Annotated in this window: 60 protein-coding genes; 48 read left to right on the forward strand and 12 right to left on the reverse strand. The window is 65.4% G+C overall.

The genetic code is table 11. From position 1 onward, the window contains the following. From BCL79_RS15980 to BCL79_RS16120, 29 genes are all read left to right on the forward strand, one after another. A partial coding sequence (locus tag BCL79_RS15980) for an EF-Tu/IF-2/RF-3 family GTPase (RefSeq protein WP_259462199.1) occupies positions 1–497 on the forward strand: 497 nt, incomplete at its 5' end. Between the two features lie 333 nt (positions 498–830). Beyond that, positions 831–1,142 carry a 30S ribosomal protein S10 gene (gene rpsJ, locus BCL79_RS15985; RefSeq protein ID WP_010341589.1) on the forward strand — a complete coding sequence of 104 codons (312 nt, stop codon included), beginning with the start codon at positions 831–833 and terminating at the stop codon, positions 1,140–1,142. A gap of 11 nt (positions 1,143–1,153) precedes the next feature. After that, entirely contained in the window at positions 1,154–1,804 is a 651-nt protein-coding gene (gene rplC / locus BCL79_RS15990; protein WP_019186145.1) for a 50S ribosomal protein L3, read from the forward strand. A gap of 12 nt (positions 1,805–1,816) precedes the next feature. Beyond that, entirely contained in the window at positions 1,817–2,422 is a 606-nt protein-coding gene (gene rplD / locus BCL79_RS15995; protein ID WP_019186146.1) for a 50S ribosomal protein L4, read from the forward strand. Next, the gene (rplW, locus tag BCL79_RS16000; RefSeq protein WP_019186147.1) at positions 2,419–2,718 is read left to right on the forward strand and encodes a 50S ribosomal protein L23; all 300 of its coding nucleotides are present in this window, start codon (positions 2,419–2,421) and stop codon (positions 2,716–2,718) included. Before rplD ends, rplW begins: the two co-directional genes overlap by 4 nt. A 10-nt stretch (positions 2,719–2,728) precedes the next feature. Further along, positions 2,729–3,556: a 50S ribosomal protein L2 gene (gene rplB, locus BCL79_RS16005; protein ID WP_017355408.1), complete on the forward strand. Its 828-nt coding sequence runs from the start codon at positions 2,729–2,731 to the stop codon at positions 3,554–3,556. Positions 3,557–3,562: 6 nt separating this feature from the next. Beyond that, positions 3,563–3,832, forward strand: coding sequence for a 30S ribosomal protein S19 (rpsS, locus tag BCL79_RS16010; RefSeq protein WP_019186148.1), 270 nt, complete (start codon positions 3,563–3,565; stop codon positions 3,830–3,832). 12 nt (positions 3,833–3,844) lie between these two features. Next, entirely contained in the window at positions 3,845–4,180 is a 336-nt protein-coding gene (gene rplV / locus BCL79_RS16015) for a 50S ribosomal protein L22 (protein WP_017355410.1), read from the forward strand. A gap of 17 nt (positions 4,181–4,197) precedes the next feature. Beyond that, entirely contained in the window at positions 4,198–4,932 is a 735-nt protein-coding gene (gene rpsC, locus BCL79_RS16020) for a 30S ribosomal protein S3 (RefSeq protein WP_121042874.1), read from the forward strand. A 5-nt stretch (positions 4,933–4,937) separates the two neighbouring features. Further along, positions 4,938–5,351, forward strand: coding sequence for a 50S ribosomal protein L16 (gene rplP / locus BCL79_RS16025; RefSeq protein WP_019186150.1), 414 nt, complete (start codon positions 4,938–4,940; stop codon positions 5,349–5,351). Next, entirely contained in the window at positions 5,351–5,536 is a 186-nt protein-coding gene (gene rpmC, locus BCL79_RS16030) for a 50S ribosomal protein L29 (RefSeq protein WP_019186151.1), read from the forward strand. The genes rplP and rpmC overlap by 1 nt, the downstream gene beginning before the upstream one ends. An 11-nt stretch (positions 5,537–5,547) precedes the next feature. Then, entirely contained in the window at positions 5,548–5,817 is a 270-nt protein-coding gene (rpsQ, locus tag BCL79_RS16035) for a 30S ribosomal protein S17 (protein WP_121042876.1), read from the forward strand. Between the two features lie 13 nt (positions 5,818–5,830). Further along, complete coding sequence (rplN, locus tag BCL79_RS16040; RefSeq protein WP_017355415.1) at positions 5,831–6,199, forward strand: 50S ribosomal protein L14; 369 nt, start codon at positions 5,831–5,833, stop codon at positions 6,197–6,199. 16 nt (positions 6,200–6,215) lie between these two features. Continuing rightward, a complete protein-coding gene (rplX, locus tag BCL79_RS16045; protein WP_017355416.1) occupies positions 6,216–6,533 on the forward strand; it encodes a 50S ribosomal protein L24 in 318 nt (105 codons plus the stop codon). Between the two features lie 11 nt (positions 6,534–6,544). Continuing rightward, positions 6,545–7,087 (forward strand): 50S ribosomal protein L5, encoded by a 543-nt coding sequence (rplE, locus tag BCL79_RS16050; RefSeq protein ID WP_019186154.1) that lies wholly within the window; start codon positions 6,545–6,547, stop codon positions 7,085–7,087. A gap of 18 nt (positions 7,088–7,105) precedes the next feature. Further along, complete coding sequence (rpsN, locus tag BCL79_RS16055; RefSeq protein WP_121042878.1) at positions 7,106–7,411, forward strand: 30S ribosomal protein S14; 306 nt, start codon at positions 7,106–7,108, stop codon at positions 7,409–7,411. A gap of 241 nt (positions 7,412–7,652) precedes the next feature. Continuing rightward, positions 7,653–8,051 (forward strand): 30S ribosomal protein S8, encoded by a 399-nt coding sequence (gene rpsH, locus BCL79_RS16060; RefSeq protein ID WP_019186156.1) that lies wholly within the window; start codon positions 7,653–7,655, stop codon positions 8,049–8,051. Positions 8,052–8,069: 18 nt separating this feature from the next. After that, the gene (gene rplF, locus BCL79_RS16065; RefSeq protein WP_121042880.1) at positions 8,070–8,597 is read left to right on the forward strand and encodes a 50S ribosomal protein L6; all 528 of its coding nucleotides are present in this window, start codon (positions 8,070–8,072) and stop codon (positions 8,595–8,597) included. Between the two features lie 32 nt (positions 8,598–8,629). Continuing rightward, on the forward strand, positions 8,630–8,983 hold the full coding sequence (gene rplR / locus BCL79_RS16070; RefSeq protein WP_121042882.1) for a 50S ribosomal protein L18: 354 nt from the start codon (positions 8,630–8,632) through the stop codon (positions 8,981–8,983). Positions 8,984–9,141: 158 nt separating this feature from the next. Continuing rightward, complete coding sequence (gene rpsE, locus BCL79_RS16075; protein WP_121042884.1) at positions 9,142–9,681, forward strand: 30S ribosomal protein S5; 540 nt, start codon at positions 9,142–9,144, stop codon at positions 9,679–9,681. Next, positions 9,674–9,865 (forward strand): 50S ribosomal protein L30, encoded by a 192-nt coding sequence (gene rpmD / locus BCL79_RS16080; protein WP_121042886.1) that lies wholly within the window; start codon positions 9,674–9,676, stop codon positions 9,863–9,865. The genes rpsE and rpmD overlap by 8 nt, the downstream gene beginning before the upstream one ends. 4 nt (positions 9,866–9,869) lie before the next feature. Further along, positions 9,870–10,313, forward strand: coding sequence for a 50S ribosomal protein L15 (gene rplO, locus BCL79_RS16085; protein ID WP_121042888.1), 444 nt, complete (start codon positions 9,870–9,872; stop codon positions 10,311–10,313). A 3-nt stretch (positions 10,314–10,316) separates the two neighbouring features. Continuing rightward, entirely contained in the window at positions 10,317–11,672 is a 1,356-nt protein-coding gene (secY, locus tag BCL79_RS16090; RefSeq protein ID WP_019186162.1) for a preprotein translocase subunit SecY, read from the forward strand. A gap of 345 nt (positions 11,673–12,017) precedes the next feature. Then, entirely contained in the window at positions 12,018–12,374 is a 357-nt protein-coding gene (gene rpsM, locus BCL79_RS16095; RefSeq protein ID WP_019186163.1) for a 30S ribosomal protein S13, read from the forward strand. 12 nt (positions 12,375–12,386) lie between these two features. Then, the gene (rpsK, locus tag BCL79_RS16100; protein ID WP_017355427.1) at positions 12,387–12,776 is read left to right on the forward strand and encodes a 30S ribosomal protein S11; all 390 of its coding nucleotides are present in this window, start codon (positions 12,387–12,389) and stop codon (positions 12,774–12,776) included. 14 nt (positions 12,777–12,790) lie between these two features. Then, a complete protein-coding gene (gene rpsD / locus BCL79_RS16105) occupies positions 12,791–13,420 on the forward strand; it encodes a 30S ribosomal protein S4 (RefSeq protein WP_019186164.1) in 630 nt (209 codons plus the stop codon). Between the two features lie 54 nt (positions 13,421–13,474). After that, positions 13,475–14,473 (forward strand): DNA-directed RNA polymerase subunit alpha, encoded by a 999-nt coding sequence (locus BCL79_RS16110; RefSeq protein ID WP_121042890.1) that lies wholly within the window; start codon positions 13,475–13,477, stop codon positions 14,471–14,473. 201 nt (positions 14,474–14,674) lie between these two features. Further along, a complete protein-coding gene (gene rplQ / locus BCL79_RS16115; protein ID WP_121042892.1) occupies positions 14,675–15,061 on the forward strand; it encodes a 50S ribosomal protein L17 in 387 nt (128 codons plus the stop codon). A gap of 315 nt (positions 15,062–15,376) precedes the next feature. After that, positions 15,377–15,886, forward strand: a complete 510-nt coding sequence (locus BCL79_RS16120; protein WP_070426690.1) for a disulfide bond formation protein B — start codon at positions 15,377–15,379, stop codon at positions 15,884–15,886. Between the two features lie 115 nt (positions 15,887–16,001). Here the strand turns inward: BCL79_RS16120 and BCL79_RS16125 are convergent, their stop codons facing one another. Beyond that, positions 16,002–18,128: a TonB-dependent receptor gene (locus tag BCL79_RS16125; protein ID WP_121042894.1), complete on the reverse strand. Its 2,127-nt coding sequence runs from the start codon at positions 18,126–18,128 to the stop codon at positions 16,002–16,004. 214 nt (positions 18,129–18,342) lie between these two features. Here BCL79_RS16125 and BCL79_RS16130 point away from each other — a divergent pair, with 214 nt between their 5' ends. Together BCL79_RS16130 and BCL79_RS16135 are read left to right on the forward strand one after the other, a co-directional pair. Then, the gene (locus tag BCL79_RS16130) at positions 18,343–19,734 is read left to right on the forward strand and encodes a class II 3-deoxy-7-phosphoheptulonate synthase (RefSeq protein WP_121042896.1); all 1,392 of its coding nucleotides are present in this window, start codon (positions 18,343–18,345) and stop codon (positions 19,732–19,734) included. Positions 19,735–19,799: 65 nt separating this feature from the next. Further along, a complete protein-coding gene (locus BCL79_RS16135; RefSeq protein WP_183073808.1) occupies positions 19,800–20,984 on the forward strand; it encodes a mechanosensitive ion channel family protein in 1,185 nt (394 codons plus the stop codon). Between the two features lie 27 nt (positions 20,985–21,011). Here BCL79_RS16135 and BCL79_RS16140 read toward each other — a convergent pair whose 3' ends face one another. The 3 genes from BCL79_RS16140 to typA are packed head-to-tail and all read right to left on the reverse strand — an operon-like array spanning position 21,012 to position 25,031. Then, positions 21,012–22,628 (reverse strand): amidase, encoded by a 1,617-nt coding sequence (locus tag BCL79_RS16140; RefSeq protein WP_121042898.1) that lies wholly within the window; start codon positions 22,626–22,628, stop codon positions 21,012–21,014. Between the two features lie 55 nt (positions 22,629–22,683). After that, on the reverse strand, positions 22,684–23,169 hold the full coding sequence (locus BCL79_RS16145; protein WP_121042900.1) for a DUF2127 domain-containing protein: 486 nt from the start codon (positions 23,167–23,169) through the stop codon (positions 22,684–22,686). Positions 23,170–23,183: 14 nt separating this feature from the next. Next, positions 23,184–25,031 (reverse strand): translational GTPase TypA, encoded by a 1,848-nt coding sequence (gene typA, locus BCL79_RS16150; protein ID WP_121042902.1) that lies wholly within the window; start codon positions 25,029–25,031, stop codon positions 23,184–23,186. 329 nt (positions 25,032–25,360) lie between these two features. On the opposite strand from typA, the gene BCL79_RS16155 reads away from it, so the two are divergent. The 5 genes from BCL79_RS16155 (at position 25,361) to BCL79_RS16175 (ending at position 31,055) form a co-directional block, all read left to right on the forward strand. Further along, on the forward strand, positions 25,361–25,855 hold the full coding sequence (locus tag BCL79_RS16155; protein WP_121042904.1) for a peptidylprolyl isomerase: 495 nt from the start codon (positions 25,361–25,363) through the stop codon (positions 25,853–25,855). A 63-nt stretch (positions 25,856–25,918) separates the two neighbouring features. Continuing rightward, positions 25,919–26,905, forward strand: coding sequence for a malate dehydrogenase (locus BCL79_RS16160; protein ID WP_121042906.1), 987 nt, complete (start codon positions 25,919–25,921; stop codon positions 26,903–26,905). Between the two features lie 412 nt (positions 26,906–27,317). Then, a complete protein-coding gene (prpE, locus tag BCL79_RS16165) occupies positions 27,318–29,195 on the forward strand; it encodes a propionate--CoA ligase (protein ID WP_121042908.1) in 1,878 nt (625 codons plus the stop codon). Between the two features lie 231 nt (positions 29,196–29,426). Then, the gene (locus BCL79_RS16170; protein ID WP_121042910.1) at positions 29,427–29,921 is read left to right on the forward strand and encodes a hypothetical protein; all 495 of its coding nucleotides are present in this window, start codon (positions 29,427–29,429) and stop codon (positions 29,919–29,921) included. 72 nt (positions 29,922–29,993) lie between these two features. Further along, entirely contained in the window at positions 29,994–31,055 is a 1,062-nt protein-coding gene (locus BCL79_RS16175; protein ID WP_121043531.1) for a suppressor of fused domain protein, read from the forward strand. Between the two features lie 77 nt (positions 31,056–31,132). Here the strand turns inward: BCL79_RS16175 and BCL79_RS16180 are convergent, their stop codons facing one another. The 5 genes from BCL79_RS16180 to BCL79_RS16200 form a co-directional block, all read right to left on the reverse strand. Further along, entirely contained in the window at positions 31,133–31,744 is a 612-nt protein-coding gene (locus BCL79_RS16180) for a glutathione S-transferase family protein (protein WP_121042912.1), read from the reverse strand. Between the two features lie 89 nt (positions 31,745–31,833). Beyond that, complete coding sequence (locus BCL79_RS16185; RefSeq protein WP_088435200.1) at positions 31,834–32,292, reverse strand: cell wall hydrolase; 459 nt, start codon at positions 32,290–32,292, stop codon at positions 31,834–31,836. Between the two features lie 290 nt (positions 32,293–32,582). Beyond that, on the reverse strand, positions 32,583–34,616 hold the full coding sequence (locus tag BCL79_RS16190) for an NADPH-dependent 2,4-dienoyl-CoA reductase (RefSeq protein ID WP_121042914.1): 2,034 nt from the start codon (positions 34,614–34,616) through the stop codon (positions 32,583–32,585). A gap of 105 nt (positions 34,617–34,721) precedes the next feature. Then, the gene (locus tag BCL79_RS16195; protein ID WP_121042915.1) at positions 34,722–35,333 is read right to left on the reverse strand and encodes a YczE/YyaS/YitT family protein; all 612 of its coding nucleotides are present in this window, start codon (positions 35,331–35,333) and stop codon (positions 34,722–34,724) included. A gap of 98 nt (positions 35,334–35,431) precedes the next feature. Beyond that, positions 35,432–36,457, reverse strand: coding sequence for a zinc-binding alcohol dehydrogenase family protein (locus tag BCL79_RS16200; RefSeq protein ID WP_121042917.1), 1,026 nt, complete (start codon positions 36,455–36,457; stop codon positions 35,432–35,434). Positions 36,458–36,830: 373 nt separating this feature from the next. On the opposite strand from BCL79_RS16200, the gene BCL79_RS16205 reads away from it, so the two are divergent. The 4 genes from BCL79_RS16205 (at position 36,831) to BCL79_RS16220 (ending at position 40,229) form a co-directional block, all read left to right on the forward strand. Further along, positions 36,831–37,922: an OmpA family protein gene (locus BCL79_RS16205; RefSeq protein WP_121042919.1), complete on the forward strand. Its 1,092-nt coding sequence runs from the start codon at positions 36,831–36,833 to the stop codon at positions 37,920–37,922. A 490-nt stretch (positions 37,923–38,412) separates the two neighbouring features. After that, positions 38,413–38,922, forward strand: a complete 510-nt coding sequence (locus tag BCL79_RS16210) for a hypothetical protein (RefSeq protein WP_121042921.1) — start codon at positions 38,413–38,415, stop codon at positions 38,920–38,922. A gap of 19 nt (positions 38,923–38,941) precedes the next feature. Next, positions 38,942–39,793, forward strand: coding sequence for a pseudouridine synthase (locus BCL79_RS16215; protein ID WP_121042923.1), 852 nt, complete (start codon positions 38,942–38,944; stop codon positions 39,791–39,793). A gap of 91 nt (positions 39,794–39,884) precedes the next feature. Then, positions 39,885–40,229, forward strand: a complete 345-nt coding sequence (locus tag BCL79_RS16220; protein ID WP_121042925.1) for a hypothetical protein — start codon at positions 39,885–39,887, stop codon at positions 40,227–40,229. 60 nt (positions 40,230–40,289) lie between these two features. Here BCL79_RS16220 and kbl read toward each other — a convergent pair whose 3' ends face one another. Further along, entirely contained in the window at positions 40,290–41,501 is a 1,212-nt protein-coding gene (gene kbl, locus BCL79_RS16225; RefSeq protein WP_121042927.1) for a glycine C-acetyltransferase, read from the reverse strand. Positions 41,502–41,697: 196 nt separating this feature from the next. Between kbl and BCL79_RS16230 the strand changes: the two genes are divergently transcribed. Further along, the gene (locus BCL79_RS16230; RefSeq protein ID WP_121042929.1) at positions 41,698–42,399 is read left to right on the forward strand and encodes a TorF family putative porin; all 702 of its coding nucleotides are present in this window, start codon (positions 41,698–41,700) and stop codon (positions 42,397–42,399) included. A 198-nt stretch (positions 42,400–42,597) separates the two neighbouring features. Here the strand turns inward: BCL79_RS16230 and tdh are convergent, their stop codons facing one another. Beyond that, the gene (gene tdh / locus BCL79_RS16235; RefSeq protein ID WP_121042931.1) at positions 42,598–43,620 is read right to left on the reverse strand and encodes an L-threonine 3-dehydrogenase; all 1,023 of its coding nucleotides are present in this window, start codon (positions 43,618–43,620) and stop codon (positions 42,598–42,600) included. Positions 43,621–43,876: 256 nt separating this feature from the next. Here tdh and BCL79_RS16240 point away from each other — a divergent pair, with 256 nt between their 5' ends. The 7 genes from BCL79_RS16240 (at position 43,877) to BCL79_RS16270 (ending at position 52,886) form a co-directional block, all read left to right on the forward strand. After that, a complete protein-coding gene (locus tag BCL79_RS16240) occupies positions 43,877–46,039 on the forward strand; it encodes a S46 family peptidase (RefSeq protein ID WP_121042933.1) in 2,163 nt (720 codons plus the stop codon). Between the two features lie 589 nt (positions 46,040–46,628). Next, a complete protein-coding gene (locus BCL79_RS16245; RefSeq protein ID WP_121042935.1) occupies positions 46,629–47,273 on the forward strand; it encodes a histidine phosphatase family protein in 645 nt (214 codons plus the stop codon). 51 nt (positions 47,274–47,324) lie between these two features. Beyond that, positions 47,325–48,602, forward strand: a complete 1,278-nt coding sequence (folC, locus tag BCL79_RS16250) for a bifunctional tetrahydrofolate synthase/dihydrofolate synthase (protein ID WP_121042937.1) — start codon at positions 47,325–47,327, stop codon at positions 48,600–48,602. A 98-nt stretch (positions 48,603–48,700) separates the two neighbouring features. Next, positions 48,701–49,729 (forward strand): SPOR domain-containing protein, encoded by a 1,029-nt coding sequence (locus BCL79_RS16255; RefSeq protein ID WP_121042940.1) that lies wholly within the window; start codon positions 48,701–48,703, stop codon positions 49,727–49,729. Between the two features lie 58 nt (positions 49,730–49,787). Continuing rightward, the gene (locus tag BCL79_RS16260; protein ID WP_121042942.1) at positions 49,788–50,519 is read left to right on the forward strand and encodes a CvpA family protein; all 732 of its coding nucleotides are present in this window, start codon (positions 49,788–49,790) and stop codon (positions 50,517–50,519) included. A 30-nt stretch (positions 50,520–50,549) separates the two neighbouring features. Next, positions 50,550–52,016, forward strand: coding sequence for an amidophosphoribosyltransferase (purF, locus tag BCL79_RS16265; protein WP_121042944.1), 1,467 nt, complete (start codon positions 50,550–50,552; stop codon positions 52,014–52,016). A 9-nt stretch (positions 52,017–52,025) separates the two neighbouring features. After that, positions 52,026–52,886: a ferritin-like domain-containing protein gene (locus BCL79_RS16270; protein WP_121042946.1), complete on the forward strand. Its 861-nt coding sequence runs from the start codon at positions 52,026–52,028 to the stop codon at positions 52,884–52,886. Here the strand turns inward: BCL79_RS16270 and BCL79_RS16275 are convergent. After that, a complete protein-coding gene (locus BCL79_RS16275; protein WP_121043534.1) occupies positions 52,859–54,337 on the reverse strand; it encodes a phospholipase effector Tle1 domain-containing protein in 1,479 nt (492 codons plus the stop codon). The two genes, BCL79_RS16270 and BCL79_RS16275, sit on opposite strands and share 28 nt — an antisense overlap. Positions 54,338–54,858 lie beyond the last annotated feature (521 nt).

The following is a 54,858-nucleotide window of genomic DNA, read 5'->3' on the forward strand; positions in this document are numbered from 1 at the left end:
GTCGTATCGAGCGCGGCGTGATCAAGGTCGGCGAAGAAATCGAAATCGTCGGTATCCGTCCGGTCCAGAAGACCACCGTCACCGGCGTGGAAATGTTCCGCAAGCTGCTCGACCAGGGTCAGGCAGGCGACAACGCCGGTCTGCTGCTGCGCGGCACCAAGCGTGACGACGTCGAGCGTGGCCAGGTCCTGGCCAAGCCGGGTTCGATCAAGCCGCACACCACCTTCGACGCAGAAGTGTACGTGCTGTCCAAGGACGAAGGTGGCCGTCACACCCCGTTCTTCAAGGGCTACCGTCCGCAGTTCTACTTCCGCACCACCGACATCACCGGCGCTTGCGAACTGCCGGAAGGTGTGGAAATGGTGATGCCGGGCGACAACGTGAAGATGGTTGTCACCCTGATCAACCCGGTCGCCATGGATGAAGGCCTGCGCTTCGCGATTCGCGAAGGCGGCCGTACCGTCGGCGCCGGCGTGGTCTCCAAGATCATCGCGTAATCTGCTAGAATCTGCGCCCCGATGTTGCCTGGGTAGGGCATCGGGGTGTAACCAAACGGGAAAAGAGGCGCAGGATGCTCCTCGTGTTCCCCAGACCAGGAAGGGTCGCGCCATTCAGGCTTTGTCAACAGTACCCCTGTTGACTGCCAACTTGTATGCGCGCTATACTTTTTGTCTGGGCAGATCGGGAGACCGGTCTGCCTCGATTTTTGAGGTCTACGGAAAGATCTTGTCGCCGCGCAGGAATGTGCGGCGTCTGCATTCAGGATATTCATGGGACAAGGCAACCCAGAGGCCTTGTCCGTCGCTCTTTTAACGAAGGAACCCACCGTCATGGCGGACCAAAAGATCCGGATTCGGCTGAAGGCGTTCGATCATCGTTTGATCGACCGTTCGGCCAGCGAGATCGTAGAAACGGCAAAGCGGACCGGCGCGCAAGTGCGTGGCCCGATCCCCCTGCCGACCAAGATCGAGCGTTACACCATTCTCGTCTCGCCGCACGTCGATAAAGACGCGCGTGACCAGTACGAGACCCGCACGCATAAGCGCGTGCTCGATATCGTTGACCCGAACGACAAGACCGTGGACGCGCTGATGAAGCTCGAACTGGCTGCCGGCGTCGACGTTCAGATCAAGCTGACCTGAGGACTACGACCATGACGAAGAAATATTCGTTGGGCTTCGTGGGCCGCAAGGCTGGCATGAGCCGCGTGTTCACCGAAGATGGCCAGGCCATCCCGGTAACCCTGATTGAAGCTACCCCGAACCGCATCGCGCAGATCAAGACCGTCGAAGCTGACGGCTACAGCGCCGTGCAGGTGACCGTCGGCGCGCGTCGCGCTGCCCTGGTCAACAAGCCGGAAGCCGGTCACTTCGCCAAGGCGAAGGTCGACGCGGGCCGTGGCCTGTGGGAATTCCGCGTTGAAGACGCGCAGCTCGGCGATTTCGCCGTTGGCGGCGAAGTCAAGGCGGACATCTTTGAAGTTGGCCAGAAGGTCGACGTCCAGGGTGTCACCAAGGGTAAGGGCTTCCAGGGCACCATCAAGCGCTACAACTTCCGTATGGGCGATGCAACCCACGGTAACTCGCTGTCGCATCGCGCGCCGGGTTCCTTGGGCCAGCGCCAGACCCCGGGTCGTGTTTTCCCGGGTAAGAAGATGTCCGGCCACATGGGTTCGGTGCAGCAGAGCACCCAGAACCTTGAAGTGGTGAAGGTCGATGTCGAACGTGGTCTGATCGCAATCCGTGGTGCCGTTCCGGGCGCAGCGGGTGGTGACGTGATCGTTCGTCCGGCTAGCAAGGCATAAGGAGAGATGACGATGGAACTCGTTATCACGGGTAGCAACAACAAGGTCTCGGTCTCCGATGCCGTGTTCGGTCGCGATTTCAGCGAAGATCTGGTTCACCAGGTCGTCGTTGCTTACCGCAACGCCGGTCGCGCCGGCACCAAGGCACAGAAGACTCGCTCTGAAGTGGCTGGTACCACCAAGAAGTCGAAGAAGCAGAAGGGCGGCGGCGCGCGTCATGGCGCACTGACGGCTCCGATCTTCATCGGCGGCGGTGTCACCTTCGCGGCCAAGCCGCGCAGCTTCGAGCAGAAGGTCAACCGTAAGCAGTACCGTGCAGCCATGTGCGCGATCCTGTCCGAGCTGAACCGCCAGGGCCGTCTGACGATCGTGGAGTCCTTCGATGTCGAAGCGACCAACACCAAGTCGTTGATCGCCAAGCTGGCCGGCCTGGAAGTGGGCAAGCGTCCGCTGATCGTCACCGAAGATGCTTCCGAGCACCTGTACCTGTCGGCGCGCAACATTCCCTACGTGGAAGTGCGTGACGTGCAGGGCCTGGACCCGGTGTCGCTGGTCGGTGCCGACACGGTCGTCATCACCGCTGATGCGGTCAAGAAGGTCGAGGAGTGGCTGGCATGAGCAGCAACGAAAAAGTCTTCAGCGTGCTGCGCGCTCCGCGAGTCTCCGAAAAGACCGCGCGCCTGCAGGAACATTCCAACCAGTATGTCTTCGAAGTTTCGAACGAAGCCACCAAGGCCGATGTAAAGGCCGCGGTTGAGCAGCTGTTCGACGTCAAGGTCGAGTCGGTCAACGTGCTGAACGTGAAGGGCAAGAACAAGTCCTTCCGTAACCGCACCGGCCGCCGCGGCGATTGGCGCAAGGCGTACGTGCGTCTCGCCGATGGCCAGTCCATCGATGTAACGGCCAAGGCCTGAGGTCCATCCCATGCCATTGATGAAATTCAAACCCACTTCTCCCGGCCGTCGTTCGGCCGTGCGCGTGGTCACGCCCGATCTGCACAAGGGCGCGCCGCATGCAGCGCTGCTGGAGCCGCAGAGCAAGTCCGGTGGTCGTAACCACCACGGCCGCATCACCACCCGTCACGTGGGCGGTGGTCACAAGCAGCACTACCGAGTCATCGACTTCAAGCGCAACAAGGAAGGCATTCCGGCGCGCGTGGAACGCATCGAATACGATCCGAACCGCACCGCCCATATCGCCCTGCTGTGCTACGTCGACGGCGAACGCCGCTACATCATCGCACCGAAGGGCCTGAAGGCCGGTGACCAGGTGATCGCGGGTTCGGATGCGCCGATCAAGACCGGTAACACGCTGCCGCTGCGCAACATCCCGGTCGGTACCACTGTCCACGGCATCGAACTGAAGCCGGGCAAGGGTGCTCAGATCGCGCGTGCCGCCGGCGCTGCCGTGCAGCTCGTCGCTCGTGAAGGTATCTACGCCACCCTGCGCCTGCGCTCGGGTGAAATGCGTAAGGTGCCGGTCGAGTGCCGCGCCACCATCGGTGAAGTCGGTAACGACGAACACAACCTGGAAAAGCTGGGCAAGGCTGGCGCCAAGCGCTGGCGTGGTGTCCGCCCGACCGTTCGTGGTGCTGCCATGAACCCGGTTGACCATCCGCACGGCGGTGGTGAGGCGAAGGCCGGCCAGGGCAACCCGCATCCGGTCACCCCGTGGGGTGTCCCGACCAAGGGTTACAAGACGCGCCATAACAAGCGCACCCAGCAATTCATCGTCCGCGATCGTAGGGGCTAATCGACCATGGCACGTTCACTCAAGAAGGGCCCGTTTGTCGATCACCACCTCATCAAGAAGGTGGAAGCCGCTGCGGGTAGCAAGAAGCCGATCAAGACCTGGTCGCGCCGTTCGATGATCCTGCCGGAAATGGTAGGCGTCACCATCGCCGTTCATAACGGTAAGAACCACGTTCCGGTGCTCGTCAACGAGAACATGGTCGGCCACAAGCTCGGCGAATTTGCCATCACCCGGACCTTCAAGGGTCACGGTGGTGACAAGAAGTCGGGCAAGTAAGGAGAGATGACAATGGAAGCGAAAGCAATCCTGCGCTCCGCGCGCATCTCTGCGCAGAAAGCCCGCCTGGTCGCTGACCAGGTGCGCGGCCTGCCGGCCGAGCGTGCGGTCAACCTGCTGAAGTTCTCGGACAAGAAGGCTGCCCACCTGATCAAGAAGGTGGTGGAGTCGGCTATTGCAAACGCCGAGAACAACCAGGGCGCCGACGTCGACGAGCTGAAGGTACAGACCATCATGGTAGATGAAGGTCCGACCCTGAAGCGTTTCATGGCGCGGGCGAAAGGCCGCGGCACCCGCATCCTCAAGCGCACCAGCCACATCACTGTGGTTGTGGGCGCCGGCAAGTAAGCGGAAAGGAAAACACCATGGGTCATAAAGTTCATCCGATTGGTATCCGCCTCGGCATTTCCAAGGACTGGAACTCCAAGTGGTACGCCAACAAGGCCGAGTTCGCTGGTTATCTGGCAGCCGACCTGAAGGTGCGGGAAATGCTGCGCAAGAAGCTTGCGCAGGCCGGCATCAGCAAGATCCTGATCGAGCGTCCGGCAAAGACCGCTCGCGTGACGATCCACACCGCCCGTCCGGGCGTGGTGATCGGCAAGCGCGGTGAGGACATCGAGAAGCTGCGCAAGGAAGTGAGCGAAATGATGGGCGTCCCGGCGCACATCAACGTCACCGAAGTGCGTAAACCCGAGCTGGACGCACAGCTGGTTGCCGAGTCGATCGCGCAGCAGCTTGAGCGTCGCATCATGTTCCGCCGCGCGATGAAGCGTTCGGTCGGCAACGCGATGCGCCTCGGTGCCCTGGGCATCAAGGTCAACGTCGGTGGCCGCTTGAACGGCGCAGAAATCGCCCGTTCGGAGTGGTACCGCGAAGGCCGCGTGCCGCTGCATACGCTGCGTGCCGACATCGACTATGGCTTCGCTGAAGCCAAGACGACCTACGGCATCATCGGCATCAAGGTCTGGATCTACAAGGGCGAAGTCTTCGATTTCTCCCAGGTTGGCCAGGAAAAGCAGGACGACTCCCCGCGCAACGATCGTAACGATCGCGGCGACCGCGGTGACCGTCCGTCGCGCCCGGCTCGTGAAGCGAGGTAACGACAATGTTGCAACCCAAGCGAACCAAATACCGCAAGGTACACAAGGGCCGTAACGATGGTCTGAGCTGGAGCGGCAACGCTGTCAGCTTCGGCGAATACGGCCTGAAGGCAACCGCTCATGGTCAGCTGACCGCGCGTCAGATCGAAGCGGCTCGCCGCTCGATCAGCCGCTACGTCAAGCGCGGCGGCAAGATGTGGATCCGAGTGTTCCCCGACAAGCCGATCACCAAGAAGCCCATCGAAGTCCGAATGGGTTCTGGTAAGGGCAACGTGGAGTACTGGGTAGCCCAGATCCAGCCCGGCCGCATGATCTATGAAATCGAAGGCGTCGCAGAAGACGTGGCACGTGAGGCGTTCCGCCTGGCTGCCGCCAAGCTCTCCGTGACCACCACTTTCGTGACCCGGACGGTGCTCTGATGGATATCAAACAACTTCGCGAAAAGTCGGCTGACGACCTGAAGAGCCACCTGATCGACCTGCGTAAGGAGCAGTTCTCGCTCCGTATGCAGCAGGTCACTGGCCAGCTGCCGAAGACCCACGAAACCCGCCGGGTTCGCCGCGAGATCGCTCGCGTCAAGACCCTGCTCGGCAGCACCAAGTAAGGATGGCCGCGATGAGCGATAACAACGACAGCAAGACGCTGCGCACGGTCGAAGGCCGTGTCGTCAGCAACAAGATGGACAAGACGGTCACCGTGTTGGTGGAGCGCCTGGTCAAGCACGCCCTGTACGGCAAGTACATCAAGCGTTCGACCAAGCTGCACGCACACGACGCCGACAACACCTGCAACGAAGGTGATGTCGTTCGTGTGACCGAGATTGCTCCGATGTCCAAGACCAAGAACTGGCGCGTGGTGGAAGTCATCACGCGTGCGGTTCAATAAGGAGATCTGACTCATGATCCAGATGCAGAGCTACCTCGAAGTCGCGGACAATTCCGGTGCCAAGGAAGTGATGTGCATCAAGGTGCTCGGCGGCTCCAAGCGCCGCTACGCGCACATTGGCGACATCATCAAGGTCACCGTGAAGGATGCAATCCCGCGCGGCAAGGTCAAGAAGGGTGAAGTGTTCGACGCCGTCGTGGTGCGTACCCGCAAGGGTGTGCGTCGCGCCGATGGTTCGCTGATCCGTTTCGATGCCAACGCCGCGGTCCTGCTCAACAACAAGCAAGAGCCGATCGGTACCCGCATCTTCGGACCGGTGACGCGTGAACTTCGTTCCGAGAAGTTCATGAAGATCGTCTCGCTCGCTCCCGAAGTGCTGTGAGCGACAGGAGATAATCATGGCTAACCGTATCAAGAAGGGCGACCAGGTTGTCGTCAACACCGGCAAGGACAAGGGCAAGCAGGGCGAAGTCGTCCGCGTCGACGGCGATCGTGTGATCGTCGCCAACGTGAACATCGTCAAGCGCCACACCAAGCCGAACCCGCAGGCAGGCGTTGCCGGCGGCGTGGTCGAGCGTGAAGCGTCGATCCATATCTCCAACGTGAATGTGCTGAACCCAGCTTCGGGCAAGGGCGAGCGCGTTGGCTTCAAGGTGCTGGAGGATGGACGCAAACTGCGTGTGTTCCGCTCCAGCGGTGAGGCGCTCGACGCCTGAGGAATGAGCAGATGAATTCCCGTCTCGAAAAGTTTTACAAGGAAGAAGTGGTGCCGGCGCTGATGAAGCAGTTCGGCTACACCAATCCGATGCAGGTTCCGAAGCTGGTCAAGGTCACCCTGAACATGGGTGTCGGCGAAGCAGCCACGAACAAGAAGATCCTGGAAAATGCCGTCGCCGACATGGCCAAGGTCTCCGGTCAGAAGCCGATCGTGACCAAGTCCCGCGTCTCGGTGGCATCGTTCAAGATCCGCGATGGTTGGCCGATCGGCTGCAAGACCACGCTGCGTCGTGAAAAGATGTACGAGTTCATGGACCGTCTGATCAACATCTCGTTGCCGCGCGTGCGCGACTTCCGTGGTGTCTCGGGTCGTTCCTTCGACGGTCGTGGCAACTTCAACATGGGTGTGAAGGAACAGATCATCTTCCCGGAAATCGACTTCGACGCTGTCGACGCGATTCGCGGCATGGATATCGCCATCACCACCACCGCCAAGACCGATGCGGAAGCGAAGGCGCTGCTCGCAGCGTTCAAGTTCCCGTTCCGTAACTGATACGTCGAGGAATCCGAAATGGCAAAGACCTCCATGGTCAACCGCGACCTCAAGCGTGCGAAGCTGGCCGTCAAGTACGCCGGCAAGCGTGAAGAGCTGAAGAAGATCATCTCCAGCGCGACCGCGTCGTACGACGAAAAGGCCGAGGCCGTCATCAAGCTGCAGAAGCTGCCGCGCGATTCGTCGCCGAGCCGTCACCGCAACCGTTGCGAGCTCTCGGGCCGCCCGCGTGGCGTGTACAGCAAGTTCGGCCTGGGCCGTAACAAGCTGCGCGAAGCCACCATGCGTGGTGACGTGCCGGGCCTGCGCAAGGCCAGCTGGTAAGGGATTAGTCCCTTCAACTGCCCGGTGCCTTCATGGCGCAGGGCAGGGGAGAGGGGCCGGTTTTCCGGCTCTGATCCCGGATTAAGGGAGCCCGACGCAAGTCGGGCTCTTTTTGCCGTATACTCCCGCGTCTTGCTCGCCCGCAAGGCGTGAGCAGTGTGTGAAGACGGGCCCTGGCCCATTCCAGGTAGACACAAGATTTTCGCGAAAGCGGATATCGGTGCACTCAAAGGTATCGACTATGAGCATGACTGATCCCATCGCCGACCTGCTGGTACGCATCAAGAATGCGGCCGCGGTTGGCAAGCAGACGGTGAAAGCACCGTCCTCCAAGATCAAGGTGGCAATCGCAGAGGTGTTGAAGGCCGAAGGCTATATCACCGATCTGCGCGTGACCAAGATCGAGAACAACAAGGCCGAGCTTGAAATCGTCCTGAAGTATTTCGAGGGCAAGCCGGTCATCGAGACCCTGAAGCGCTTCTCGCGTTCGGGTCTGCGCCAGTACCGTGGCAAGTCCGAGCTGCCGAAGGTCCTCAACGGCCTGGGTATCTCCATCATCTCCACCTCCAAGGGCATCATGACTGATGCGCAGGCGCGCCAGTTGGGCGTCGGCGGCGAAGTCCTGTGCTTCGTGGCCTAAGGCGAGAAGGAACCAACTATGTCCCGCGTAGCCAAGAAGCCAGTCAACCTGCCCAAGGGCGTTGAACTGAACATCCAGCCGGAATCCGTCAGCGTGAAGGGCCCGAAGGGCACCCTGTCGCTTGCCAAGGTTGCTGGCGTTGAAATCACTGTCGACAACGGCGTTGCCACCCTGGCCGCCAACGATGCCTCGCTGGTTGCCCTCACCGGCACCGTGCGCGCCATCCTGGCCAACATGGTCAAGGGCGTCACCGACGGCTTCGAGCGCAAGCTTGAGCTGGTCGGCGTCGGCTACCGTGCTGCCATGCAGGGCAAGGATCTGAACCTGTCGCTCGGGTTCTCGCATCCGGTCCTGTTCGTGGCGCCGGAAGGCATCACCATCTCGACCCCGACCCAGACCGAAGTGCTGGTCCAGGGCACCGACAAGCAGCGCGTTGGCGAAGTTGCCGCCAAGATCCGTGGCTTCCGTCCGCCGGAGCCCTACAAGGGCAAGGGTGTGAAGTACGCCGGCGAAGTCATCATTCGTAAGGAAGCCAAGAAGGCCTAATTCAGGTCCTCAGCTTTCCAAGGAAAAAGATCATGAACAAGAACATCGCTCGTCTGCGTCGTGCCAAGTCGACCCGTGCACACATCCGTGTGCTCGGCGTGCCGCGCCTGTCGGTGCTGCGCACCGGCCAGCACCTGTACGCCCAGGTCTTCACCGCCGATGGCTCCAAGGTGCTGGCGTCGGCCAACACCACCCAGGCCGACGTCAAGGAAGGCCTGAAGAACGGCAAGAACAGCGACGCCGCCACCAAGGTCGGCAAGCTGGTCGCCGAGCGCGCCAAGGCTGCGGGCATCGAGAAGGTCGCTTTCGACCGCTCGGGCTACCGCTACCACGGTCGCATCAAGGCACTGGCTGATGCAGCCCGCGAAGGCGGCCTGCAGTTCTAAGGGATAAGGAAGCGGGGCTGGTCCCCGCTTCCGCCTGCCTGCCGGCGCGGGTTGCGCCGGGCGACGTCCTTCTTCTGCAGGGGCGCTCGATCCACCGCTTCATTTCACAGCTATAAGCGGCATTGAGCCGTACATACTCAATCAATCAAGGAATCAACATGGCAGAAGAACGTCAGCAGCGGGGTCGCGATCGCGATCGCCGCGAAGAGAAAGTCGACGACGGCATGATCGAAAAGCTGGTCGCGGTCAACCGCGTCAGCAAGACCGTCAAGGGCGGTCGCCAGTTCACCTTCACCGCACTGACCGTGGTCGGTGATGGCGCAGGCAAGGTTGGCTTCGGTTATGGCAAGGCGCGTGAAGTGCCGGTCGCGATCCAGAAGTCGATGGAACAGGCTCGCAAGAACCTGGCCAATGTCGATCTGAACAACGGCACGTTGTGGCACCCGGTGAAGTCCGGCCACGGCGCAGCTCGCGTGTTCATGATGCCGGCCTCCGAAGGTACCGGTGTGATCGCGGGTGGTGCCATGCGCGCCGTCCTGGAAGCCGTTGGCGTCAAGAACGTGCTGGCCAAGGCCGTCGGCTCGCGCAACCCGATCAACCTGGTTCGCGCCACGCTGAAGGGTCTGAGCGAAATGCAGTCGCCGGCCCGCATCGCGGCCAAGCGCGGCAAGAAGGTGGAGGATCTCAACCATGGCTAATGACACCACCAAGACCATCAAGGTCCGTCTGGTTGGCGGCCTGCGCGGCGCCCAGGCACGTCACCGCCTGTCAGTGAAGGCGCTTGGCCTCGGCAAGCTCAATAGCGTACGTGAACTGAAGGACAGCCCGCAGGTTCGCGGTCTGATCAACAAGGTCCACTACCTCGTCAAGGTTGAGGAATAATCCAATGACCATGCATCTTAATGAACTGAGCCCGGCACCGGGCGCTCGTAAAGAGCGTACCCGCGTCGGTCGTGGTATCGGCTCCGGCCTGGGCAAGACCTGCGGCCGCGGCCACAAGGGTTCGTTCGCCCGTAAGGGTGGCGGCAAGATCAAGGCAGGCTTCGAAGGCGGCCAGACCCCCATGCAGCGTCGTCTGCCGAAGGTCGGTTTCCGTTCCAAGATCGCCAAGGACACCGCTGAAGTGCTGTCCTACCAGCTTGAGCGTCTGGAAGCTGGCGAGATCGACTTTGCCGCGCTGCGCGCTGCCAAGCTGGTCCCGAGCACCGCTAAGCGTGCCAAGATCGTCATGAAGGGTGGCCTGACCAAGGCATTCACCTTGAAGGGCGTCGCTGCAACGGCCAGTGCCAAGGCCGCGATCGAAGCTGCCGGCGGCAGCGTACAGGAGTAAGACATGGCGCAAGCTGGCATTGGTAACCTCGGCGGCGGGCTCGGCAAGTTCACGGAACTCCGCCAGCGACTGCTGTTCGTCATCGGGGCATTGATCGTCTACCGCATCGGCTGTTATGTGCCGGTGCCTGGCGTCAATCCCGATGCCATGCTTGCGCTCATGCAGGCGCAGGGCGGCGGCATCGTGGACATGTTCAACATGTTCTCGGGCGGCGCCCTGCACCGTTTCAGCATTTTCGCGCTGAACGTGATGCCGTACATCTCGGCATCCATCGTGATGCAGCTGGCGGTCCACATCTTCCCGGCATTGAAGTCGATGCAGAAGGAAGGTGAATCGGGTCGTCGCAAGATCACCCAATATTCCCGCATCGGCGCCGTGTTGCTGGCGGTGGTGCAGGGCGGCAGCATCGCGCTGGCGCTGCAGAACCAGGTCTCCCCGGGCGGTGCCCCGGTCGTCTACGCACCGGGCATGGGCTTCGTGCTCACCGCCATCGTCGCCCTGACCGCCGGTACCATCTTCCTGATGTGGGTCGGTGAGCAGGTCACCGAGCGCGGCATCGGCAACGGTGTGTCGCTGATCATCTTCGCCGGCATCGTGGCCGGCCTGCCGGGCGCGGTCATCCACACCGTGGAAGCCTACCGCGACGGCAACATGAGCTTCATCGCCCTGCTGCTGATCGTGCTGGTGGTGCTGGCCTTCACCTACTTCGTGGTGTTCGTCGAGCGCGGCCAACGCCGCATCACGGTGAACTACGCACGTCGCCAGGGTGGCCGCAACGCGTACATGAACCAGACCTCGTTCCTGCCGCTGAAGCTGAACATGGCGGGCGTGATCCCGGCCATTTTCGCCTCGAGCATCCTGGCATTCCCGACGACGCTGGCCATGTGGTCCGGCCAGGCCAGTTCGGCCACGTGGCTGCAGAAGGTCGCCAACGCCCTCGGGCCAGGCGAGCCGCTGCACATGATCGTGTTCGCCGCGCTGATCAGTGGTTTCGCGTTCTTCTACACCGCGCTGGTGTTCAACTCGCAGGAAACCGCCGACAACCTGAAGAAGTCGGGCGCGCTGATTCCGGGCATCCGTCCGGGCAAGGCCACCGCCGACTACGTGGATGCCGTGCTGACCCGCCTGACGGCCGCCGGTTCGCTGTACCTGGTGATCGTCTGTCTGCTGCCGGAAATCCTGCGCACCCAGCTCGGTGCCTCGTTCTACTTCGGCGGCACCTCGCTGCTGATCGTGGTGGTGGTGGTGATGGACTTCATTGCCCAGATCCAGGCGCACCTGATGTCGCACCAGTATGAGAGCCTGTTGAAGAAGGCCAACCTGAAGGGCGGCAACCGCGGCGGTTTTGCCCGCGGCTGATTGACCTGTTACACTAGTCTTCTTGTTGCGAAGGCCCTCCGGTTCCCGGACTGGCCTTCCAAATCGAAGGGCGGCCCCTGCAGCGGTTTCGGGTGGGGGTGTGATGTGGTGGTCCTGCGCGGGAGTAGCGCGGGCGGCGGCGGGGGCAACCTCTGCAGTCAACGACATCCGGCGCCGGAGCATGGGCACACTCCCCACGCCGGGTCCATGGAACCTTCAGGTTCCACGGGCTTCCCAGTAAACCGAGACCTTGATAGAATCGCTAGTTCACTTTTTTGATCCATCCTGCCGGATTGGCGCGCCCATGGTGCGCTGTCGGCCATCACTCAGCTGGAGAACCGCGTCATGGCGCGTATTGCAGGCGTCAACCTGCCAGCCCAGAAGCACGTCTGGGTCGGGTTGCAAAGCATTTACGGCATCGGCCGTACCCGTTCGAAGAAGGTCTGCGACGCCGCAGGCGTGACCTCGACCACCAAGATCCGCGATCTGTCGGAGCCGGAAATCGAGCGTCTGCGTCTCGAAGTCGGCAAGTACATCGTGGAAGGCGATCTGCGCCGTGAAATCGGTATCGCGATCAAGCGCCTGATGGATCTGGGCTGCTACCGCGGTCTGCGTCACCGTCGCGGTCTGCCGCTTCGTGGCCAGCGCACCCGTACCAACGCCCGCACCCGCAAGGGCCCGCGCAAGGCGATCAGGAAGTAAGGGACCTAAGAAATGGCTAAGCCCGTCGCTAAGACCAAGAAGAAGATCAAGCGCGTCGTCACTGACGGCGTCGCCCACGTCCACGCTTCTTTCAACAACACCATCGTGACCATCACCGACCGTCAGGGCAACGCTCTGTCGTGGGCGACCTCCGGTGGCGCTGGCTTCCGCGGTTCGCGTAAGTCCACCCCGTTCGCTGCCCAGGTGGCTGCCGAGAAGGCCGGCCGTGCCGCGCTCGACTACGGCGTCAAGTCCCTGGAAGTCCGCATCAAGGGCCCGGGTCCGGGTCGTGAGTCGGCCGTGCGCTCGCTGAACAACGTGGGCTACAAGATCACCAACATCATCGACGTGACGCCAATCCCGCACAACGGGTGCCGTCCGCCGAAGAAGCGTCGCGTCTAAAGGAGCGATAAGAAATGGCTCGTTATATCGGTCCTACCTGTAAGCTCGCCCGCCGCGAAGGCGCCGACCTTTCCCTCAAGAGCCCGGCCCGTGCGCTGGACTCCAAGTGCAAGCTGGAGCAGAAGCCCGGCCAGCACGGCGCCACTGCCCGTAAGGGCAAGCTGTCCGACTACGCTACCCAGCTGCGTGAAAAGCAGAAGGTCAAGCGTATCTACGGTCTGCTGGAGCGTCAGTTCCGCAACTACTACAAGAAGGCCTCGACCAAGAAGGGCAACACCGGCGAGAACCTGCTGCAGTTGCTGGAAACCCGTCTTGACAACGTCGTTTACCGCATGGGCTTCGCAGTGACCCGTCCGGCTGCCCGTCAGCTGGTCTCGCACCGCGGTGTCACCGTGAACGGCAAGTCGGTCAATCTGGCTTCGTACCAGGTCAAGGCTGGCGACGCCGTCGCTCTGTCCGAGAAGGCTGCCAAGCAGCTGCGCGTCCAGGAAGCCCTGACCGTGTCTGCTACGCATGACCTGCGTCCGTCGTGGGTTGAAGTTGATTCCGGCAAGTTCGCCGGCATCTTCAAGGCCGTGCCGGATCGTTCGGACCTGCCTGCGGATATCAACGAAGCGCTGATCGTCGAGTTGTATTCGAAGTAATTCACATTGGAGAACCTCCGGGTCACACCGGAGGTTCGCAGGAGAACCCGCAACATGACGGTTACCGCCAACCAGGTTCTGCGTCCTCGCGGTCCGCAGATCGAACGCCTTACCGATACCCGCGCCAAGGTCGTCATCGAACCCTTGGAGCGTGGTTACGGGCATACGCTGGGCAACGCCCTGCGTCGCGTGCTGCTGTCGTCCATCCCGGGCTTCGCCATCACGGAAGTCGAAATCGATGGCGTACTGCACGAGTACACCACGCTTGAAGGCTTGCAGGAGGACGTGCTGGAAGTCCTGCTCAACCTGAAGGATGTGGCCATCCGCATGCATACCGGCGACAACGCTACGCTGTCGCTGTCCAAGCAGGGTCCGGGTGTCGTTACCGCTGCTGATATCAAGATTGACCATAACACCGAGATCCTCAATCCGGCTCATGTGATCTGCCATCTCACCAAGGATGTGGCGATCAACATGCGTCTGAAGGTCGAGCGCGGTTTCGGCTACCAGCCTGCTGCTGCTCGTCGTCGCCCGGATGAAGAAACCCGTGCCATCGGCCGCCTGGTCCTGGATGCGTCGTTCTCGCCGGTCCGTCGCGTCGCCTATTCGGTGGAAGCGGCCCGCGTGGAACAGCGTACCGATCTGGACAAGCTGGTGCTGGACATCGAGACCAACGCGACGATCGATGCCGAGGAAGCCGTGCGCACTGCCGCCGACATCCTCAGCGATCAGCTGTCGGTCTTCGGTGACTTCACCCACCGCGACCGCGGTGCGGCGAAGCCGGCCAACAACGGCGTGGATCCGGTGCTGCTGCGCCCGATCGACGATCTGGAGCTGACCGTGCGTTCGGCCAACTGCCTGAAGGCAGAGAGCATCTATTACATCGGCGATCTGATCCAGAAGACCGAAGTGGAGCTGCTCAAGACCCCGAACCTCGGCAAGAAGTCGCTGACCGAGATCAAGGAAGTCCTCGCACAGCGCGGTCTTTCGCTCGGCATGAAGCTGGAGAACTGGCCGCCGGCCGGTGTCGCCCAGCACGGCATGCTCGGCTGATCCAGCGCTACGCAAGATGCTTGACCCCGCACCTTCGGGTGCGGGGGCTTCACCCGCAACACCCCGCACCGACAGGTCGATAGCCTGCGGTGACGGCCAGCCAGGACGGCTGGCACCGGACCATCCGCAGTCCAAGCAGCAACGCCAGGATGGCGACAGCGATACCCAACCGATCCAACATTCACTTCAGGAATCACCGTCATGCGTCATATGAAGTCCGGTCGTAAGTTCAACCGCACCAGCGCCCATCGCGAAGCAATGTTCAAGAACATGGCCGCGTCGCTGTTCAAGCACGAGCTGATCAAGACCACCCTGCCGAAGGCCAAGGAACTGCGCCGCGTTGCCGAGCCGCTGATCACCCTGGCCAAGGTTGATTCGGTTGCCAACCGTCGTCTGGCGTTCGCTCGCCTGCGCGACAACGAAGCCGTCGGCAATCTGTTCACCACCCTGGGCCCGCGTTACGCGAGCCGTCCGGGCGGTTACCTGCGTCTGCTGAAGTGCGGTTTCCGCGCTGGCGACAATGCGCCGATGGCCTACGTGGAGCTGGTCGATCGTCCGGCTGCTGTGGCTGAAGCCGTCGAAGAGTAATCTTCGAGCTGTACCTGTTATTCGGTGAAGAACCCGGCCTTGTGCCGGGTTTTTCCGTTCATGGGGTTTGATGGCGGCAACGCCTGCACACATGGTCGGTGCGCAGGGGGTAAAGCAAAGCATGTGGCGGTCGCGGTGCGTGGGTAGTGCCGGCCGCTGGCCGGCTCCTCAGTACCGTCGCTGCGTTGGGGTGGTTCCGCTTGATGTACGGAACATGCTGTCCGGTCCGCTGCGCCGATGGTCGGCAGGTGCGCATGGACGTGGGCGGTCACGGCCCTGTTAATCTTGGGGCCTGGACTTTCACGAGTGTTGGCAATGAATCCATTGCGTTGGAGTTTCCGCGCCCAGTTCCTGTTGGGGTTTCTGGTCTGCGCGGCGCTGTTGGGGTATGCGATCTTCCTGCAGTTGAAGATGGGGCTGGAGCCGTGTCCGTTGTGCATTTTCCAGCGGATTGCATTCGCGGCATTGGGGCTGCTGTTCCTGATCGGAGCGCTGCATGGTCCGCGTGATCCGGCCGGGCGGAAGACGTATGGGGTGCTGGCCTTCATCGCGGCCGCGGTCGGTATCGGTATTGCCGGGCGCCATGTGTATGTGCAGTTGCTGCCGCAGGACATGGGCTCGAGCTGTGGGCCGCCGCTGAGTTTCCTCAGTGAGACGATGGGGCCGTTCGAGGTGTTCCGCACCGTGCTGACCGGTACCGGCAACTGCGGCAACATCGATTGGCAGTTCCTGGGCCTGACGATGCCGATGTGGAGCCTGGTGTGGTTTGCGGCATTGGCGGTGTGGGCGCTGGTGACGGCGTTCCGTGCCCGTCGCCGCCACTGAGGCGTTTCTCAACTCAGTGACCTCGGCCTGGCCACGCAACGCGTGCCAGGCCGGGTGCTGCGATCAGGTCTGGATGCTGCTGATCTGATTGAATGGCAGGGCTTTCTCGCGAAGCTCAGAAGTCCTGCTGCAGGCTGAGGTAGGCGCCGCGGCGGGGACCCCATTGCGGGGCGAAGACGCCGATGCCGCCGCCGTCGCGCAGTTGGTAACTGCGGTCCAGTGCGTTGACCAGGGCGAGCTGTGCATGCAGTGGGTGGCCGCTGTCGGCGTTGAAGTCGTGGCCGGCGCTGAGGTTGAGCTGCAGGTAGGCGGGGAGTTCGCCGCCGTTGGGGATGCCATCGGCATCCGAGCGCAGGCCGCTGCCGAACACGTAGTCGGCGCCAAGACGGTTGTGCCCGGCGAAGGCGTAGCTGATGCCGCCGGACGAGGTCAGTTTCTGGTCGTGGTCCAGATGGATCCAGTTGTTCTGGACGTAGGCCAGTGCCTCGGGATCGAGGTTGTACTGGCCGGTGATCACCTGCTTGCCCATGGCCTTGTTGTAGGCGGCATTGACGTAGGCGCTGAGCGGGCCGTTGCTGTAGTCGGCGCTGAATTCCACGCCGTGGATGTGGCCGAGGCGATAGTTGAAGGTGGAGTAGATGTAGGCGGCGCCGAACTGGCCTTCGTCCTGCAGGCGGTCGACCTTGCGGTCGTAAGCGTCCAGGCCCAGGGTGAGGTGTTCGCCCACCTGCTGGGAGACGCCGATGTCGTAGTAGTCGCTGCGCTCGGACAGCGGCGTGGTGCTCCCCCCGGTCGGTTGCTGGTTGGTGGTGCCGTCGTAGAGCGCGATGTCGCTGCTGGCCACCAGTTCGCTGGCCGGCGGGGTGAAGTAGCGCGAGTACCCGGCGTGCACGGTGGTGCTGTCGGTGGCGTTCCAGACCACGCCCACCCGCGGGCTGAGCTGGCCTTCGGTGCCGCCGAACGCCTTGTAGCGGTCACCGCGCAGGCCGTAATTGACCGTCCAGTCCTCGCCGAGGCGCCATTCGTCCTGCAGATAGACCGCGGTGGTGGTGGCGTTGAAGGCGCTCGCCTCCGGAATGCGCAGGGGCGTGGTGCTGGCCTGCTGGCCGTCGGCGTCGACCGGGAACACCCAAGTGTCGCTGCCGGCGCGGGCGCGCTCGGCGTTGACGTACAGGCCGTAGCGCAGCGTGTGGTTTTCACCGAGCGGGGTGGAGAAATCGGCCTGCACGGTGTTGGCGCGGTTGCTGCGTTCCACCTGTGAGGCGACGCCGTTGAAGATCAGATCGCCGGCGAGGTCCGGGTTGAAGGACAGGTCGCTGTACCGCTGCCCGGCCGAAACCTGGTAGGCGGTGCTGCCCAGCGCACCCTGCAGCACCAGCATGCCGAAGCGGGTGGTCTCGCGCTGGGTTTCGTCCAGCGCGGCGGAGTCCGCAGTGACCGTATCCAGGTAGCCGAACTGCGGGGTCTGGCCAGGGTTGACCGGGATCTGGAAGCGGTTGTTGGAGAACCCGGCGAACAGGCTCAGGCGGGTGTCGTCGTTGATCAGATAGGTCAGGTCGGCGAATGCCTTGCCCTGGTGGGTGTCATCGTGATCCGGCCGGCGCGAGGCGGTGGGGTTTTCCATGCCGACCTGGTTCTGGTCGTAGTTGCCGGTCAGGTACCAGCTCCAGCGGCCCTGGCTGCCCCACCACGAGGCGTTGGGGTTGACCTTGCCGTAGGAGCCGGTGGTGAGGCCGGCGCTGCCGCCATTGCCCAGCTCGGCGCCGCTCCGGGTGGTGATGTCGACCACGGCGGCCGTGCGCTCGCCGAACTGTGCCGGCAGCGCGCCGTCCATCAGGCGGATGCTCTTGATCGCGCGGGCATCCAGGGTCTGGCCGAAGCCGGAGATCGATTCGGGCAGCAGCACGCCGTTGAGGCGGTACTGGAGGTTGGCATGGTCGCCGCGCACATGGACGCCGCCATAGGAGTCCTGGACCACGCCCGGGGCCTGCAGCAGCACCTGGTTCAACGGGGTGGAGGCGCCCAGCGGCAGGTTCTGGATATCTTCGGCGGTGATCTGGTACTGGCTGCTGCCGATATCCGGCGACAGTGCATTGCGCGCCTGGTCGAGTTTGGCGCTGACCGTGACCGCATCCAGCTCGGTCACCGCAGGGGCGGCGGTGGATGGGGTGGCGGCGAGGGCGGGCAGGCCGGTCAGGGCCAGGGAAACAGCGATACCGGTAGCAAGCAGGGAGGGCTTCATGAGGATGGCTTGGCTGGGCAAAGGGAGGAGGGGCCGGCCTGGCAAGTGTTACTCCGTAACAAATCATGCGCCTGTCCGACGCCGCTGGACCATGCGCGATCTGGCTGATCGCCGTGGCCTTTCTTCAGCGTTCAGCCTCCGGGCAGGTGCCCGCCCCTTTGCGCCGGGGGCGCGCTCTGCGACCATGACCGGCCCCACACCCCGGAAGTCCGTGATGAGCCTGTCCGCCCCGCCTGTAGCCGATCCCGCCGCGACCGCTGTCGACGCTGCCTGGTCGCCGGAGAGCTGGCGTGGCAAGCCGGCGCTGCAGATGCCGACCTACCCGGACCCGCTGGCACTGGATGCCGCCCTGCACGAACTGAAGCGGTTGCCGCCGCTGGTGACCTCCTGGGAAATCCTGGCGCTCAAGCAGCAGCTGGCCGATGCCCAGGAAGGCAAGCGCTTCCTGCTGCAGGGCGGTGACTGCGCGGAGAATTTCAGCGACTGCGAATCCACCACCATCTCCAACCGGCTCAAGGTGCTGCTGCAGATGAGCCTGGTGCTGGTGCACGGCATGCGCAAGCCGGTGATCCGGGTCGGGCGTTTCGCCGGGCAGTACGCCAAGCCGCGCTCGGCCGATACCGAAACCCGCGACGGCCTGACCCTGCCCAGCTATCGGGGTGACGTGATCAATGCGCCGGAGTTCACCGAGGCCGCCCGCCTGCCGGACCCGCGCCGGATGCTGCAGGCGCATGCGCACTCGGCGATGACGATGAACTTCGTGCGGGCGCTGATCGATGGCGGCTTCGCCGATCTGCACCACCCCGAATACTGGAACCTGGAATGGGTGCGGCATTCGCCGCTGGCCACCGATTACCAGAAGATGGTGTCCTCGATCGGCGATGCGGTGCGTTTCATGGAAACCCTGTCCGGCACGCAGGTGTACAACCTCAACCGGATCGATTTCTACACCTCGCACGAAGCGCTGCTGCTGCCCTACGAACAGGCGTTGACCCGCCAGGTGCCGCGCCAGCAGGGCTGGTTGAACCTGAGCACGCATTACCCGTGGATCGGCATGCGCACCGCCGCTCTCGATGGCGCACACGTGGAGTATCTGCGTGGCGTGCGCAACCCGATCGCGATCAAGGTGGGCCCGTCGGTGCAGCCGGACCAGCTGCTGCGCCTGATCGACGTGCTCAACCCCGAGGACGAGCCGGGCCGCCTGAGCTTCATCCACCGCATGGGGGCGGCACAGATCGCCGAAAAACTGCCGCCGCTGTTGAATGCGGTCAAGCGCGATGGCCGGCGCGTGCTGTGGGTGTGCGATGCGATGCATGGCAACACCGAGAGCACCAGCAACGGCTACAAGACGCGGCGTTTCGACAACGTGCGTGGCGAGGTCGAGATGTCCTTCGACCTGCACGCCGCGGCCGGCACGCGGCTGGGCGGCGTGCATCTGGAGCTGACCGGTGAGGACGTGACCGAATGCACTGGCGGTGCGCGTGAGCTGACCGAGCGCGACCTGGAACGCGCGTACCGTTCCTCGGTGGATCCGCGCCTGAACTACGAGCAGTCGCTGGAAATCGCGATGGCGATCGTGCGCAAACAGGCGCACTACGCCGACTGATACCGGTGCGTGTCCTCGACACGCACCTTACATTCGCCTGACACGATGGTCATGGTGGCACCGGCATGCTGTGCACTTCCTTGCGAAGAACACAGGAGCGTGCAGTGACCGTGGACTGGCAGCAGGCAGCGCTGTATCTATGGCCGATCTCGATCGCACTGGCGATCGGGATCAGCGGCTGGTGGTTGTTGATGGCGTTGACGCGGCGGCTGAAAGACCGCGACTACCGCCGCGCCCGCATCGCGCGCGTGATCAGCCGACCGCTGGCGTTCGCCCTGCCGCTGTTGCTGTTGATTCCCGCACTCGAAGCGACGCCGCTGCAGGAGCACCGGCTTGAACAGGCACTGCGGCTGCTGCACATCGGTGTGACCGGCTGCGTCATCTGGCTGCTGGTGCGGGCCGTGGCCGCGGGCGAGCAGGCGATCCTGCGCGACCATCCGATGGAGGTGGCCGACAACCTCGAAGCGCGCCGCATCCAGACCCAGACCCGGGTGCTGAGCCGCGTGTTGATGGGCGCGATCATCCTGGTCGGCGTCTCGCTGATCCTGCTCACCTTCCCGATGGTGCGCCAGATCGGCACCGCGCTGCTGGCCTCGGCCGGCATCATCGGCCTGGTCGCCGGTATCGCGGCCAAGCCGGTGTTCGGCAACCTGATCGCCGGCCTGCAGATCGCCTTGACCCAGCCGATCCGGCTGGACGATGTGGTGATCGTCGAGGGCGAGTGGGGCCGGGTGGAAGAGATCAACAGCAGCTACGTGGTGGTGCGGATCTGGGATGCGCGACGCATGGTGGTGCCGCTGACCTGGTTCATCGAACACCCGTTCCAGAACTGGACGCGGCGCAGCGCCGATCTGCTCGGCACCGCCTTCCTGTGGCTGGATTACACCGCGCCGATCCCGGCGATCCGCGCCGAACTGGAGCGCATCTGCAACGGCGAGGCGCTGTGGGATGGCCAGGTCTGCGTGACCCAGGTGACCGAGACCAGCGAACACACCCTGCAGGTGCGTCTGCTGGTGAGCGCACGCAACTCCGGCGATGCCTTCGATCTACGCTGCATCGTGCGCGAACGCATGCTCGATTTCCTCGCCCGCGAACATCCTCAGTCGTTGCCGCGCACCCGCGCCGAGCTCAATCAGGAGGCCACGCCGATGCGCCGCGCGCGTTCGCAGCCGGCCGAGGACGTGCGTTCGCCCGGTGCCGAAGATGGGGAGCCGGCGGTCCTGCCGGACCCGGGTGACGCATCCCGGTAGTGCCGGCCGTTGGCCGGTACACGCCCCTCAGGGCGCGATGCCGTTGGTCAGCAGGCTGTCGGTCTGGAATCGCGGCGGGCGACGTGCGCGGGTGCGCTGCTCGTAGGCGTAGCCCAGCTCGATCAGCCGCGGCTCGCTCCATGCGGTGCCCATGAACAGCAGCCCCAGCGGCAGCCCGTTCACGTGCGCCATCGGCACGGTCAGGCTGGGGTACCCCGCCACCGCGGCCGCGCTGTAGCTTTCACCGGGGAAGTCATCGCCGCGGCCGGGCCGGATCGGCCAGGCCACCCCGGTGGTCGGTGCCACCAGCGCATCGAGGTTCTGCTCGCGCAGCACTGCATCGATGCCGTCCGGGCCGGCCAGCCGGCGCGCATCGCTGCGTGCGCGGATGTACGCCGGGGTGCCCAGGCCGCCCATGGTGGCGGCGGTGTCCATCAGGTCCTGATCGAACAGCGCCAGTTCCTTGCCCGCATGCTGCCGGTTCCACGCGATGACGTCGTCCAGCGTGCGCACCGGCGCCTGGTAGGTGGTGAAGTAGCGCTGCAGCCCAGCCTTGAACTCATGCATCAGCACGATCTGCTCAGCCTCCTGCCACTGGCCCTGGGTCGGCAACTGCACCGGCACCACGGTCGCGCCCGCGTCGCGCAGCACGGCCACAGCATGCTGCAGGGCCGGGGCGATGCCCGGCTTCTGCAGCAGGTCGCCATACAGCACGCCAATCCGCGCACCGCGCAGGCCATCGGCGTTCAAGCGCGAGGTGTAGTCGTACACGGCGCGCCCCGGCATGGTGGCGGTAGCCGGGTCAGCCTCGTCCCGGCCGGCCATGGCGGTCAGCAGGGCGGCCGCATCGGCCACGCTGCGCGTCATCGGGCCGGCGGTGTCCTGGCTGAAAGAGATCGGGATGATGCCTTCGCGGCTGACCAGTCCCACGGTCGGCTTCAAGCCGACCACGCCGTTGACCGCGGCCGGGCAGACGATGCTGCCGTCGGTCTCGGTGCCGATCGCGGCCACCGCCAGATTGGCCGAGACCGCCACCGCGCTGCCACTGCTGGAGCCGCACGGGTTATGGCTGAGCCGGTAGGGATTGCGGGTCTGGCCGCCGCGCGCGCTCCAGCCGGAGATCGACTGGCTGGAGCGGAAGTTGGCCCACTCACTGAGGTTGGTCTTGCCCAGGATCAGCGCACCCGCCGCGCGCAGCCGCTTGACCAGGAACGCATCGTCGGGGCGGAAGCCTTCCAGCGCGAGCGAACCGGCCGTGGTGCTCATGGGGCTGGCGCCGATGTTGTCCTTGAGCAGCAGCGGGATGCCGTGCAGCGGGCCGCGCAGCTGCCCTTGGCGGCGCTCGGCGTCCAGCTGGGCAGCTTCGCGCAGCGCATCGGGATTGAGCTCGATCACCGCGCGCAGGCGCGGGCCGGCCCGGTCGAGGCGGGCGATGCGGTCCAGGTAGGCGCGGGCCAGAGTGACGCTGTCCAGCTCGCCGCTGGCCATCCGCGCTTGCAGCGCGCTGATGTCGGCCTCGGCATAGGCGAAGGGCAGCGCTGCGGTCGGTGAGGGCGTGGGCGATTCGCGGGCATGCAGAGGCGCCGGGCCCGGGCTGCAGCCGGCCAGTGCGATGAGCATCAATGACGTCAGTGTCAGGCGCATGCCTGTTCCCCCGAACCGGCCGACAGGCTAACCAGCACAGGCGGCGCTTGGCAACTCAAGCCGCGTTGGCGATCGTGCCGTGGCGTTTGCGGATATCGCGGGCAAGTACGCCGACCACGATCAGATTGATCACCAGCACCGACCACGAGGCCCAGCCCGGATGGCGGAGAATGGCGTAGATATCGAACGGCAGGTAGATGCCGGCGGTGACGCAGCCCAGCCAGGAAGCCCAGGCTTTGGCGCGCCAGAGGCCCCAGGCCTCGAATAAGTGCAGGACGCCGTAGGCGACCATCGCAGCAGCCGCCAGATGCACTGCATCGGGGCTGATCATGTTGAGCAGCGAGGGCAGGGTGCCGTGATCCGGGTCCAGGCTGAACCGGCGGATCAGGGCATTGACCGCATCGCGCAGGGGCTGCGGACCGAGCATTTCCAGCCCGGTCGCAGCCAATAGCGCCAGAACCGCCTTGCTGGCTTCCAGCAAGGCGATCAGGTGAAGCCCCGGATGCTTGTGAGGATCCGGGTTATAGGGCTTGTCGATCACGACAATGGGTCCGATCAGCCGCCGCGCGAGGCCTTCTTGCGGTCGCTTTCGGTCAGGCCCTTCTTGCGAAGGCGGATTTCCTTCGGGGTGATCTCGACCAGCTCGTCGTCTTCGATGAAGTCCAGGGCCTGCTCCAGCGAGTACTTGATCGCCGGGGTCAGCTGGATCGCATCGTCCTTGCCCGAGGCGCGCATGTTGGTCAGCGGCTTGGTCTTGATCGCGTTGACGGTCAGGTCGTTGTCCTTGGAGTGGATGCCGACCAGCTGGCCTTCATACACGTTGTCGCCTTCAGCAGCGAACAGCTTGCCGCGTTCCTGCAGCGGGCCCAGGGAGTACGCCGGGGTGGCACCCGGGGCATTGGCGATCATCACGCCGTTCTGGCGCTTGGCGATCGAACCCTGTTCCTTCGGGCCGTAATGGTCGAACACGTGGAACAGCAGGCCCGAACCCTGGGTCAGGGTTTTGAACTCGTTCTGGAAACCGATCAGGCCACGGGCCGGGATCTGGTATTCCAGGCGCACACGGCCCTTGCCGTCCGGCTCCATGTTCTTCAGCTGGCCCTTGCGGGTGCCCAGCTTTTCCATCACGCCGCCCTGGTGCTGCTCTTCGATGTCCACCACCAGCTGCTCGATCGGCTCCATGGCCTGGCCGTCGATCTGCTTGATGATCACTTCCGGACGCGACACGGCCAGCTCGTAGCCTTCACGACGCATGTTCTCGATCAGCACCGACAGGTGCAGTTCGCCACGGCCGGAGACCAGGAACTTGTCGGCGTCTTCCAGCTGTTCCACCTTCAGGGCCACGTTGTGGACCTGCTCGCGATCCAGGCGGTCCTTGATCTGGCGGCTGGTCAGGAACTTGCCACCGGACAGGTCCTTGTTGCCGGCGAACGGCGAGTTGTTGACCTGGAAGGTCATCGAGATCGTCGGTTCATCGACGGTCAGCGCCGGCAGGGCTTCCGGGGTATCCGGGTGGCACAGGGTGTCGGAGATGGTCAGTTCCGGAATACCGGAGATGGCGACGATGTCGCCGGCCTCGGCGGTGTCCTGCTCGATGCGCTCCAGGCCCAGGAAGCCCAGCACCTGCGCGACCTTGCCGTTGCGCTTCTTGCCTTCACGATCGATGACCGCGACCTGCATGTTCTTCTTCAGGGTGCCGCGCTGCACGCGGCCGATGCCGATCACGCCCACGAAGTTGTTGTAGTCCAGCTGGCTGATGCGCATCTGGAAGGGACCTTCCGGGTCCACTTCCGGCATCGGCGCGTGCTGCATGATCGCTTCGTACAGCGGGGTCATGTCGCCGTCGCGCACGGTGTCTTCCAGGCCCGCGTAGCCGTTCAGGGCCGAGGCGTAGACGATCGGGAAGTCGAGCTGCTCATTGGTGGCGCCGAGCTTGTCGAACAGGTCGAAGACCTGGTCGATCACCCAATCCGGACGCGAGCCCGGACGGTCGACCTTGTTGACCACGACGATCGGCTTGAAGCCCATCGCGAAGGCCTTCTGGGTCACGAAGCGGGTCTGCGGCATCGGGCCGTCCATCGCATCGACGAGGATCAGCACGGTGTCGACCATCGACAGCACGCGCTCCACTTCGCCGCCGAAGTCGGCGTGTCCCGGGGTGTCGACGATGTTGATCCGGTTCTTGATACCGGTCTTCTTGTCTTCCCAGGTGATGGCCGTGTTCTTGGCCAGGATGGTGATGCCGCGTTCCTTTTCCTGGTCATTGCTGTCCATCACGCGCTCAGCGAGCACGGTGCGCTCGGAGAGGGTGCCGGACTGCTTGAGCAGCTGGTCGACGAGGGTGGTCTTACCGTGGTCGACGTGGGCGACGATGGCGATGTTGCGAAGATTTTCGATAGACATGCGAAAGGGGGCCAGTCGGCGCCGGATTTGGAAAAAGAAGTCCAACATTATACGGCCAAGATGACCAATCGCGAAAAGTACGTCGCAAGCCTTGCCGGACGGGCATTCAGCTGTGTGAGGGGCGCCTGTCCGGGTGGCCGCGATGATGCAGGAAGCACCATCGCCCCCTGAGTCAGGGGGCTGCCGCGAAGCGGCGGGGGTGTGGGTGCTGGCAAGAGGGGCCCGCGGTTCGCGCAGCGAAGCGTGGGGCGGCAGCGCGCATGCGGTGGTGCATACCACGGGTGTATCCTATGGGGCTAACGACAAACCCCCGTACCCCAAGGATTTGCATGTCCCTCATCGCCACTTTCGACACCACCCAGGGCCCGATCAAGGTCGAGCTGTTCGCCGACAAGGCCCCGCTGACGGTCGCCAACTTCGTCAATCTGGTCAAGCACGGCTTCTATGACGGCCTGGTCTTCCACCGCGTGATCCCGGACTTCATGATCCAGGGTGGCTGCCCCAAGGGCCAGGGCACCGGCGGCCCGGGCTACAAGTTCGAAGATGAAAAGAACGGCGTGAAGCACCAGGTCGGTTCGCTGTCGATGGCCAATGCCGGCCCGAACACGAACGGCAGCCAGTTCTTCATCACCCACATCAAGACCGATTGGCTGGACGGCAAGCACACCGTGTTCGGCCAGGTGCTCGACGGCCAGGCCATCGTGGACTCGGTCAAGCAGGGCGACGTGATCCATTCGATCACCCTGGAAGGCGACACCGACGCCGTGCTGGCCGCCCAGGCCGAGCGCGTGGCGGAGTGGAACAAGCTCATCCCCAGCGCCTGATCCGATCCCGACGGCCCCCTGTGAAGGGGGCCGTTTTTACGATTCTTAGCAGAGGAAATCCCCATGAAAGCACCTGTTCGTGTTGCCGTGACCGGCGCCGCCGGCCAGATCGGCTACGCCCTGCTGTTCCGCATCGCCTCCGGCGACATGCTGGGCAAGGACCAGCCGGTCATCCTGCAGCTGCTCGAGCTGCCGGTCGACAAGGCCCAGGCCGCCCTGCGCGGCGTGATGATGGAACTGGAAGACTGCGCCTTCCCGCTGCTGGCCGGCATGGTCGGTACCGATGACGCCGAAGTGGCCTTCAAGGATGCCGACATCGCCCTGCTGGTCGGCGCGCGTCCGCGCGGCCCGGGCATGGAGCGCAAGGATCTGCTGCTGGAAAACGCGAAGATCTTCACCGCCCAGGGCGCGGCGCTGAACAAGGTCGCCAAGCGTGACGTCAAGGTGCTGGTGGTCGGCAACCCGGCCAACACCAATGCCTACATCGCCATGAAGTCGGCACCGGATCTGAACCCGCGCAACTTCACCGCCATGCTGCGCCTGGACCACAACCGTGCGCTGAGCCAGCTGTCGACCAAGCTCGGCAAGCCGGTCGGTGGCATGGAGAAGCTGATCGTGTGGGGCAACCACAGCCCGACCATGTACCCGGATTACCGTTTCGCCACCGCCGAGGGTGCCTCCATCGCCGAGGCGATCAACGACCAGGAATGGAACGCCTCCACCTTCATCCCGACCGTGGGCAAGCGCGGCGCGGCGATCATCGAAGCCCGTGGCTCGTCCTCGGCCGCCTCGGCCGCCAATGCCGCCGTCGACCACATCCGTGACTGGGTGCTGGGCAGCAACGGTAAGTGGGTCACCATGGGCGTGCCGTCCGACGGCTCCTACGGCATTCCGGAAGGCGTGATCTTCGGCTTCGCGGTCACCACCGAGAACGGCGAGTACACCCTGGTCAAGGATCTGCCGGTCGACGATTTCAGCCAGAAGTACATCGACAAGACCCTGGCCGAGCTGGAAGAAGAGCGTTCGGGCGTCGCCCACCTGCTGGGCTGATCGCACGCCACGACAGGTGCCGAAGAGAACGGCAGGAGCCGTTCTCAACGGTGCAAAGCGCCGGCCCGAAGGGTGAGCGCCAGGACGGCGCGAATATCGTTGGTCGGTACGAATTGAAAAAACGCCGGGCATTGCCCGGCGTTTTTTTTGTTTCTTCTCCCATAGGCGGTGCAAAGGCGCGTACTGAGTCTTTTCCGCGCGGCGGTCGGTGGGTGGGGGGCTGGCCCCCATACCCTTTCCGGCGAATGTCCTCCGGCGTCGGCCTGCGGCCGCCCCCTCCTCCTTTATTTCGCCTACAAGGGTATGGGGGCCAGCCCCCCACCCACCGACCGGCCCTACGACCAAGGTCGGACGGCCCGCGCCTCACCATCGGACTATGCTCGATCCCATGACTTTGTCTGGGAGGGCTGTCATGCGTTACGAAGATGTCTATCGACGTTCGGTCGATGAACCCGAGGCGTTCTGGGGCGAAGAGGCCCAGCGCATCTACTGGCATACACCGCCGCAGCAGATCCTCGACTACAGCAATCCGCCGTTCCGGCGCTGGTTCGTCGGCGGGGAAACCAACCTCTGCTACAACGCGGTGGACCGTCATCTGGTCGACCGTCCCGATCAGCTCGCCCTCGTCGCCATCTCCAGCGAAACCGGCGTTACCCGCGAGATCACCTACCGCGAACTGCACCGCGAAGTGAATGCCTTCGCCGCCGTGCTGCAGCGGCTGGACGTACAGCGTGGCGACCGCGTGGTGATCTACATGCCGAACATGGCCGAAGCGGTGTTCGCGATGCTGGCGTGTGCACGCATCGGGGCGATCCACTCGGTGGTGTTCGGCGGTTTCGCCGCGCACAACCTGGCACTGCGCATCGATGACGCCGAACCGAAGCTGTTGATCGCCGCCGACGCCGGCAAGCGCGGTGGCAAAGTGATTCCGTACAAGGCGATGGTCGATGCCGCCTGCGCCGAAGCCGCCTCGCCGCCACCGCATGTATTGATCGTCTCACGCGGGCTGGACCCGGCCGAGCCGAAGATGCCCGGCCGCGACGTCGACTACGCCACGCTGCGTGCCGAAGTGGGTGACCAGGATGTGCCGGTGGTGTGGCTGGAATCCAGCGAGCCAAGCTATCTGCTCTATACCTCCGGCACCACCGGCAAGCCGAAGGGCGTGCAGCGCGATGTCGGCGGCTACGCGGTGGCGATGGCGCAGTCGATGGAGACGGTGTTCGACTGCAAGCCCGGCCAGGTGATGTTCTCCACCTCGGATGTGGGCTGGGCGGTCGGGCATTCCTACAACGTGTACGGCCCGCTGATCGGCGGCTGCACCTCGTTGCTCTATGAAGGGCTGCCGACCCACCCGGACCCGGGCATCTGGTGGGCGCTGTGCGAACAGTACGGCGTGCGCACGCTGTTCTCCTCGCCGACCGCGATCCGCGTGCTCAAGAAACACGACGCCGATTTCATCCGCCGCCACGATCTGGAAGCATTGAAGTACGTCTTCCTCGCCGGCGAACCGCTCGACGAGCCGACCGCGCACTGGATCAACGACGCACTCGGCAAGCCGATCATCGACAACTACTGGCAGACCGAAACCGGCTGGCCGGCACTGACCCTGCTGCCGGGCGTGGACATGAAACCGGTGCGCTTCGGCTCGCCCGGTTTTCCGAACCTCGGCTACCGGATGAAGGTGATCGACGAGAACACCGGCGAGACCGTCGCGCCGGGGCAGAAGGGCGTGCTGGTGATGATCCCGCCGCTGCCGCCGGGCTGCATGACCACGGTCTGGAAGGACGACGCGCGCTTCATCCAGAGCTACTTCAGCCACTTCAAGGAACTGCTGTACAGCTCGCTGGACTGGGCGATCCAGGACGAAGACGGCTACACCTTCATCCTCGGCCGCACCGACGATGTCATCAATGTGGCCGGGCACCGCCTGGGCACGCGCGAGATCGAAGAATGCATCGCCGGCCATCCGCTGGTGGCCGAGGCCGCTGTGATCGGGGTCAAGGATGAACTCAAGGGCCAGGTGCCGCTGGTGTTCGTCACCCTCAAGCAGGCCCTGCAGGGCGACGGGAGTGCCGTGGCGGCCGAGATGATGCAGCGGGTGACCAATACCCTGGGCGCGGTCGCGCGGCCGGCGCACATCCATATCGTCAACGCGCTGCCTAAAACGCGTTCGGGCAAACTGCTGCGGCGCTCGCTGCAGGCGCTGGCGGAGGAGCGTGATCCGGGTGATCTGTCGACCTTGGACGACCCGGCGGCCTTGGACGAGATCCGGCGCGCGCTGGGGAGCTGACCCGCTAGGCTCCCCGCACGATGCTGCAGCGCATTACCGGCGACGCGAACGCTCGGGTAAGCTGCGGACGTGATCGGTGCGGGTCTTGCCGGCGGCACGCGCGCGCTGGGGATACGGCGCGCCTGGGGCGGCCGCCGGACATTGATGGCCTGGAAGATCACAGGGGGCGCGCAGGTAGCGGCGAACGGCCGGCCGACGCGTGTGATAGGGCACCACGTGAAGGGGGAACACATGGCGTATATCCAGGCCAAGACGGCCGCTGGCCGTCAGGAAATCGAGGACCGTGCGCGGCGCTTGCCGCCTGCGCTGCGGTCCATGCTGCTGATGGTCGATGGTCAGCGCGATGACACCGCGTTGACCGCGTTGTTGCCGGGCCTGCGCGCACCGGACGATGCGCTGGCGCAGCTGTCGGCAATGGGGTTGATCGAGGTCGTCGGCGGGAGTGCCGCACCGGTCATTGCTGCAGCGCTGACCGCCGGGCGCGAGCAGGATCCGGAGCTGTACAAGCGGCTGTATGACTGGATGAGCGAATCGGTGCGCAGGTATCTCGGTCTGAAGGGGTATTTCATGCAGTTGAAAGTCGAGCGCTGCACCGATGCCGGCGGCCTGGAGAAGCTGTGGCCGGACCTGGCCGCTGCGATCAGCAAGGCGAAAAGCCCGGCACTGGCCAACCGCTGGCTGGAAGAAACGCACGCGCTGCTGCACACCGAGGTCGTGATCGCCTGAGGCGATACGTCGACGGCAGCCAGGCAGCACGCTGTTTAGAATGCGTGCTGTTTCGTGTGCGGGAGGATGGCGATGGTGGATGAGATCGAGGACGACGGCGCCCCCGGGTGGGATGCCATCGATGCCGCGTTGAAGGCGGTGTATCCCACGCAGGCGCCGCAGCATTACGGCCCGGTGCTGCGTTCGCTGCTGGGTGGCGAGGACCCGCTGGACGGCATCAGCGCATATTGGAACGATGCGCCGCTGCCGCACTGGCACTTCGTCAGCTATGGCTTCTCCGAGCTGTATGAAAAAGAGAGCGATGATCCGGCCACCAGTGGCTACGGCTTCGAGCTGAGCGTCCGGGTTGCCGCTGCGGCAGGCAGCGAGCCACCGCCGTGGGCGATGAATTTCCTGCAGAACCTGGCGCGCTACGTGTTCGCCAACGGCAAGGTGTTCCAGCAGGGCCACTACCTCAATGCGGGCGGGCCGATCGCCGCCGACACTGATACGCCACTGCGGCATGTCGCCTTCATGCGCGACCCGCAGCTGCCGGCGCGCGAGACGCCCAACGGTTCGCTGGCGTTCCTGCAGGTGATCGGGCTGACCGATGACGAGATGGAGGCGGTGAAGCGCTGGTCGACCACCGGCGTGCTCGAGGCGCTGCTGCCGAAGATGCCGCTGTGGATCACCGATATCGCGCGCGGCTCGCTGCTGGACGATCCCGCACTGGCGGCCGCCGTGGCCGAGGGTGCGGCACGCGAGGGCTCGCAGACGGCCTATCTGTTCCTGGAAAAGCTGGGCGGGTCGGTGCAGGGCGAGGGCGCAGGGCAGCAGTTGACCGTGACGCTGGGCGCGCGCCAGGTGGAATCGCTGCTCGCGTTGTTGCCGGCGCGGTTGCTGTTCGGCCAGCCATTGACGCTGGTCGGCAACGATCGGCAGATCACGCTGTCGCCGGCGGCCGCCAATGCGCTGGTGGTCGAGGGTGATGCGCTGGACTGCCAGCTGGCACCGGCCACGGTGCAGGCGCTGGTCGCCACGGTCATGCCCCGCCGTGGCACCTATGCGATCCCGGGTTGGCCGGCGCTGCAGGTGGTGGTGGAGCCGAGCGAACTGCGCGATGCCGAGGGCACTGTGGTCGAGGTCGTTGGCTGATCACCTCGCACGCGCTGGAAACGAAAAAGCCCGGCACTGCCGGGCTTCTTCTTATCCGTCTACGTCAGCCGCACCGGTCAGCTCAGGCCTTCGGCCTTCAGTACCGCCTGCACGCCGGCATCGGCGTCCATCCGCTGCTTGAAGGCAGCGATGTTGTCCAGGCCGCTCAGGTCGATCTTCGCGCCCGCGGCCCAGCGCAGGGTGATGTAGAAGTACGGGTCGGCGAAGCTGCGGAACCCGGCCAGCCAGGGGCGGTCGGCCAGCTGCGCATCGGCGCGCTCGAACAGGCCACGCAGGCGCTTGCGGGCGGTGGCGCGGAGCGCGTCGTACTGGGTGTCGTCTTCGATGAAGGTGGCCGGCCCGAACAGCGGCTTGAATGCCGGGTGCAGGTCCGAATTGACGAAGGACAGCCAACGGGTGGCTTCGGCGCGCTGCTTGGGGCTGCCGTCACCGGTCAGGCCGGCCTGCGGGTAGGTATCGGCGATGTAACCCAGGATGGCCGCGTTCTGGGTCAGCACGAAATCGCCGTCGACCACCACCGGGACCGAACCGGCCGGATTGATGGCCAGGAAGGCGGGGGCCTTCAGGGTGTCCTTGTCGAGCAGTTCCACCTCGAACGGCTGGCCGGTCCACTGCAGGGCGATGTGATCGGCGGTGGAGCAGGCTCCGGGCTTGCTGTACAGCTTCATGGGAACTCCGTTGCGGATGGGTGGAAGGTGAGCCGCCCACTATTCCAGAGCCGGCCTCGCATCCTCAACGGTATGGCCGTAACAGATCGTTACGACGCGCGCGGCTTGAGTTTCTGCACGCGGTAGAAGGTGTGATCGCCAATGGTGGCCACCTGGTAGGCATTGCGCCAGCTCGGGTTGGCGATTGCCAGGGCGGCGAAGTGGCTCGCACCCGGGACGATCTCCTTGCGCTCACCGGCCGGCAGGGCCCAGTTGCGCTCGGCATCGAAGGCCACGGTCATCGCTTCCTGCCAGGCATCGGCGTTGCCGAGCTGGGTGCCGGGCGCCACGATGGTCGGGGCGAACTGCTTGCGGGCGGTCACCACCTGGCACATCGAGTCGCCCCACAAGCCGCTGTCCAGGCGGCGCAGGGCCACTTCCGCGACGGCTTGCTGGCCGCGCAGGGTCTGGTCACGCGCTTCGAGGTAGACGGTCGTGCTCAGGCACAACGAATCGGCGGCAGGCTGCGGCAACAACTGTGACAGCCAGAGAATCCAGGCCAGTTTCATAAATCTCCTTGCTCCGTGTGGGCCGCACCTGGCTGTTCCATCCGATCATGCGGACGGGGCGTGGGTACGACTTGGCGTCATGGGGAGGCGGCCATCGGGGCCGCCCGGGGGCGGACCCGAATAGACGTGGGGTCCGCGCGCTCACTCGAACTGGGTGGTGAGCGGGAAAGTTGGCGCACGATAGGGGGGGATTTCCCAATACATCCTGAACCCGAACGCTTGACATTCAGGTTAGGAGGTGGGGCTGAATCGGCCGTTCAGCCCCGTATTCAGGTCGGTTTCGACCCGGATCAGAGCGCGGCGGCGACCCGGCTGCCCTGATCGATCGCGCGCTTGGCGTCGAGTTCGGCGGCCACGTCCGCACCGCCGATCAGCTGCGCATGGATGCCGGCGGCCTGCAGCGCGGCGTGCAGATCACGGCGCGGTTCCTGGCCGGCGCAGACCACCACATGGCTCACCGGCAGCAGCTGTTCCTGGCCGTCCACGCCGATACGCAGGCCGCTGTCATCCACGCCCAGGTATGCCACGCCACCGAGCATGCTCACGCCCTTGGCCTTGAGCGTGGCGCGGTGGATCCAGCCGGTGGTCTTGCCCAGCCGGGCGCCGGGCTTGCCCGGGCTGCGCTGCAGCAGCCAGACCTTGCGCGCGGGTGCTTCAGGTGCCGGTTTGGCCAGCGCGCCCCGGCCCTCGAAGCTGGGGTCCACGCCCCACTCGGCCATCCAGCGTGCCGGGTCCAGCGCGGAGGAGGGCCCCTGGTGGACCAGGAACTCGCCGACATCGAAGCCGATCCCGCCGGCGCCGATGATCGCGACCTGCTCGCCCACCTGGACCCTGCCGAGCAGCACATCCAGGTAGGTGACCACCTTGGGGTGGTCGGCGCCGGGGAAATCCACCCGGCGCGGGATGATGCCGGTGGCGATCACCACCGCGTCGAAACCGGCCAGCGCGGCCACGTCGGCCACGGTGCCCAGCTTCACCTCGACACCGGTCTCGCCCAGCTTGTGGCGGAAATAGCGCAGCGTCTCGTGGAATTCTTCCTTGCCCGGGATGCGCTTGGCGACATTGAACTGCCCGCCGATCTCGCTGCCGGCGTCGAACAGCGTCACCGCGTGGCCACGCTCGGCGGCGACCGACGCGCAGGCCAGCCCGGCCGGGCCGGCACCGACCACGGCGATCCGGCGCGGGGCGGTGGTCGGGTGGTAGACCAGCTCGGTCTCGTGCACGGCGCGCGGGTTGACCAGGCAGCTGGCGGTCTTGTTCTCGAACACGTGGTCCAGACAGGCCTGGTTGCAGGCGATGCAGGTGTTGATCGCCTCCGGACGCCCGGCGCGTGACTTGTTGGCCCACTGCGGGTCGGCCAGCAGCGGCCGCGCCAGCGACACCATATCGGCCCCGCCCGCGGCAAGGATGCGTTCGGCCACGTCGGGCATGTTGATGCGGTTGGTCGCGATCACCGGCACGCGGACATGCGGCTTGAGCTTGGCGGTGACCCCGGCAAAGGCGCCGCGTGGCACCGAGGTCGCGATGGTCGGGATGCGCGCCTCGTGCCAGCCGATGCCCGAATTGATCAGCGTGGCGCCCGCCGCCTCGATCGCCTGCGCCTGCTGCACGATCTCGGCCCAGTTGCTGCCGTCGGGCACCAGATCCACCAGCGAGAGCCGGTAGATGATGATGAAGTCCGGCCCGCAGGCCTCGCGGATGCGGCGCACGATCTCGACGGCGAAGCGCATGCGCTGTGCCGCGTCGCCGCCCCAGCGGTCGGTGCGCTGGTTGGTACGCGGGGCGATGAACTCATTGATCAGATAGCCTTCCGAACCCATCACCTCGACGCCGTCGTAGCCGGCCTCGCGGGCCAGCCGCGCGCTGCGCGCGTAATCAGCGATGTGGCGCTCCACCCCGCGCGCGGACAGCGCCCGCGGGGTGAACGGGTTGATCGGGGCCTTCAGCTTGGAGGGGGCCACCGAGAGGGGGTGGTAGGCGTAGCGGCCGGCATGCAGCAGCTGCAGGCAGATCTTGCTGCCGTTGTCGTGCACGGCCCGGGTGACCTGGCGATGCGGTCGCACTTCCCACGGCCAGGACAGCTTGCCACCGAACGGCTTGAGCCAGCCGACCACGTTGGGCGCGAAGCCGCCGGTGACGATCAGCCCGACGCCGCCGGCGGCACGCTCGGCGAAATAGGCCGCCAAGCGCGGGAAATCGCGCGCACGATCTTCCAGGCCGGTGTGCATGGACCCCATCAGGACCCGGTTGCGCAGCTGGGTGAAGCCCAGGTCGAGCGGGGTGAACAGATGCGGGTAGGCGGTGGATTCGGCGGCTGGCGACATGTGGATACGCTTGCGTACGGAAGCCCGCAGGGTGCCGCGAATGCCTCTGAAGAGCAAGCGCAGGCGCCCCGGCCGGTGCCGATCGCCGGTCCGGCACCGGCGCTGTTATGGCGCGACGGCGGCCGGGGCGGGCTTGCGGATGCCGAACAGCGGCAGGGTAACCCCGCACAGCGGGCCGATCAGCAGCGCGAAGGCGAGCGTGCCCACGCCGACATTGCCGCCGAGCCACCAGCCGATCAGCAGCACGGTGCCTTCGATCGCGCTGCGCACGATCCAGATCGGCCAGCCGGTGCGGGCGTGCAGGCCAGTCATCAGGCCATCGCGCGGGCCGGGCCCGAAGCGTGCGCCGATGTACAGGCCGGTAGCCAGCGCGACCAGCAGCAGGCCGCAGATGAACATCGGGATCTGCCAGGCCAGTCCCTGCACCTGCGGCAGCAGCCACAGCCCGAACTGCGCGCTGGGGCCGATCAGCAGCACGTTGAGCACGGTGCCCAGGCCGGGTTTCTGCCGTATCGGCCACCACAGCAGCAACACCAGCGCGCCGATCACGTTGGTGGCCACGCCGAAGGACAGCGGCGTCTGCAGCGCGATGCCCTGTGACAGCACATCCCAGGGCGCCACGCCGATCGCCGCGCGGATCATCACCGCCGCGCCGAAGCCATACAGGAACAGACCAAGCAGGAGTTGCAGCAGGCGCAGGGGCAGGGACGTGGGCATGTCGGTTTCACCGGAAGGGCCACTGACTGTAGGGGGCCCTTCGCACCGCCGACAGATACAGATACGCGCGAATCTGCGCAGACACATTGCCGCGCGCGTCAGTCCCAGCCGGACAGCACCAGTTTGCCGATCACGCCGCCGCCTTCCAGCTGGCGATGTGCCTCACGCAGGTTCGCTGCGGTGATCGAGCCCAGATGCGTATGTGCGGTCGTGCGCAGTTCGCCCGCGTCGATCAGGCTGGCGGCTCGGCTCAGAATGCGGTGCTGTTCGATCATGTCCTCGGTCTGGAAGCGCGACCGGGCAAACATGAACTCCCAATGGATGCCGATGCATTTGGCTTTGTACGGATCGCCGATGCGCAACGGTCCGCGCGGTTCAACGATCAGCCCCACATGTCCCTGCGGGGCCAGCAGCTCGCCCAGCGCCTCCCAGTACTGGTCGGTGTCGGCCAGGTTCAGCGCCACCTGCACCTGCGCGATGCCCAGTGCCTGCAATTGCGCAGCCAGCGGCTGGCGATGATCGATCACGTGGTCGGCGCCCATCTGCATGCACCACGCACGGGTTTCCTCGCGCGAGGCGGTGGCGATCACGCTGAAGCCGGCATGGCGCGCGAGCTGGGTCGCCATCGAACCGACGCCGCCGGCACCGCCGATGATCAACAGGTGCTGCCCGCGATGGCGGCGGTCTTCAAGGTGCAGCGGCATGCGCTGGAACAGCAGTTCCCACGCGGTCAGCGTGGTCAACGGCAACGCGGCGGCCTCGGCGAAATCCAACGTGGTGGGTTTGCGCCCGACCAGGCGTTCGTCCACCCACTGATACTGCGCATTGCAACCCGAGCGGGTGACATCGCCCGCGTAATACACCTCATCGCCAAGGGCGAACGCGGTGACCTCCGGGCCTACCGCCTCGACCACGCCGGCCGCGTCATACCCCAGGATCCGCGCAGGATTCTCCTGCTGCGGGCGCGGCGCGCGCTGTTTGGTGTCGACCGGATTGATGGAAACAGCCTGTATTCGCACCAGCAGGTCGCGTCCCTGCGGCGCGCCCGGTGGCGCAATGCTCAGGTCCTGAAGTGCGGCGGGGTCGTCAATCGGCAGATATCGGGTCAGTCCCACGGCTTTCATATCGGCTCCGGAAACGAGGGGGGCACCCTCATCATACGGATCACGACGTCGCTGTTTTTGCGCTGAATCAAGGCGCAATCGGCATTTGAACCCTCACGTGAAAAATGTGTCGCGACGTCGCCTGAATTAGGCAAAACCCTTGTCATTGCTGGGTCTTGCGGAATTTCATCAACCTGTATAGGGTGCCACCAGCTGGACCCGGTAGAGGTCTGGCGGTCGTCTTCACATGTTACGGGACTGTTAACATCACCTTCACTCGCCTGAGCATAATGTTCGCGGCGGTGGCGTGCTGAATCGGCAGTCTGAAAACGACGCAGTAGTGCTGGCCCATGCCTCTACCGGTTTCATACCCCCGAAATAGGAGCTGTACTCAATGAACAAGAAGATCCTCACTGCCGCGCTGCTGGGCGGTCTGGCTTTCGCCCAGGCTGCATCGGCGCAGGATTTTGACGACCGCTGGTACCTGACCGGTTCGGCCGGCTTCAACTTCCAGGATAGCGACCGTCTGACCAACGACGCTCCGTTCGTTACCCTGGGCCTCGGTAAGTTCATCAGCCCCAACTGGTCGCTGGATGGCGAGCTGAACTACCAGAATCCGAACTTCGACGCCAACCAGGATCTGAACTGGAGCCAGTACGGCGCCTCGCTCGACCTGCGTCGCCACTTCATCCAGGAAGGCCGCGGCTGGAACCCCTACCTGCTGATGGGTCTGGGCTACCAGAAGTCGGAAGAAGAGTATCCGGCACTGAACACCAATGGTCCGCGTGAGCGCAAGGACGGCAACTTCGCCGCCAAGGTCGGCGTCGGCCTGCAGACCACCTTCGAAAAGCGCGTCGCCGTGCGTGCCGAAGTGGCCTACCGCGCTGACTTCGACGACCAGAGCATTGCTGCTCCGAGCGAAGACTGGTTCGGCGACGTGCTGGCTTCGGTCGGCGTCGTGATCCCGCTGGGCCCGGCCCCGGTTGCTGCCGTGCCGGCTCCGGCTCCGGTTGCGCCGAGCTGCGCCGATCTGGATGACGACGGTGACGGCGTCAACAACTGCGACGACAAGTGCCCGAACTCGCAGCCGGGTCAGACCATCGGTCCGGACGGTTGCCCGGTCCCGGTGTCGATCGATCTGAAGGGCGTGAACTTCGACTTCGATAAGTCGAACCTGCGTCCGGACGCGGTTGCGATCCTGAGCGAGGCTTCGGAAATCCTGAAGCGTTACCCGGATCTGCGCGTTGAAGTGGCCGGTCACACCGATTCCAAGGGTACCGACGCTTACAACCAGAAGCTGTCCGAGCGTCGTGCTACCTCGGTGTACAACTACCTGACCCAGAACGGCGTTGACGCTTCGCGTCTGGTCGGTCCGATCGGTTACGGCGAGAGCCGCCCGATTGCGCCGAACACCAACCCGGATGGTTCGGATAACCCGGAAGGCCGCGCCAAGAACCGTCGTACCGAGCTGAACGTCCAGAACTAATCCTTCTGGTAGTACAGTCTCACTAAGCAGGGCCCGGCATTGCCGGGCCCTGTTTTTTTTTGTCTTCTCTCAACTCGACAGTTGGGCCCTTCCGAGCGCGTCACGCCCCGTAGCGACCGGTAGGCCCCTTGGCAAATGTCCCCCGGCCGCCGCCTGACGGCGACGGCCTCCTCCTTGATTTTGCCCAGGGGCCTACCGGCCGCTACGAGGCTCGGCGTGCTGTAAGTCCACTAAAACCCAGCCTTTCGTTGCGGCGCCAACGGGCTTGGCCCAGCGCTCGACGCACCGGCCGCCGAGAGTCAAAAAGTTCGCCGTTCGCTTCAAGAAGTGCCCTCGCCGATGGAGAAGCGCCTTGTCACGCATCCAGTCGGGTCGAATCCTGGAAATCGACAATAAATCCAATAAGTTGCCGTATTCATTGAAAGTGGCGCTTGAAAGACGTTGTGGCGCTGTTAAACTCGCCGCGTCGACCCCTTCCTGGATGCATCCCATGCAGCGTTTTGCACTGGCCGCCGCGCTTGGCCTGGCCCTGGTTCCCACCGCCCACGCTGCCGTGGACTGTTCGGCACCTGCCAGCGCATCGCCGCTGCCGCTGCCGGCCACCGCGATCGCACCGGTTGCCGAAGAGCTGTACATCCGCAACGTCCAGTTGGGCATGCCCGCCGGCGTGCTGACCTCCAGCTACGACCGCGAGCAGTCGCTGGACAGCGTGCTGCAGCGCCTGCGCATCGACGGCTGCCAGAACATCGCCAAGGCGATTCCCAGCGCACCGGTGATCAACCCGAACGATCCGGCGGCCTACAAGCCGCAGACCGAGTTCGACAACACGCCGTGGCGCTTTGACATGAGCCAGAACGGCAAGCGCATGACCGCCGAAGAATTCGACGCCTGGATGAAAGCGCGCGGTGTGCGCGTGGTCAAGGCGCGCCCGGTACCGGCTGCCGTGCCGGCCGCCACCAGCGAAGCACCGGCTGAGACCAAGCCGGCGGACAAGAAGTAAGCCGCCTGAGCGGAGCACGATGACGACACGCCGGCCACCCGCCGCGAACGCGTCCCGACCACGCCGCCCCGAGCGGCGTGCGAGCCCTGCAACAGCTGCCCGCAACGCCGCCTCCAGCACCCCTGCGGGCGCACCGCGCCATGGCCTGGCGCGCGTGCTCTCCAAGGCCGGGCTGTGCTCGCGGACCGAAGCCGCACGCTGGATCGCCGATGGCCGGGTGACGGTCGACGGCCGTGTCATCAACAACCCCGAATTTCCGATCATCGACGGGCGCCATCACGTGCGCGTCGATGGTCAGCCGCTGGATGCGCCCAAGCGCGTGCACCTGATGCTCAACAAGCCGCGCGGCCTGGTCACCACCGCGCAGGACGAGCGCGGCCGCGACACCGTTTATCGCTGCTTCGATGCTGCCAGCCTGCCGTGGATCGCGCCGGTCGGGCGCCTGGACAAGGCCAGCGAAGGCCTGCTGCTCTTCAGCAATGATCCGCAGTGGGCCGCGCGCCTGACCGATCCGGCCACCGGCCCGGACAAGACCTATCACGTCCAGATCGATGCCCTCCCCGATGCCGCGCAGCTGCAGGCGTTGTGTACGGGCATCGAGGATGAGGGCGAACTGCTGCGCGCGCGACGCGCCACGCTGCTGCGCAGTGGCGACAAGACCGCCTGGCTGGAAGTGGTGCTGGAGGAAGGCCGCAACCGGCACATCCGCCGCCTGCTCGCCGCGTTCGACATCAACGTGCTGCGCCTGGTGCGCGTGGCGATCGGCCAGCTGCCGCTGGGCGAGCTGGGCAAGGGCGCCTGGCGCGAGCTCAGCCCACACGATCTGGAGCTGCTTTACGCCGTGGCCGACAGCGCCGCGGCCACACCGTGACCTCGTGGCCTGCCGGCATGTGGCAGGCCATTCGACCCGGGCAATGGATGGCCTTCGAAGGGATGTTCCGTTCAATACCGGGAGTAAGACCATGCACGTCAGTACCCTCAACCGTTCCCTGTTCCGCGGCGCCTGCCTGTTGTTGCCGGCCGCGCTGCTGACCGCCTGTGGCGGCCACAAGCAGATCGCCAAACAGGATCCGCCGGTGACCGACAAGGTGGTGGAGATCAAGATCCCCGAGCTGGATGGCCGCGGCAGCTACCGCTTCCTGATGAGCGATGGCGACAAGCGCATGAGCGCCGACGAGTTCGATGCGTGGATGAAGGCCAACGGCATCCGCGTCGCCAAGGGCAACGGCCAGGATGGGCCGGTCGCCGCACCGGTGGTGGTGGCCAGCAAGGAACAGGCCCAGGACAAGAAGAAAAAGAAAAAATAAAAAAACGCCGGGCACTGCCCGGCGTTCTGTGGGGACGGCGCGCAGGGCGCCGTCGTCCGGTCACCCCTTGATCACGCCCAGTTCCAGGCCGATCCGGGTGAAGGCATCAATGGCACGGTCCAGGTGCGCACGCGTGTGCGCGGCGCTGATCTGGGTGCGGATGCGGGCCTGCCCCTTGGGCACCACCGGGAAGAAGAAGCCGATCGCGTAGATCCCTTCTTCGAGCAGGCGCTCGGCGAACTTCTGCGCCAGCGGCGCGTCGTACAGCATCACCGGGCTGATCGGGTGCACGCCCGGCTTCACATCGAAACCGGCAGTGGTCATCTTCTCGCGGAAGTAGGCAGTGTTCTGCGCCAGGGTATCGCGCAGGTCATCGGCGGCGGCCAGCATCTGGAAGGCCTTGATGCCGGCGGCGACCACGTGCGGCGGCAGCGAGTTGGAGAACAGGTACGGGCGCGAGCGCTGGCGCAGCAGTTCGATCACTTCGGCGCTGGCGCAGGTGAAGCCGCCCAGCGCACCGCCCATGGCCTTGCCCAGGGTGCCGGTGATGATGTCGATCTTTTCCAGCACGCCCTTGACCTCGGCCGAGCCGCGGCCGGTCGCGCCGAGGAAGCCGGTGGCATGGCATTCGTCGATGTGCACCAGCGCGTTGTACTTCTTGGCCAGCGCGGTGATCTCATCCAGCGGGGCGATGAAGCCGTCCATCGAGAACACGCCGTCGGTGGTGATCAGCTTGGTCTTGCAACCGGCCGCATCGGCGGCCTGCAGCTGGGCTTCCAGATCGGCCATGTCGCAGTTGGCGTAGCGGAACCGCTTGGCCTTGCACAGGCGCACGCCATCGATGATCGAGGCATGGTTGAGCGCGTCGGAAATGATCGCGTCGTGCTCGCCCAGCAGCGGCTCGAACAGGCCACCGTTGGCATCGAAGCAGGCCGCGTACAGGATGGTGTCCTGCTTGCCGAAGAAATCGGCGATCTGCGTTTCCAGCTGCTTGTGCAGGTCCTGGGTGCCGCAGATGAAGCGCACCGAGGCCATGCCGAAGCCATGGGTATCCAGCGCGTCCTTGGCGGCCTGGATCAGGTCCGGATGGTCGGCCAGGCCCAGGTAGTTGTTGGCGCAGAAGTTCAGCACCGTACGGCCGTCGTCCAAGGTGATCTCGGCCGACTGCGGGCTGGTGATGATGCGTTCGGACTTGAACAGGCCCTGGGCGCGGATCGCCTCCAGTTCTTCAACGTAGTGCTGGGTCAGCGAGGCGGTGGTGGCGTCGGTCATGGCAGGCAGTCTTCGGCACGGGAAACCCGGGATTTTACCTGTCGGGGGCGACGGCGGGGTTGCCGCCGGCGGTGGAAGGGCGGGGCAGGCCGGGGGACGGTTGCAGACGTGATTGTTGCATCGCAATATCATTCAGGTTAAAAAACTGTAAACCGCGCCGTTCCGCCCACCCCACCCACGTCTGGAGAGACCCCGCATGAACCACGCCACGCGCTGTACCGCCGCCGTTGTGCTCTGCGCCGCCCTGCTTGCCCCGTTTGCCGCCAGCGCCCAGGACGAGGCCGAATCGCCGTTCAGCTGGAACGTCACCGCGGTGTCGGACTACGTGTTCCGTGGTGTGTCCCAGACCGATGAGGATCCGACACTGCAGGCCGGCTTCACCTATGCCTCGCCGGTAGGCCTGTATGCGGGCGTGTGGGGCTCGGGCGTGGACTTCGGGCCGGGCGACCCAAGCACCGAGATCGACTACCTGATCGGCTACGGGGTGGATGTCACCGACGGCGTCAATTTCGACGTGCTGCTCAACCGCTACACCTATCCGGGCGCCAGCGAGCTGAACTACAACGAGCTGATCACCACCACCACCTTCGCCGAGCAGTACAAGCTGACGGTGGCCTACACCGATGATCTGTCCGGGTCCGATACCAAGAGCTGGTACTACGCGGTGGGCGGCGAGTGGGGTCTGCCCAATGATTTCACCCTGAGCGCGAACGTGGGCCGCACCTCGCTCGAGACCGATTTTGGCAAGGACTACACCGACTTCAACGTCGGCGTGAGCCGCCAGTTCGGCCTGTTCAACCTGGGCCTGGGGTACCACGGCACCGATGGCGCCGGTCGCGACAACAACGGCAAGCTGGCTGACAACCGCGTGGTGTTCACGGTCGCCGTTGGCAAGTAGCCGGCCACTGGCCGGCGCCCGACACCGCCGGCCACCTCGCGAACCAGAAAAGGCGCCCGGATGGGCGCCTTTTCAATGTTGGCCTCACACCGGACCCTTGCTGGAGAACAGCCCCCTTGTTGTTCAAGGGGGCGCGCCAACGGCGCGGGAATCAAGGTGGAATGGACAATGGATCATCTGTGCCGAAGGCACAGGTGATCAATTCCAGCTCAAGACCACCTTGCCAGCCTTGCCCTGTTCCATCAGGTCGAAGCCCTTCTGGAAATCATCGATCGGCAGCTGGTGGGTCATCACCTTCCCCAGCGGGAAGCCGGACAGCACCAGCTGGGTCATCTTGTACCAGGTCTCGTACATCTTGCGGCCGTAGATGCCCTGCACGGTCAGGCCCTTGAAGATGATCTTGTCCCAGTCGCAGCCGGCACCCTTGGGCATGATGCCGAGCATGGCGATCTTGCCGCCGTGGTACATGCAGTCGAGCATGTCGTTGAACGCGCGCGGGTTGCCGCTCATTTCCAGGCCCACGTCGAAGCCCTCCATGTGCAGCTCCTTCATCACGTCCTTGAGCGAGGTGTTGGAGACGTTCACCACGCGGGTGGCGCCCATGTCGGCGGCCAGCTTCAGGCGGAAATCATTGACGTCGGTGACCACCACGTTGCGCGCACCGATGTGCTTGCAGATGCCGGCGGCGATGATGCCGATCGGGCCGGCACCGGTGATCAGCACGTCCTCGCCGATCACGTTGAACTCCAGCGCGCAGTGCGCGGCGTTGCCGTACGGATCGAAGAACGCAGCCAGCTCGGACGGGATCTGATCCGGGATCGGCCACAGGTTGCTGGCCGGCATCACCATGTATTCGGCGAAGGCGCCGTTGACGTTGACGCCGATGCCCACGGTGTTCGGGCACAGGTGCTGGCGGCCGCCGCGGCAATTGCGGCAATGGCCGCAGACGATATGGCCTTCGGCCGAGACGCGCTGGCCGATCTCATAGCCGGTCACGCCCGGGCCGATCTCGGCGATGCGGCCGACGAACTCGTGGCCGATGGTCAGACCCGGCTTGATCGTACGCTGGCTCCACTCGTCCCACAGGTAGATGTGCAGGTCGGTACCGCAGATGGCGGTTTTTTCCAGCTTGATCAGGACCTGGTTCGGGCCGGGGGTGGGGACCGGAACGTCTTCCAGCCAGATGCCCTTGGCGGCTTCGCGTTTGACCAGGGCCTTCATTGTTTGCTGCGCCATCGGGGTGGAACTCGTCTGGGGGAAAACGCGGATTATAGAGGGCTGCGCGGAATTCCCATGTTGCGCTGCGGGTGCGTTGGCGGAGCGAAAGGCGGGGGTGCATGGGCGTTTCGAACGGCGCCGCTGCGCTCGCCGGGCCATGCCCGGCGGACGGCGGCCTGGCCTGGCCCATGACTTCCGGGGATCGGGCCGTGGCAGGGGCTGGGCTACACTCGGCGGTTCTTTCACCAGGGGCTGCTCAATGCGCTCGAACCTGCTTGCCTTCTCCGTCGTCGCCAGCCTTGGGCTGGTCCAGGTCGCCCATGCCGCTGAAGGCATGTGGGTGCCGCAGCAGCTGCCGGAAATCGCCGGCCCGCTCAAGCAGGCCGGCCTGAAGCTGTCCCCGGAGCAGATCTCCAACCTGACCGGCGACCCGATGGGCGCGGTGGTGGCGCTGGGCGGCTGCACCGCCAGCTTCGTCTCCCCGCAGGGCCTGGTGGTCACCAACCATCACTGTGCCTACGGTGCGATCCAGCTGAATTCGACGGCTGAAAAGAACCTGATCAAGGACGGCTTCAACGCGCCGACCCTGAAGGACGAATTGAGCGCCGGCCCGAACGCCCGCGTGTTCGTGCTGGACCAGATCACCGACGTCACCGACCAGGCCAAGGCCGCGATCGCCGCCGCCGGCAAGAACCCGCTGGCCCGTACCCGCGCGCTGGACGCCTTCGACAAGGCCCAGACCGCCGCCTGTGAAGCCGATGCCGGCTTCCGCTGCCGCCTGTACAGCTTCTCCGGCGGCAACACCTACCGCCTGTTCCGCAACATGGAAATCAAGGATGTGCGCCTGGTCTACGCGCCTCCGGGCAGCGTCGGCAAGTTCGGCGGCGACATCGACAACTGGATGTGGCCGCGCCACACCGGTGATTTCTCGTTCTACCGCGCCTACGTGGGCAAGGACGGCAAGCCGGCCGCCTTCTCGGCCGACAACGTGCCTTACCAGCCCAAGCACTTCCTGAAGTTCGCCGACCAGCCGCTGGGCGCCGACGACTTCGTGATGGTGGCCGGTTACCCGGGCCGCACCAACCGCTACGCGCTGGCCGGCGAGTTCAATGAAACCGCCAGCTGGACCTACCCGACCATCGCGCGCCACTACAACGCGGTGCTGAAGATGATCGACGAGGCCGGCAAGGCCGACCCGGACGTCAAGGTGAAGTACGCGGCGACCGCGGCCAGCATGAACAACGTGGCCAAGAACTACGCCGGCCAGCTGGAAGGCTTCAAGCGCATCGACGCGGCCGGCCAGAAGCAGGCCGAAGAAGCCGCCGTGCTGGCCTGGCTGAAGAAGCGTGGCGCCGCCGGCAAACCGGCCCTGGCCGCGCATGCGCAGCTGATCCAGCACCTGGACACCAGCAAGGCCACGCGTGAGCGCGACCTGTTCGTCAGCCAGTTCAACAGCACCTCGGCCGTGGGCTCGGCGATCACCCTGTACCGCCTCTCGATCGAGCGCAGCAAGGCCGATGCCGAGCGTGAGGTCGGCTATCAGGAGCGCGATCTGCCCTCCATCGAAGGCGGCCTGAAGCAGATGGACCGCCGTTACGTGCCGCGCATGGACCAGCAGCTGCAGACCTACTGGCTGAGCCAGTACGTGGCCCTGCCGGCGGCCCAGCGCACCAACGAGGTGCTCAACCAGTGGCTGGCAGGCAGCGATGCGGCGGCCGTGCAGGGTCTGGTCGGCAAGCTCTCGGCCACCAAGCTGGGCAGCCTGGATGAGCGCCTGACGTGGTTCAAGGCCGACCGCGCCGCCTTCGAGGCCAGCACCGATCCGGCGATCCAGTACGCGGTGGCGGTGATGCCGGCGCTGCTGAAGCAGGAAGAGCAGAAGAAGACCCGCGAAGGCGAGTCGCTGGTGTCGCGCCCGCTGTATCTGCAGGCCGTGGCCGACTACAAGAAGAGCAAGGGCGAGTTCGTCTATCCGGACGCCAACCTGTCGCTGCGCATCACCTTTGGCAACGTCATGGGCTACGGCAAGGACGGCGTGAACTACACCCCGTTCACCACCCTGGAAGGCGTGGCCGCGAAGGAAACCGGCGAAGACCCGTTCGATTCGCCCAAGGCGCTGCTGGAGGCGGTCAAGGCCAAGCGTTACGGCGGCCTGGAAGACAAGCGCATCGGCTCGGTGCCGGTGAACTTCCTGTCCAACCTGGACATCACCGGCGGCAATTCCGGTTCGCCGGTGCTGGATGCCAACGGCAAGCTGGTCGGCCTGGCGTTCGATGGCAACTGGGAGTCGGTGAGCTCGAACTGGGTGTTCGATCCGGTGATGACCCGCATGATCGCGGTCGACAGCCGTTACATGCAGTGGATCATGCAGGAAGTGGCGCCGGCGCCGCAGCTGCTCAAAGAACTGAACCTCAGCAAGTAAGCCGACCCGTCGGTTTCCAGAACCCCGCAGCGACATCTGCGGGGTTTTTTCATGTGCGAATGACAGTCAAACGCGTGGCGTCTTGCTTTCCCCTGCGGGAGCGCGTCGGGCAGGGCTGGGCGAGACCGTTCGACCGCATGGATGCGGTCGTACGAGCCCCCAGGGATGGGTTCACGGCGTGTCTCGCCCAGCCCTGCCCGGCGCGCTCTGGACAGATGCCGATGTGCGGACGGAAAGGCGAGGCGGCACTGCATTTGCCCTCTTCTCCGCGTCAGCATTGAAAATCTTGGTGGCTGAGGCCGGGTAGCCTCTGGCAGGACCGTTCGACGGCATGGATGCCGTCGTACGAGCCCCCAGGGATGGGTTCACGGCGCGTCCTGCCAGAGGCTACCCGGCCTCAGCCTGCGCGGGCCAGTCAGGCGCCACGCTCTACGAGCCATCCGCCAGCAAGCCGCCGAGCAAGCAGATCACGTACACCAAACAGCCACACAGCTTCACCGCCGCGACCGGGTATCATCCCTGTTCCGCGTGCTTTCACAGGATGTGAACGAAGCGCCGGAACCTCCTCCCCCAAGGACCCCTTGTCCGCATGCGCATCCTGCTTGCCCGTCACGGCGAAACGCCGTGGAATGCCGAAGGCCGCTACCAAGGCCAGATCGATATCCCGTTGTCGCCGATCGGCGAAGCCCAGGCCAAGGCACTGGGGGAACGTCTGAAGTCCGTCGACATCACCCGCGCCGTTGCCTCACCGCTCGCGCGCGCCCAGCTCACCGCCCAGCTCGCCCTCGGTGCCGAACGCGCCCCGATGCTGCAGACCGAGCCGGACCTGCAGGAAATCGCCCACGGCGAATGGGAAGGCCTGCTGGCCAGCGAAATCCACGACAAGGATCCCTCCCGCCTGCGCGCCTGGCGCGAAGAACCGGACACCGTGCTGATGCCCGGCGGCGAATCGCTGCGCCTGGTGCTCGAGCGCAGCTGGCGTGGCCTGGCCCGTGCCGCGGAAGGCCTGGGCGAGCACGACACCCTGCTGGTCGTCGCCCATGACGCCGTCAACCGCGTGATCCTGTGCCGCATCCTCGGCCTGCCGATCTCGCGCCTGTGGACCTTCCGCCAGGCACCGACCACCCTCAACCTGCTCGAAGGCCCCGACCTCGATCAGCTGGACGTGGTCCGCCTCAACGACTGTGCGCACCACACCCCGTTCTTCGGCGAAGCCAAGCACCGCGCGCTGTAACGCACTGCGTCCCATCCTGCCGTCCGCCCCAACGATTCCGATCCAACGACCATGACCACCATCGCCCGCCCGCAGACCCTCTCCGATTGGCTCAGCTACATCGAGCAGCAGCACCCCGCCACCATCGACATGGGGCTGGACCGGGTGCGTACCGTGGCGCAGGCGATGGGGCTGGGGGCGCCGGCCGAGCGCAGCATCGTGGTCGGTGGCACCAATGGCAAAGGCTCCACCGTCGCCTTCATCGAGGCCATCGCACGTGCCGCCGGCTGGAAGGTCGGTGCATACACCTCGCCGCACCTGCTGCGCTACAACGAGCGCGTGCGCATCGATGGCCGGGACGCCACCGATGACGCCCTGATGGCGGCCTTCAACGCGATCGAGGACGCGCGTGGAGACACCACGCTGACCTACTTCGAATACGGCACGTTGGCCGCCCTGCAGCTGTTCGCGCAGGCGGGCCTGGATCTGGCCGTGCTTGAGGTCGGCCTTGGTGGCCGTCTGGATGCGGTCAACATCGTCGATGGCGACGTGGCGGTGATCACCACCGTCGATATCGACCACAGCGACTGGCTGGGCGAGGACCGCGAAGCGATCGGGACCGAGAAGGCCGGCATCATCCGTGGGTGGAAGCCGGTCATCCTCGGTGAAATCGATCCGCCCTCGAGTGTGCTCGCGCGTGCCTATCTGGTGGGTGCCAATGCCATCCGTGGCGGCAGCGATTTCTTCGCCGATGCCATCGATGGCGAGCGCTGGCGCTGGCGCGATGTCGGCTTCCGTATCGAACTGCCGCACCCGACGCTGCGCGGGCCCATCCAGCGGGCCAATGCCGCGACGGCGATCGCCGCGCTGCGTGCGTTGGATCGCCCGCTGCCGCGCACCGCTTTCATCGAAGGCGTTGCCGCCGCGCGTATCCGTGGCCGTCTGCAGGCCTTTGATCGTGACGGCGTGGAGGTGCTGGTCGATGTCGGCCACAACCCGCAGGCCGCACGCGAACTGGCCACCGCACTGAAGGCCAGTCGCGTCACCGGCACCACCATCGCGGTGTTTGCCGCCCTGCAGGACAAGGATGCCGCCGGGGTGGTCGAGGCCTTGGCCGATCAGGTCCAGCAGTGGCATCTGGCCGGGCTGGAGGGGGCACGTGCGCAGAGCGCCGAGGAACTGCGGGACCGCCTGGCCGGCACGGCTGCGGCCGGTGCTACGCCGCACGCCACCGTCGTGGACGCCCTGCAGCATGCCGTGACGCAGGCCAAGGCCGGCGATCGCGTGCTGGTGTTCGGTTCCTTCCACACCGCCGCGCAGGCGCTGCAGACCCTCGATCCCGGCGCCTGAGGCTGCTTTGCAGCGCCGTTCAGCCGCATCAGCCGCCGCACACGCGCGCACCCGTATAATCGCCGTGGCATTCCGCCGCGCCGCCTGCCTGCCTTCACGTGGATACTCCTCTGAAACAGCGACTGATTGGTGCCATCGTCCTGGTGGCGTTGGCCGTGATTTTCCTGCCCATGCTGGTCAAGGGTCCCGCACCTGACAGTGGTGTCGCCAACGTGCCGATCAGTGCACCGGCCGCGCCGTCGGATGGCCAGTTCGAAACCCGCGAGCTGCCGCTGGTCGCACCGACCGGTGGCGCCACCGGCCTGCAGAGCGGGGCATCCACCACCCAGCCGCTGGCCGACAGCGCCGCGGTCGCCGCCGATCCGGCGCCGGCGGACACCTCGCCGGCCGTGGCCGCCGGCAACTACGCGGTGAGCTTTGGCGCCTACGCCACCGAAGCCGATGCCGACCGCGTCATCGCCTCGCTGAAGAGCGCCCAGCTGGCCGGCTTCCGCGAGCCGGCCACGATCAATGGCCGCCAGGCCTGGCGCGTGCGCGTGGGCCCCTACGCCGATCGCGCGCTGGCTGAAGCCGGCCGCCTGCAGGCGGTGAAGGTGCGCAACGACGTCAAGGCCGAGGTCATCACCCTGGATGCCCGCGCCGATACCGCGGTTGCCGCCACGCCGGCCGCCACCACACCGGCCCCGGCGGCGGCTCCGTCTGCCTCCAGCGCTGCCGCCGCGCCGGCGGGCACTACCGTGAAAACCGAATCCCTGCCGGCCGAGCCGGTCGCGGCCGCCAAGCCGGAACCGAAGCCGGCCGCGCCCAAGCCCGAACCCAAACCGGCCCCGGCGCCCAAGCCCGAAACTGCTGTCGCGGCACCGGCGGCACCGGCTGCCCCGGCCGCCAGCAGCGTTGGTTTCGCCGTGCAGCTCGGTGCCTTCGGCCAGGCGGCCGAGGCCAATGCGCTGCGCGACAAAGTCCGCGCCGCCGGCTTCAGCGCCTTCGTTGAGCAGGTCCGGACCGACAAGGGCACCCTCAACCGGGTCCGCGTCGGGCCGGTCGCCAACCGCGCCGATGCCGAGAACCTCAAGGCCCAGGTGGCCGCCAAGGTCGGCGTGGCCGGCATGGTCCGCCCGCACCCCTGATGCCTGTTCTGCGCCGCCCCGCACCCGCTGGACGGCGCCAACCGCGCGGCCTGCCGGCATGATCGACATCGTCCTGCTGGTCCTGATCGGGGCCTCCGTCCTGCTTGGCCTGATGCGCGGCTTTGTCGGCATCGTGGTCAGCACGCTGTCCTGGCTGCTCGCCGGCTGGGCCGCGTTCCTGTTCGGCAATGACGCGGCCCACTGGTGGGCGGCGCCGCTGGAACCGGGCACCGGCCATTACGTTGCCGGCTACCTGGGGGTGTTCCTGATCGTCATGATCGCCGTTGGCCTGATCGGCATGCTGATCAAGGCGGCCGTGAAGGTCACCTGCCTGACCGGCGCCGACCGCCTGCTGGGCGGGGCACTGGGCCTGGTCCGCGGCGCCTTCCTGGGCTGCGTGCTGCTGATGCTGGCTGCCTTCACGCCGCTGCCGCAGGAGCCGGCCTGGCAGACCTCGCAGGTGCGGCCGCTGCTGCAGCCTGGCGTGCGCTGGATGCAGGCGCAGCTGCCCGAGATGGCGCTGCCGGAGGTGAATCTGCCGCAACTGCCGACAATGGATTTGGGCAAGCCGCTCGCGACAGGCGATAATGGCGTCCTTGGCGAAGTAGTGGCAGGGCGCGGATGGCCGCGTCCCGTTGACGAGGGGAGGGAGACGGCACCTGCCGACGCTGCGGCGCGCGGGCCGGCTTCCACACTGCCAGTCAATATCGAGCCGGCGCACCCGCGTCCGGACGACACCGCTCCGGCACGGAACGGTACCCCCGGCCAGGCACGGCCACCTTCACTGTAGATGGGCGCAGCCCAGCGGAGAATTCGCACCATGTGTGGCATCGTCGGAATCGTCGGCAACCAGAACGTCGCCGGGCAGTTGTATGACGGCCTGACCGTCCTCCAGCATCGTGGCCAGGACGCGGCCGGCATCGCCACCGCCGACGGCACCCGCCTGCGCGTGCAGAAGGCCAATGGCCTGGTACGCGATGTGTTCGATGCCAAGCGGATGTCCACGCTGGAAGGCCGCGTCGGCATCGCGCACGTGCGCTATCCCACCGCCGGTTCGGAAGGCATGGACGAGGCGCAGCCGTTCTACGTGAACTCGCCGTACGGCATCGCGCTGGCCCACAACGGCAACCTGATCAATACCGAAGCGCTGCGCCAGCAGGTGTTCGAGCAGGACCGCCGCAACGTCAACACCGATTCGGACAGCGAAGTGCTGCTGAACGTGTTCGCCTTCGAACTGGACGCGCAGCGCCAGCTGACCCCGGAAGCGGCGATCCGCGCCGTGGCCGCCGTGCACCGCCGCGTCAAGGGTGGCTATGCGGTGATCAGCGTGGTGCTGGGCCTGGGCCTGGTGGCCTTCCGTGATCCGCACGGCATCCGCCCGCTGGTGCTGGGCAAGCGTGCCCACGCCGAAGGCGACGAATACATCGTGGCCTCCGAATCGGCCGCACTGGACGTGCTCGGCTTCCAGCGCGTGCGTGATGTGCGCCCGGGCGAAGCCCTGGTGATCACCGCGCGCGGTGAGCTGTTCTCCGAAGTCTGCGCCGAGCCGGTCGAGCACAGCCCGTGCATCTTCGAATACGTGTACTTCGCACGCCCGGATTCGATGATCGACAACGTCTCGGTGCACAAGGCGCGCATGCGCATGGGCATCAAGCTGGGCGAGAAGATCCTGCGCCTGCGTCCGGATCACGACATCGACACCATCATCCCGATCCCGGATACCTCGCGCGATGCCGCGCTGGAGATTTCCAACACGCTCGGGGTGAAGTACCGCGAAGGCTTCATCAAGAACCGCTACATCGGCCGCACCTTCATCATGCCGGGCCAGGGTGAGCGGGTGAAATCGGTGCGCCGCAAGCTCAACCCGATCCACCTGGAGTTCCGCAACCGCGTGGTGCTGCTGGTCGATGATTCGATCGTGCGCGGCACCACCAGCCAGCAGATCGTGCAGATGGCGCGTGACGCCGGCGCCCGCAAGGTCTACCTGGCCAGTGCCGCGCCGCCGGTGCGCTACCCGAACATCTACGGCATCGACATGCCGGCCGCCGAAGAACTGGTCGCGCACAACCGCAGCATCGAAGAAATCGAGAAGCACCTGGGCTGCGACTGGCTGATCTACCAGGACATCGAGGACATGGAAGCGGCGGTGAGCGAAGGCAATCCGGAGCTGACGTCGTTCGATTCCTCGTGCTTCAACGGCGTCTACCCGACCGGCATCGAGCCGGGGTATTTCGAGCGCATCCAGCAGCTGCGTTCGGACGATGCCAAGCACAAGCGTCGCGCCTGAGGGCAGGGCATGAGTGACGTGTTGGACAGCGCGGCCGGCGATCTGCTGCAGGCCGCGCAGCAGTGCCTGGGCGAGCCGGATCCGCTGCGCAAGGTCGCGCTGACCCAGCACTACGCGGTGCAGTTCCGCGCCGGTCGCCTGAAGGCACCGGCCGATGCGCCGGCGCCGGAGCCGATCCGGATGCCCGGGCGCCCGGCCAGGCCGACCCTGGTCCACCCGCGCGATCTGCCGCGGCGTGGCCTGGGCAGCGTGGAGGGGCGCGCCGCGTTCGTGCACGCCATCGCGCATATCGAACTCAATGCGATCGATCTGGCGTGGGATGCGGTCTACCGCTTCCGCGGCCTGCCGAGCTCCTTCCATGCAGACTGGGTCAGCGTGGCTGATGACGAATCGCGCCACTTCATGCTGCTGCACGATCGGCTGCAGGCCAACGGCTATGCCTACGGCGATTTCGACGCGCATAACGGGCTATGGGAAATGTGCGAGAAAACCGCGCATGACGGGCTCGCGCGCATGGCACTGGTGCCGCGTGTTCTCGAAGCGCGCGGGCTGGATGTCACGCCGGGCATGATCGTGAAGCTGCGTGCCGGTGGCGACCATGCCACCGCCGATGTGCTGGAGATCATCCTGCGCGAAGAGGTCGCGCATGTGGCCGCGGGTTCGCGGTGGTACCGCTGGTACTGCACGCGCGAGAACGTCAAGCCGCGCCCGCGGTTCATGGCACTGCTGCGCGAGTACGCCGGCGGCTTCCTCTATGGCCCGTTCAACCTGGAAGCCAGGCTGCTTGCCGGATTCGACGAAGAAGAACTGGCCGAGCTGATCGAACAGACCGAACTGCGCGGTCAGGTGTTGGCCAGCACCACGCGCTGACCGTTTTCGGTCGGCCGGTTGACATAGAACAGGCCCGGCCCCGGCCGGTACGGCAGTTCCCGCGTGCCTTCATCGGCGGCATAGAGCAGCGCAGTGTCACCCAGTGCATCGAAGTTCCAGTGCGCGGACTGCATCAGGTAATGCTGGCCAAGCGTGCGCTCCTGCGCGGCATCGAGCGGATGGCCGGCCAGCAACCGGGCCGCGATGGGCTGCAGTTCAGCGGGCAACGCCAATGCCGGCAGCTGGTCAGGCGAGGTTGTCCAGGCCACGCCCGCCGCTGCGGCATGCTGGTGCAGCAACCGCAAGGCGATGAACTGGTAACGCGCGTCGATCTCGCGGCGCAGCACCACCGCCGCGTAGGCACGCAGGGTAAATTGCGGCAGGACGCTGCGGCTGCCGGCGACACGCTGCTGTTGCCAGTGGTGCCAGACGTCCACCCAGATCGCGTCATCTCCCAGCCCCAGTGCGCGCTGCCAGCGCCGACACGTCGCCTGTGCGGCGCGGTAGACAGTGCTCGCGCGCAGCAGCGCCAGCGGCGGTACATCGCCTGCCGCCAGTCCGGTGCCACGCAGCAGCTGTCCCTGTGGGCGGCTCAGCAGCTTGGGTCCTTCGATGCGCTGGTCGTAGCCGCCGCCGATGTTGGCGTGCACGCCTGGCAACGCGATCTCTTCATGTTCGGGCGCCACGCTGGTCAGCGCGAAATGTTCGCGGTGCTCATCGCGCGCGACCAGCTGCACCACCTTGTCCGCACAGCCGGCGGGCAGTGCCACCGCCGGCATCTCACCGGGGTGCTGGCGGCCGATCGCCACCACCGTATCGAGCAGCCCGACGAAGCGCACCGGCCGCACCGCGGCTGGAAATCCCGGCGCCAATGACCAGCCCGAGCGCACCAGTTGCTCGCGCAGCCACGCGGCGGCACCGGGTGTGTTGAGCACGTTCACCGCGTCGCGCGCGCTGGCCGCGCCACGCGAATAGCCAAACAGATCCACCCGCGCGCTGCCGAGTACGCGGTCAGGGTGTGCGCGGGCGAGCTGGCGCAGCGCGTCGGGTAGCAGCTGCTCCAGGGCCCGGCGTCGCTTTGCGCGGACACCGGTGCGGCCGATGCCGAACGCCAGCCCCAGCAGGTCGTCCTCTTCACCGGTGCGCGTGCCCACACCCTCGATATAGATCGACAGCGCGAGCGTGCTACCTGCGGGCGGCATCTGCCGATGGTCCGGATACAGCGCATGGAGCCGCGCAATGTTGGTCAGGCCGTTGCTGTAGCTGCTGGTCAAGCGGCTCTGGTACGGGGAGGCATCATCGGCGACCACGGCGGGTGGGCGCGGTGTTGGCGTCGTGGCGCCTGCCGGGCGTGAGGCGCGCTGCAGATTGTCAGCGTTGTTGCGGGTGCCATCGAAGAACAGACCGATGTGCAGCGTACTGTCGAGGCGGGTGCGATCGGGTGGGCTCATATCCAGCGCCTGGTTCGGGTCTGCATGCATATCCACCTGTGTCCGGCCATGATCGACCCGCGGGGTTGAGCAGCAATGGGGACGCACGGTAGGACGATAATTCAATACGCGGCGATGATCGAGATGTCGCTATCGGCATTTTGTTTTGATACCAAGGCCGATATAACGCAAGGTTTACGTGGCCGTGTCGAGCGGTGCCTATTCTGCAGGCCGTTTCCGCACAACGGGCCTTCCCATGACGCTTCACCCACCGGTCCTGAACCGGCGTCGTTTTCTCGGTCTGGCGGCGCTGGGAAGCACCGCGCTCAGCCTCTTCCGGCACGCTCTGGCACAGCATCTGGACGGAGCGCTTACCGCCACGTTCGATGCGGACTGGTGGTGGGGCGCTTTCCGCGCCCTGACCCTCAAAGCCCTGGCGGCGGTCCGGTTGCAGCGCGTTTGGCCAGCCGGGCTGCAGCCGGCGCTCCGGGACAGTGGGCCAGCCTGAACCAAGATGCGGTCGATCACAGTTCGGAAGTTTG

The sequence above is a fragment of the Stenotrophomonas rhizophila genome (assembly GCF_003651185.1).
In the GTDB taxonomy this organism is placed as follows: domain Bacteria; phylum Pseudomonadota; class Gammaproteobacteria; order Xanthomonadales; family Xanthomonadaceae; genus Stenotrophomonas; species Stenotrophomonas maltophilia_Z.

Coding starts and splice junctions, on each gene's coding strand:
- rplC (WP_019186145.1), top strand. CDS start 1,154: ATGACGAAGAAATATTCGTTGGGCTTCGTGGGCCGCAAGGCTGGCATG.
- BCL79_RS16175 (WP_121043531.1), top strand. CDS start 29,994: ATGGTGGATGAGATCGAGGACGACGGCGCCCCCGGGTGGGATGCCATC.
- BCL79_RS16120 (WP_070426690.1), top strand. CDS start 15,377: ATGAATCCATTGCGTTGGAGTTTCCGCGCCCAGTTCCTGTTGGGGTTT.
- tdh (WP_121042931.1), bottom strand. CDS start 43,620: ATGAAGGCCCTGGTCAAACGCGAAGCCGCCAAGGGCATCTGGCTGGAA.
- BCL79_RS16140 (WP_121042898.1), bottom strand. CDS start 22,628: ATGCGCCTGACACTGACGTCATTGATGCTCATCGCACTGGCCGGCTGC.
- rpmD (WP_121042886.1), top strand. CDS start 9,674: ATGGCTAATGACACCACCAAGACCATCAAGGTCCGTCTGGTTGGCGGC.
- BCL79_RS16180 (WP_121042912.1), bottom strand. CDS start 31,744: ATGAAGCTGTACAGCAAGCCCGGAGCCTGCTCCACCGCCGATCACATC.
- BCL79_RS16170 (WP_121042910.1), top strand. CDS start 29,427: ATGGCGTATATCCAGGCCAAGACGGCCGCTGGCCGTCAGGAAATCGAG.
- BCL79_RS16215 (WP_121042923.1), top strand. CDS start 38,942: ATGACGACACGCCGGCCACCCGCCGCGAACGCGTCCCGACCACGCCGC.
- rpsD (WP_019186164.1), top strand. CDS start 12,791: ATGGCTCGTTATATCGGTCCTACCTGTAAGCTCGCCCGCCGCGAAGGC.
- rpsK (WP_017355427.1), top strand. CDS start 12,387: ATGGCTAAGCCCGTCGCTAAGACCAAGAAGAAGATCAAGCGCGTCGTC.
- BCL79_RS16260 (WP_121042942.1), top strand. CDS start 49,788: ATGATCGACATCGTCCTGCTGGTCCTGATCGGGGCCTCCGTCCTGCTT.
- BCL79_RS16130 (WP_121042896.1), top strand. CDS start 18,343: ATGAGCCTGTCCGCCCCGCCTGTAGCCGATCCCGCCGCGACCGCTGTC.
- BCL79_RS16160 (WP_121042906.1), top strand. CDS start 25,919: ATGAAAGCACCTGTTCGTGTTGCCGTGACCGGCGCCGCCGGCCAGATC.
- rplQ (WP_121042892.1), top strand. CDS start 14,675: ATGCGTCATATGAAGTCCGGTCGTAAGTTCAACCGCACCAGCGCCCAT.
- rplV (WP_017355410.1), top strand. CDS start 3,845: ATGGAAGCGAAAGCAATCCTGCGCTCCGCGCGCATCTCTGCGCAGAAA.
- BCL79_RS16135 (WP_183073808.1), top strand. CDS start 19,800: ATGCTGTGCACTTCCTTGCGAAGAACACAGGAGCGTGCAGTGACCGTG.
- rplD (WP_019186146.1), top strand. CDS start 1,817: ATGGAACTCGTTATCACGGGTAGCAACAACAAGGTCTCGGTCTCCGAT.
- BCL79_RS16275 (WP_121043534.1), bottom strand. CDS start 54,337: ATGAGCCCACCCGATCGCACCCGCCTCGACAGTACGCTGCACATCGGT.
- typA (WP_121042902.1), bottom strand. CDS start 25,031: ATGTCTATCGAAAATCTTCGCAACATCGCCATCGTCGCCCACGTCGAC.
- rplB (WP_017355408.1), top strand. CDS start 2,729: ATGCCATTGATGAAATTCAAACCCACTTCTCCCGGCCGTCGTTCGGCC.
- BCL79_RS16220 (WP_121042925.1), top strand. CDS start 39,885: ATGCACGTCAGTACCCTCAACCGTTCCCTGTTCCGCGGCGCCTGCCTG.
- rpsC (WP_121042874.1), top strand. CDS start 4,198: ATGGGTCATAAAGTTCATCCGATTGGTATCCGCCTCGGCATTTCCAAG.
- rpsM (WP_019186163.1), top strand. CDS start 12,018: ATGGCGCGTATTGCAGGCGTCAACCTGCCAGCCCAGAAGCACGTCTGG.
- rpsN (WP_121042878.1), top strand. CDS start 7,106: ATGGCAAAGACCTCCATGGTCAACCGCGACCTCAAGCGTGCGAAGCTG.
- rpsH (WP_019186156.1), top strand. CDS start 7,653: ATGAGCATGACTGATCCCATCGCCGACCTGCTGGTACGCATCAAGAAT.
- rplN (WP_017355415.1), top strand. CDS start 5,831: ATGATCCAGATGCAGAGCTACCTCGAAGTCGCGGACAATTCCGGTGCC.
- rplE (WP_019186154.1), top strand. CDS start 6,545: ATGAATTCCCGTCTCGAAAAGTTTTACAAGGAAGAAGTGGTGCCGGCG.
- BCL79_RS16210 (WP_121042921.1), top strand. CDS start 38,413: ATGCAGCGTTTTGCACTGGCCGCCGCGCTTGGCCTGGCCCTGGTTCCC.
- secY (WP_019186162.1), top strand. CDS start 10,317: ATGGCGCAAGCTGGCATTGGTAACCTCGGCGGCGGGCTCGGCAAGTTC.
- BCL79_RS16245 (WP_121042935.1), top strand. CDS start 46,629: ATGCGCATCCTGCTTGCCCGTCACGGCGAAACGCCGTGGAATGCCGAA.
- rpsS (WP_019186148.1), top strand. CDS start 3,563: ATGGCACGTTCACTCAAGAAGGGCCCGTTTGTCGATCACCACCTCATC.
- BCL79_RS16185 (WP_088435200.1), bottom strand. CDS start 32,292: ATGAAACTGGCCTGGATTCTCTGGCTGTCACAGTTGTTGCCGCAGCCT.
- BCL79_RS16230 (WP_121042929.1), top strand. CDS start 41,698: ATGAACCACGCCACGCGCTGTACCGCCGCCGTTGTGCTCTGCGCCGCC.
- rpsQ (WP_121042876.1), top strand. CDS start 5,548: ATGAGCGATAACAACGACAGCAAGACGCTGCGCACGGTCGAAGGCCGT.
- BCL79_RS16195 (WP_121042915.1), bottom strand. CDS start 35,333: ATGCCCACGTCCCTGCCCCTGCGCCTGCTGCAACTCCTGCTTGGTCTG.
- folC (WP_121042937.1), top strand. CDS start 47,325: ATGACCACCATCGCCCGCCCGCAGACCCTCTCCGATTGGCTCAGCTAC.
- rplF (WP_121042880.1), top strand. CDS start 8,070: ATGTCCCGCGTAGCCAAGAAGCCAGTCAACCTGCCCAAGGGCGTTGAA.
- BCL79_RS16270 (WP_121042946.1), top strand. CDS start 52,026: ATGAGTGACGTGTTGGACAGCGCGGCCGGCGATCTGCTGCAGGCCGCG.
- BCL79_RS16190 (WP_121042914.1), bottom strand. CDS start 34,616: ATGTCGCCAGCCGCCGAATCCACCGCCTACCCGCATCTGTTCACCCCG.
- rpsJ (WP_010341589.1), top strand. CDS start 831: ATGGCGGACCAAAAGATCCGGATTCGGCTGAAGGCGTTCGATCATCGT.
- prpE (WP_121042908.1), top strand. CDS start 27,318: ATGCGTTACGAAGATGTCTATCGACGTTCGGTCGATGAACCCGAGGCG.
- rpmC (WP_019186151.1), top strand. CDS start 5,351: ATGGATATCAAACAACTTCGCGAAAAGTCGGCTGACGACCTGAAGAGC.
- purF (WP_121042944.1), top strand. CDS start 50,550: ATGTGTGGCATCGTCGGAATCGTCGGCAACCAGAACGTCGCCGGGCAG.
- rplW (WP_019186147.1), top strand. CDS start 2,419: ATGAGCAGCAACGAAAAAGTCTTCAGCGTGCTGCGCGCTCCGCGAGTC.
- rplR (WP_121042882.1), top strand. CDS start 8,630: ATGAACAAGAACATCGCTCGTCTGCGTCGTGCCAAGTCGACCCGTGCA.
- rpsE (WP_121042884.1), top strand. CDS start 9,142: ATGGCAGAAGAACGTCAGCAGCGGGGTCGCGATCGCGATCGCCGCGAA.
- BCL79_RS16205 (WP_121042919.1), top strand. CDS start 36,831: ATGAACAAGAAGATCCTCACTGCCGCGCTGCTGGGCGGTCTGGCTTTC.
- BCL79_RS16240 (WP_121042933.1), top strand. CDS start 43,877: ATGCGCTCGAACCTGCTTGCCTTCTCCGTCGTCGCCAGCCTTGGGCTG.
- rplO (WP_121042888.1), top strand. CDS start 9,870: ATGACCATGCATCTTAATGAACTGAGCCCGGCACCGGGCGCTCGTAAA.
- BCL79_RS16155 (WP_121042904.1), top strand. CDS start 25,361: ATGTCCCTCATCGCCACTTTCGACACCACCCAGGGCCCGATCAAGGTC.
- rplP (WP_019186150.1), top strand. CDS start 4,938: ATGTTGCAACCCAAGCGAACCAAATACCGCAAGGTACACAAGGGCCGT.
- kbl (WP_121042927.1), bottom strand. CDS start 41,501: ATGACCGACGCCACCACCGCCTCGCTGACCCAGCACTACGTTGAAGAA.
- BCL79_RS16125 (WP_121042894.1), bottom strand. CDS start 18,128: ATGAAGCCCTCCCTGCTTGCTACCGGTATCGCTGTTTCCCTGGCCCTG.
- BCL79_RS16110 (WP_121042890.1), top strand. CDS start 13,475: ATGACGGTTACCGCCAACCAGGTTCTGCGTCCTCGCGGTCCGCAGATC.
- BCL79_RS16200 (WP_121042917.1), bottom strand. CDS start 36,457: ATGAAAGCCGTGGGACTGACCCGATATCTGCCGATTGACGACCCCGCC.
- rplX (WP_017355416.1), top strand. CDS start 6,216: ATGGCTAACCGTATCAAGAAGGGCGACCAGGTTGTCGTCAACACCGGC.